We start from the raw sequence: 57,391 nt of genomic DNA, 5'->3' as shown, positions 1-57,391 counted from the left end.
CCGCGATGCTCGCCGACTTCACGGCTGCAGCCGGTCGCCCTCTCTCGCCGACCGCGACACCGGCGCTGGCCCATCTGCTGACGCGGATGCGTAGCGACGTGTCCGCCGGAGTAAACGCTGTGAAGCCGGTATATGCGCGACGCCGGCCGTTCCTGGTCGATGCGGGGCCGGTCTGCCAGCGACGCGCGATGCTGGCGAACAGCTTCGACTATCCGTCCGGCCATACCAGCTGGGGAACGGCGGTCGCGATCGTGCTTGCCGAACTCGTTCCGGCCCGCGCGACGGAGTTACTCGCACGGGGGCGGGACTATGGTGACAGCCGCGTGATCTGCGGCGCGCACAATGCCAGCGCGGTCGCGGCAGGACGACAGGCGGGTGCGGCGATGGTCGCGCGGCTGCATGGCGACAGCGGCTTTCGCACCGATCTTGACGCCGCCCGCCGTGAGTTGGACCCGGCCTTGGCCGTGATGCCGCGCATCGCGGCTCCACGCGCCGCACCGTTGCTCGGCAATTGCGGCAATAACCGCGCCAGCCAAGTTCGCGTCTATCGAAGCCGTCCCACCGATTGCACCGACTGCGAACTGAAACCCCAATGCGCCATCGGAAAGAAGCGCGGTGTCACCCGCCTAGTGAGCGAGGATGCCGGCGATGCCGTCCCCGCCCTCGCCGGCACTGACGCCTACGTGAAAGTGCGGCGTCGAAAACAGCGGATCGAGCGCGTGTTCGGCCACCTATAACCCAACCTGGGTCTCCGAACGCTCAAGCTGGGAGGTCTCGCTGGAGCCGCCGAAGAGTTACCATGGCCACCGTGGCCCACAACCTCGAGTTGCTCGCCCGGAAGGCCTCGCCAGGCATGATACGCTCCCTTCTTCCCGATTGCCGACAACACCTGCCATCTATTACGCGGCTCATAATCAGCCGTGTTTCGAAAGTCTCGGCCGTATCTGGAGGCAGAAATAGGAGTGACGGGTTTCCGCCGCGTCCCGCCTTTCACAAAGCAAGCAAAAGCCAAGAGGTTTTTGGAGGATGAAAAATGCCCGCATGCATTCCCTTGACCGATCGCCAGCGCATCCTACTGCTGAACCAGCAAACCCGCGCAGCCGCGCAGCCGCGCAGCCGCGCTCAATCTTGTCGCCGCTGCGATCATCCTGTTCAACTGCCGATATCTCGGCAGCGAGGTTGATGAAATACGCCGTCGAGGGACGCCGATCGATCCGGCAATCCTGTCCCTGCTCTCGCCACTCGGCTGGGACCGCATCAATCTCACCGGCGATTACGTCTGATCCGATAGCCTCGATTTCGACGCCAGCTGAACGTCAAACCGCTACCGTGAATCTGTGTCCGAGTAATGCACAGAGGGTCCGGCAGAAAATTTTTCTTAGCACGTTGTATCATAACAATAGCGAAACGGATCGTATAAGTATACGGATCTGACCATGATCCTGGGACAGATAGAACGGACCATTCAACAGCGCGCCGGGCAAATCCTGCTTGGCGCGTTGGTCGTTTGCTTCGCGGTGCTGGGGATCGTCGGCACCGCAGCAATGTATATGGCTGGCCGCAGCGACCAGCAGGCCGACATCGTAGTGAGCAGCTATCGTACCGAGGTTCTGATTGGTGAGGTTCGATGGCTGCTGGAGCAAACCGAGGCGACCCGTCGCGGCTTTCTACTGACCGGCGACCCGTCGTTTCTGACCCGACACGACCGTGCGCTCGTACAACTCGGGTCGATCCTCCCGTCGCTCGCCGCGGCAATGCCCGAGGGTTCGCGTGACAGCGTCATGCGGATCGCCCGGCTCGTCGAGGTAATCGCCCGCGACCAGCGGATGGCCATCCGCCTTGCGCGGAGCGGCGAGCGCGAGCGGGCACTGGCGATGTTCCGGCGCGATAACGGAGCGCGGTCGCTGATGCAGGCGCGCGATGACCTGCGCTCGCTATCGATGGTAACGGCGCGGCAACTCGACGTGCACGACCGCCGCCAACGCGCTGTACGTCGTGATTTCTTTCACCTGTTCTTCGGAATGGGACTGCTGGTCATGGTGATTGCGCTAATCGCGGCGCTGCTGGTACGCCGACAGTTCCGCGCGCTCTCCGATATCGCTACCGCGCTCGACGGGGCGAACCGGTCGCTGCGCGACATGACCGATACGCTGGAGGAGCGCGTCGCCATCCGCACCGCCGACCTGCACGAGGCCAACCAGGAAATCCAACGCTTCGCCTATGTCGTCAGCCACGATCTGCGCGCGCCGCTCGTCAACGTCGTCGGCTTCACCGCCGAGATGGACCGGGCCGCCGGCGAGTTGCGTGCAATGATGGATGCCGCGGCCGCCGGGGGAACCTTCGCGGTCACCCCCGCCGCCCGCGCGGCGATCGACGACCTGCCCGAAGCGATCGGCTTCATCCGCTCGTCGACGCAGAAAATGGACCGGCTGATCCTGGCGATCCTGCGGCTCGCGCGGGAGGGGAAGCGGCTGCTGGTGCCGGAGCCGGTGGATACCGGCGCGATGGTGCGAGAGGTCGCCGCGGCGACGAAGTACGGTCTCGACGACTGGGGCGTCGACCTACATGTCGCGGACGCGATGCCGGTCGTCATCACAGACTGGCTCGCGCTCGAACAGATCCTGTCCAACCTGATCGAGAATGCCGGCAAGTACCGCCATCCCGACCGCCCACCGCGGATCGAGGTGGCAGGCGCGGTCGACGCCGCAGGCTGGACGACGCTGTCGGTCCGCGACAACGGCCGCGGCATCGATCCGCGCGACCACGACCGGATCTTCGAACTGTTCCGCCGCGCCGGCCGGCAGGACCAGCCCGGCGAGGGCATCGGCCTTGCCTATGTCCGCACGCTGGTTCAGCGGCTCGGTGCCCGCATCGCGGTCGATTCGCGTCTCGGCGACGGCGCCGTCTTCACCCTCACCCTTCCCCCCGCCCCGCAAGAGTCACCCGTACGATGATCGCGTCCAATGCCGTCCATATAGTCATGATCGAGGACGACGATGGCCATGCGCTGCTGATCGAGAAGAACATTCGTCGCGCTGGCATCCTTAATCCGCTGGAGCGCTTCGCCGACGGCGAGAGCGGACTGGCGAGGCTGTTCGACGGGTCGACTGGGCCGAGGCTGATGCTCCTCGATCTCAACCTGCCCGATATGAGCGGAATCGAGATCCTCACCCGCGTCAAGGCCCCCGACAGTCCCCTGCGCCGCGCGCCCGTCATCGTCTTGACCACCACGGACGATACCGAGGAGATCAGGCGCTGCTATGATCTCGGCTGCAACGTCTACGTCACCAAGCCACTCGATTATGGCAGCTTCAGCCGCGCGATCCGCGAACTCGGGCTGTTCCTGACGGTGATCCAGGTTCCCGATGCCGCATAGCAACCATGCGATCCTAGTGATCGACGACGACCCCGCCTTGCGCCGCCTGATGGCGCGTCGGATGCGTGGACAGAAATACCGCGTCGTCGAGGCGGCGAGCGGCGCAGAAGCGATCGCGCAGGCCGCCGCCTGCCGGTTCGATCTGGTCACTGTCGACCACGACATGCCCGACATGGATGGGCTGGAAGTGCTGCGACGCCTGCGCGACGGCGAAGATCCGCCCGCCGTGGTCTACGTCACCGGGGTCGACGACGTGCGACTAGCGGTCACCGCGCTGAAAGCGGGAGCGGCGGATTACGTTACGAAGACCGTCGACCCCGATTTCCTCGATCTGCTGCTCGCCACGCTCGACCAAGTGCTGGTCCATGCGGAGGTCGATGCCGATCTGCGCCTTGCCAATCAGCGGTTGGAAACGATGCTGACGGAGGTAAACCATCGTGTCAGCAACTCGCTCCAGCTCGCCTGCGCGCTGGTCGGGATGCAGGAGCAGCAGATGACCGATCCGGTTGCGCGCAAGGCGTTGGCGTTGACGCAGACCCGCATCCACGCGATCGGCCAGATCCATCACTGCCTTTATACCGGCGAGGACGTGATGCACGTCGACATGGCAGTATATCTGGACAGCCTGGTCGAGCGGCTGCGCTGGATGCTGGCCTGCGACAACGCCCCCTGTCCGATCGCGTTCGAATCCGCGCCGCTGCTGCTGAAAGCGGACAAGGCGGTCGCGGTCGGCATGATCGTTCTCGAACTGATAACTAACGCCTGCAAATATGCCTATCCGGCCGACCACGCCGGGCCCGTGGCGGTGACGCTGACGATCGCGCCGGACGGATCGGCGCGACTGTCGGTAGCCGACGATGGCTGCGGGATGCAGGCGGACGCTAAACCGCGTGGCACCGGGCTCGGATCAGGGATCATCACGGCCATGACCCGGTCGCTGCGCGGCACGCTCACCTATCCGTCACGCGAACGGGGGGTCACGGCATTGCTGACGTTCCGGCCGGACTAGCCATTCCGGCAGGCGATGGGGCGGAAGGTCCATGGGATATTATGCCAGCGCGGTGCCGGCCTGGAGGAAATCGACGATGCGCATGACCGCGCTTTCCTCGTCGGCTCACTAGCGATGGTCAGCGTCTGAGGGTCCCCGGTTTCGCGTCCAACCTAAAGGTGAATTTCCGGCGGTCAATCGACCCCTCGAACGGCCGTGCAACAGCATATCCGACCGGCTTCATCCAACCTCCAGCACCTTTCCAACGATGCTGGGCATCGTTGGAACCTTGAGCGGCTCCGCCAAGCGATGCGTGAGAACGACTTTCGTTGTTGTCGCGCCGCTATGCCTCGATCTTGGCCTTGGCATCCTCTGGTGACGAACCATTGTGTGTTCAGGCACTCGTTCCGCAGGCTGCCGTTGAACTGATCATCCCTCAGATTGACGGACACCGATGATTGGCTCTGCCGAACCGGGACGTCGATGATGGCGAGTACGACGAAGCGTAGGTTCACGGACGAGTCCAAGCGCGACGCGGTAGCGCTGTGCGTCGAGCGATCGGATGCAGACCGAGGTGGCGGCCGGGCACTGTCAGGATTTTTTCGTGTGCGGGCGGGCAGTTGAATAGCACGCCGCCTTGGCCCTGATGAACCGCTCGCCGAACATGACGGCGAGCAGGGCGTCCTCGGTGCCGCGGTTCCTGAGCTTGCTCACGACCCCGAGCCAAGATTTGCCCCTCGTTCTGTTCGATCCACAAACCCAGCACCTCCTTGGTGCTGTCCGCGCGAGTGCCTAGGGCGATATGGATGGCCTTGTTACGGACCATGCCGCCATTGCGGATCTTTACCCGCAGTGCGTCGAAGAAAACGAGCGGATAGACCGGACCGAGCGGGCGCTGCTGCTACATCGCCACTTGGTTTGACGACACGAAGGTATGTTTCACGTACGCCAGCCAAGAACGCAGGGAGCGACAGGGCCCGGATCAGCGTAAGGGCCACGCCGAGCGACAGTAATGATCGTCAACGCTATCCAGGAATGTATCGCCGCAGTCCTTTTCCAGCCGATAAGTTCTGGTGTCGAAGTCAGGCGCCAAGCTTGTGACAAGTTGGGTCCTGTGGAACACTACGACGATCCGGCATGTCCTTGCCGCTGTGGTAAGAAGCTTGGCGACCGAACCCAGCAAGGGCAGATGCAGACTGTACAAACACGCCTCTGCCGCCACGGGTACCGAGATGATGTTCTCGGTCTATGTTCCGCTGCATGACGAGGCAGCGACGCTACCGGTCGTGTGGTTCCTGTCGGGGCTGTCGTACACGCACGCCAACATCCCGGCGAATTTCCCGGTCGACATGGCGCGCCAGTCGATCATGGGCCATTGGATGGGCGGGCACGTCGCACTGACCATCTGCCTGCGCCATCCCGGATGGTTCAAGGCGGTCTGGCCCTCCCGCCGATCGTCGCGCTGATCAAGGTTCCGTGGGCGTCAAGGCGCTCACAGCCAACCTGGGCGACGATCGCGCGACAGAGCGTTCGCATGACGCGGTCGCGCTGATCAAGGACGGTCCGCGCACACCGGCGCGACTCGCCGATCAAGGCGATGCCAACCAGTTCCTAGTCGAACAGCTCCGCCCCGAACTGCTGAAGGCGGCATGGGATGCGGCCGGGATCGACCTGACGTTGCGGATGCAGCCTGGCCACGACCACAGCTATTACTTCACCTCGACCTTCATGGCCGACCATCTACAGCAACACCCGCAGAGTCTGGCGTATCCCGGTGGACCCCCCGGCCCGAATTCAAGCCAGCCGGGTCCCGTCGGTCGATCAAACGGTCTTGGCTGGGTGCAGTGCCACCCAAGCGGTGAATGTCGTGACGAAGCCTTCGAGGAACGTCTTGCCGCTCCCTTCGACAAGTGTGCCGGCATCGTCGAACAGGCTAGCGGCGTGCCCCAGATAGGCCTCCGGCTGCTGCATCGCCGGCATGTCGAGGAAGACGAGGCTCTGCCGCAGGTGATGGTTGGCGCCGAACCCGCCGATCGCGCCGGGTGACTGTGAGACGACCCCGGCTGGCTTGCCTGCCCAGACGCTCGCCCCATAGGGACGAGAGCCAACGTCGATCGCGTTCTTGAGCGCGCCGGGGACGGACCGGTTATATTCCGGGGTGACAAACAGGATGCCGTCCATCGGCGCGACCGCCGCACGGAAGTCATTCCATTCGGCCACGCCCTGACCTTCACGCTCGGGATTGTAGAGCGGGAGGGCCCCGATCTCGATCACGGAGACATGGAACTGGTCGGCGCCGAGCGTCTGGATCGCGGCCGCAAGTTTGCGGGACAGGCCATTTGCCTGCAGGCTGCCGATAAGGATACCGATTGTCGGCTTGGCGGTCATGATGCATTCCTTTTGAGGTTGAGAAACAGGGGAGGGTGAGGGAGCGACCGTGTCGAATTCCGGCAATAGCACCGCCTTGTTCAGGGCGATCGCGGCAACGAGGACATCTTGAACCGCCGTGATCCGGGGCACATGGCGGGTGTGGGGGTGGACGCCCATCCAGATCTCGCGCGTGGAGGCTTTGCCGGTGTCGAGGCGGAGCAGGTTTGACGGACGCGCGGGAAGGTAACAAGGCAGTTGGCCGAACCCGTGGCCTGCCATCATGCCTTGGAGTTGATTTTCGCGGCTGGAGGCGAGGAGAGCGGGTTCGGCTTGCGTCGTACAGTCTGCGAACCAGCGTCCGTCTGGCGTGTCGAGTAGATCGTCCTGGACGCGCACGGTTGTTTGGCCCGGAGCGCCGCTTCCCGAATCGGGCCATCCATGCGCTTCGAGATAGACGGGCGAGGTATAGACGGCGAACGCCATCTCACCGAACTTTCGCCCCACCATTCCATGGGCATCAAACCGACCGAGGCGGACGGCGATGTCGGCTTCGCGGCGGGCAAGGCTTAGCGAGCGATTGTCGATGATCAGCTCAATCACGATACATAAATGCGCGTCTTGGAGCGGCTTGAGACCGGCGGTGCGGATGTGTGTCGCAAGCGCATCGACGGTCGTGACGCGGACCAGTCCTTCTAGGCGCGGGCCTGCCGCGCGAAGCCGTTTGGCAGCGTCCTGCGAGAATTCCTCAGGCATCACCCGATCCACGGTTTCGGCGATGACGAGCGGTGATGCAGGGCAGGGCGGCTGGAACGACGGGCGCGGCCAGCGGCCTGCGCTCGCGATGGCGCGTCCCGCGTGAAACCCCTGCGCCGCCATCGTAAGCGTCATGATCGCGCCTTGGGCATCTGCGGCGTCGTAGGGGCGACCAAACAGGGAACCGAAGTGGCCTCTAACGTCAACGACGTCATAATCGCGGGGAAACGGACCATGGGCAGCGTTCAAAGCGATATCGTCGCCAAGACATTCATTCCGGTCCTGATTGACTTATATAAGCAGGGTCGTTTCCTGTTTGACCGGCTCGTCCTGTCTCGATGGCTCCCGCGTTGCAAGTGGCGATTTGATGATCTGGCGGTATGGTCGGGTGCAGTCTCGTGTCCAGCATGTTGATGCAGCCGTTTCCTGACTGCTGGCCCTGATGGTATCCGCAAGCTGGGTCTCACTCTGCTTTGCAAGCTGTAACGCCTTGGATTGGCCACGGGGTGTCCAACTCCCGGTCTGACAGGTACGCCATCACTTCTCTTCGAGCTCACAACCTCCTGAAGCCGGTCGGTATTGAGCCGCTAAATTGTTACGCCGCCAAGCTGTTCGGCGCGCGATATGTTCCACCCCGCGCCATGATCGCCCATGCAACCCAAGCCGTTCGATTGGCAGCAGCGACCGGCACAACCCGTGCGGGCTTCTTCTCCAGCATGCTGACGGCTTCACGTATGCAGGGGGCATCAGCCGAACTTCGTGACCGAGCTTCCCCAACTCTCGCGCCCAATGATGCGACGTGCCGTACGCCTCGATGCCGACCAAGCACGACGGTAGCTTCGTGAAGAACGGCAGGACCTGAGATCGACGCACCGCCTTTCGGACAACATCCGCCCCGGCTGCATCAGCTGCATGAATCTCAAAAATGCTTTTGGTCAAATCGAGGCTAACACTGGTAATCTCCATATGGTGGCTCCTATTTGCTCGTGATCGTCTGACAGCAGTCACATCTTGGCACTTCGATGCCGTGAGCGGGAGCCATCCAGCCATCTGCTTTTGCTATTCGACGAGATCAACCAAGCGATGGAGGATTCAGAACGCGGCGTCACAATCAAGCCGATCCTGCGCATCTCTTGCGAGCCGATCGCCGCCTAAAGGCAAGGTGGAGCCGCTAGCCACGGGGCACTACCTTCTTTTATCGATGCGATAGCCCATTCGTGCCACGCGCATACCGGAGTCTTCATGGCCCAAGATCAGCGGCAGTGGCGTCGTATAGCCTTGGTACCGGACGAGCATGTCAGTGTACCAGACACCGCTACCAACCACCCGAAGGGGAGTTCCGCCGGGCGAGGCGGGGCAAGTACAACCTCTTCCAGCAGAAATGGTCCTGCCGCTTCGTGGACTGACGCCGCGCGCATTGTGCGACTTTGGATGCGTCTTGCATGATTGCCTCCTGACGGGCGGCTGCCGCGCCCTGCGACTCTCTCCACCAACAGCGTCATATGTGGTAAAACTGAGTTTTTCAATGCGTAACTGATTTGACATAGCGTAATAACGCTTTATCTAGAGATCAGGTCTTTGAGTGTGTCGGCTTGCTGAGCCGCCTTTATCGCCGGGCTGCAATGGTTGGCGGCGTTGCCGCTGACGCAATGGATAAGCGCGATGGACGTCCGACTGGTAGTCGATATTGAATTGGTGGATGCGGTTCGAGCCGAATGTTCGAGCGGCGCAATCCGGTCTTCGGCCAGGTCGTAGCACATGCCGCCGCCAACATTGCCGACGCGGTACGCGCGGTGGAATCCGCCCAGCGCGCTTTTGGCCCGTGGTCGCATGCCGACCGAGCGCAGACGCATCATGCTCGCCGCCGCCGAAAGGCTGGAGGCCAAGCGCGAAGCCATCGCCGAGGTCATGGCCGCCGAAGTTGGGGCATCGGCACTATTACGGCAAGTCGCAGGCTTTACGACGCAGGTCCAGGGTTCGACCATCCCGACGGACAAGCCGGGCAGGCTATCGATGACGTTACGTCAGCCGGTCAGCATCGTGTCGTGGAACGGCCCAATCCTGCTCGCCGCGCGCGCGATCGCGTATCCGCTCGCTCTTGTTGATACCGTTCTGTTTCGCGCATCAGAGGCTAGCCCGCGAACCCACTCGCTGGTCGCAGAAGCCCTCTACAAGGCCGGTTTGCGCGCGGGCGCGATCAAGTTCATCGTCAACATTCCCGAAGATGCGGCCGACATCATCGACACGCTCATCACGCACTCGGCGGTTCGTCGCGTCAATTTCACTGGCTCGACCAAAGTCGGCCGGATCATCGCGGAAAAATACGCGATCCAGCTCAAGCGCTGCCTTCTCGAACTTGACGGCAAGGCACCTTTCTTGGAGCTTCACGATGCTGATCTCGATGGGGCTGCGGACGCCGCCATCTTCGGTGCTTTTCTGCACCAAGGGGAGATCTGCATGTCGCGATTCGTTGTCGCCGAGACGATTGCGGATGCCTTTCTCGAAAAATTTGTGGCCAAGGTCGCCGCCCTGCCTCTGGGTGATCCCGCTATTAATCCCGGGTCCGTTAGCAGGCCGTTGATCGACGCCCGGTCCGGTACGCGGATTGCCGAGCTCATTGAGGATGCCTTTGCCAAGGGTGTGACCCTTGCAATCGGTGACAAGGGTGAAGGCGCCGTCATGCCCGCGACGATCGTCGATCACGTAAGGGCCGGCATCGCGATCTATGACGAGAAGACCTTCGGTGTGAACACGACAATCGTCAGTGTCAAGGATACCAAAGACGCCGTCAGGGTCGCCAACGACGCGCTGTGTGGGCGGTCGTCGGCCGTGTTCAGGCGCTACGTGGCGCTGGACGTGGCATCGCTCATTAATGCGGGCTGCGTCCACATTATAGGTGCGACCATCCAGAACGAGCTTCAGGCCGCCTTGCGGAGGCATGAAGCAAAGTGGCTAAGGCCGTTGCGACGGCAACGGAGTGATAGAAGAGTTCACCGAACTCAAATGCGTCACGATCGAGCAGGCCGATCAGCCTTACCCGTTCTGATCCCCCGGCGCGGCCGTTCAACGGCCGCGCCCCCATTCCACATAAGAGACGATACCATCCCTATGGCTCGCTACGCACGCCATCTGCCCCGTATGCTCGCCATTACGGTTGCCCTGTTGGCAAGCGGCTGCGCCAGCGTGCCGCATGCCACGCCCGGCCCGGCAATGCTGGTCCCGTCCGATCTGCATGGGGGAAAGATGCTGACCGCGTCTGCCGTCGACTGGCCGACGGACACATGGTGGCAGCGATACCGCGATCCGCAGCTTGACACGCTGGTCGGTGAAGCGATCCTAAGCTCGCCAACGCTAAAGGTCGCAGCGGCCCGCGTCCGCCGCGCCGAAGCCATCACGGAACAGACGCGTGCCTCCGATCTTCCGCAATTGACTCTGGGCGCCTCGTTCGCCGAGGCCAAGGCGAGCTATTGGAATGGGGTGCCTTTTCCGGGCGTGCCGAAAGGCGTCAACGATGCCGCGAGCGTACGACTCGGGCTAGACTGGAATCTCGATTTCTTCGGCCGCAACCGCGCAGCGATCGCAGCAGCACTTTCAGCGACCGACACGTCCCGGGCCGACGCCGCGCAGGCGCGCCTTGTCCTGACGACTGCGGTTGCCAGTGCCTATGCCGACCTCCTCGGCCAGATGCGCGATGTCGATCTCGCAACCGACACGGTCAGCGTTCGCGAACGAACTGCCGATCTTGTGAGGCGGCGTAGAGCCGAAGGCCTAGAGACGCTTGCGTCGCAAGGCCAGGCTCAGAGTGCGCTGGAAAGCGCCCGCCAAGCGCTTAATGCTTCGAACGAACTGGTCGACCTCACCCGGCTGCGACTGGCTGCGATGCTGGGTGCGGGGCCGGACCGTGCCGAAACCATTACGCGCCCGGCCGATCCCGCGCTGGCGGTATTTGGCCTGCCGTCGAATGTTCCGGCCGACCTTATCGGCCGTCGGCCCGACGTTCGCGCCGCGCGCTACCGGGTCGAAGTTCGTGCGGCGCAAATCAAACAAGCACGCGCGGGCTTCTACCCAAGCATTAATCTGTCGGCGTTTATTGGCCCGCAGGTGCTGGGGCTGGGGCAATTCTTCAACGCGCAGTCGATCGCGGGCAATATCGGCCCGGCGATCAGCCTGCCGCTCTTTCGAGGCAGCGCTCTGTCCGCCAATTACCGCGGATCGCGCGCCGACTATGACGAGGCGGTCGCGAGCTACAACGAGGCATTAATCCACGCATTACAGGACGTCGCGCAGGTGACGACGAGCACGCGCGCGTTGACCGAGCAGTTAGGTCACGCGCGGGCTGCCCAAGATGCCGCAAGCACCGCCTACCACGCTGCGACCCTACGCTACCGTGGCGGATTGCTCAGCTACATCGCGGTGCTGTCCGCGGAAAACACGCTCATCTCGGCCCGTCGTGCGGTGTCGCAGCTCGAGACCCGCCGCTTCGCCCTCGATGTCGCGCTCGTGCGCGCGCTCGGCGGCGGTGCCTGACTATAGAAACAACGGAGCCTGACATGGCCGACGCCGCTCTTACCCCCTCGAACGCGACCAACGCGGCGACGTCGCCAAGTGAGCGCCGCTGGGTGCGCCTGGTTCCGTGGATCATTCTTACCCTAGTGATCGGCGCAATCATCCTGGTCTCGGTACGTTGGAACAGCTTCGAGGCTGATCGCGTCATTCAAACGACGGACAACGCCACGATCCAGACCGATTCTGCGGTAATCGAGGCCAAGGTCTCGGGCTATGTCCGCAGTGTAGATTTCGTCGATTTTCAAACCGTGCGGGCAGGCGATGTTCTTGTTCAGCTCGATGACCGCGATTTCCGCGCTAGCGTCCTCCATGCCGAAGCGTCTCTCGCCAAAGCACAGGCGATCCTCGACAATCTCGATCATGAGATCGCAGCGCAGCGCGCGACGATAGCGCAGGCCAGGGCGAACGCCGACAGCAACACGAGCAAGCTCAAACTTGCGCTAGATGACAATCGGCGCTTTGCAGCATTGGCCAGTTCTGGCGCGGTTACGGGGCAGGAGGCCGATAGCGCCCGATCGAACGCTGCCGTCGTTCGGGCAGGCCAAGCCGGAAGTCTTGCCGCCGTCGATCTCGCGAACCGCCAGCGCGACGTTCTCGAAGGGCAGCGTGCCCAGCGAGAAGCCGATGTACTGGCCGCCCACGCTACCCTGGACTCAGCGAAGATCGCGCTTTCTTATACCCGCATCGTCGCGCCGGCGGATGGCACGATTGGCCAGCGCATCGTCCAGCCTGGGAGTCTGTTAAACCCAGGCGCCGCGGTCGTGACCTTCGTCGCCAAGACGATGCCTTATGTCCTTGCCAACTATAAGGAGACGCAGATGTCGCGGATCGCGCCCGGGCAACCGGTCGAGATCCTCGTCGACAGTCTCCCCGATGTGCGGCTGCACGGTCGCGTCTCGCGCCTGGCGCCCGCGAGTGGCGCGACGTTCGCCGCGCTGCCGGCCGACAATGCGACCGGCAACTTCACGAAGGTAACGCAGCGCATTCCCTTGCGCATCGATCTGAATCCGACGCAGCCAATCATCATGCGGTTGCGGGCCGGAATGTCCGTTACGACGCGGATCGATACGCGTGGCTGAACAGTCGGTGCGACCACACCGGCTGCCAGCCTTTGCCGGTCTGAACTTGTGGCGCGTGCTGGCGTCGGGCAACATCGAGGCGCGTCCGGTCGGCTGCGTGATCGCAGTTCTGCTTGGCACCTTCATGACGAGCCTGTTCACGCGCGACTTCGGCATATCGCTAGCCGACCTCCGCGGCGCCTATGGCCTCAGCGTCGATCAGGGGGCTTGGCTCAACACAGTCACCAACGCTGCCCAGCTTCTGTCCGCGCCCGCGGTCCCGCTGATGGTGGTGATATTCGGCGCCCGACGGGTCCTAGTCACGTCGGCGGTGTCGTTCATCGGTACAACGCTGCTTACACCGCTAGCCTCAGGCATTCCGGCAATCTTCGCGCTTCATGCGGCAGACGGCTTCCTGCTGGGCTGCTTCGTGCCCGCAACGCTGGCGATCGTGTTCGGCAATCTCTCGCCGCGCTATTGGTTGATCGCGCTTGGCCTCTATTCGGTGCGCCTGACGCTCGCGCTCCACACCGGCGTGTCGTTGAGCGGCTGGTTCGTCGAGGATCTCGGCTGGCAGGCGATCTACTGGCAGGCGACGCTGTTCGGCGTGGCTTTCCTGGCCCTGGCCATGATCAGCTTTCCCGATCGTCCGCCCGACCGGGCCCTCTGGCAGAAGATCAACAAGGGCGAAATCGTGATGTACTGTGTGGGGCTGACGTTGCTCTGCGCAGGGCTCGATCAGGGCAACCGGCTCGACTGGCTCGCATCCGAGCTGGTCATCGCGCTGCTCGCAGGTGGCATTGGACTCGTTGCCATAGCTATTGTTTGGCAGTTCATATCGCCCGTGCCGTTTGCGCATCCCGCCGCGCTGCGTCGCCGCAACATCTGTCTACCGCTGATCATCGTCACGATGTTCGGGATATTGAGCGGCGCGACGTCGCTGCTGATCCCGAACTTTCTGGCAACGGTGGGGCAGCTCAAGCCCGCGCAGTCGGGCTCCGCGCTGTGGTGGATCGACCTGGTCCAGCTTGGCGCGATCCCCCTCACGATCTGGTCGATCCGGCGTAGCGACATTCGCCTCAGTCTGGCGCTCGGGCTCGTCCAGGTGATGCTCGGGTGCTGGCTCGGTACCGGTCTCACGCATGTCTGGCGCAGCGACGACTTCGCGATGATGAGCATGTTGTTCGGCGCTGGAAACTCGGCCGTGCTGCTCACCTGCATCGCGATCACCGTCGCTAATTCCGCCCGCGAGGAGCTAATCAGCCTTGTCGCCTATATTCAGGTCCCGCGCGTCATAGGTCCTGAACTCGCTGCCGCGGTTCTTACCACGTTGGTCCGGAAGCGGGAGGCGCTGCATTCGGTTCTACTTGGGAGCGTGGTTGATCGGGTCCGCGCTGCCGCTTTGGGTTATAGCCCCATGGCTCTCGCCGCGAGCGCTCGGCGAGAAGCCTATGTGCTCAGCTACATCGACGCCTATCAATTCTGCTTCTGGATCGCTGCTACTTGCATGCTGCTGGCGGTTTTCCTCCGGCCGACGCCGGCACATCCGCTAGTAAACTTTCCCCATCTTGAAAGCAGGGGGTAATCCGCTGAGGACAGGCAAATCAAGCTTCTGATCGCAAAGGGTTGGCTGTTGTAGCTCGCGAGTCTAATCGGTGATCCCGGTCTGATCAAGGATAACGGAAATTTGGCAGAAGATGATGAGATTGGCAGCGATCGACGGGGTACGTCGCGGCGTCGCGGAATACAGTCGATCGAGATCGGGATGCGTATCCTCGAGGCGCTCGGCGCAGGAGTAGGGGCCTCGTCCCTAGGCGCAATCGCTCAAGTGGTTGGTATGCCGGCTCCGCAGGTCCACCGGTATCTGCAGAGTCTAATAACGTCAGGCATGGCACGGCAGGATGCTGCGTCGGGACGCTACGAACTAGGCTCAGCCGCGCTGAGGCTTGGCCTTGTCGCGCTGGCGCGAACAAATGTCTTCAAAATCGTCGACCGCGTCATGGACGGCTTCGTCGAGCGCACGGGACAAACCGTGCAAATTTCGGCGTTTGGCCCATTGGGACCAACGATAGTGAGGCTGTTCAATGGTCGCCCGGCGCTGTTGACGACGTTGAATTTGGGCACCGTGTTGCCGCTTTCCACCTCTGCGACCGGACGCGTCTTCCTTGCCTTCATTCCTGAGTCGGAAACTGCCGATCTGATGAATGCGGAACGCGAGCATTTGTCGATGGATACTTCGTCCGTTGACGAGATCCGTGCTGCGGTTCGAACCGACGGCAAGGCTGTCGAGACAGGTACGGTCATCCCCGGCCTTCATGCCACCGCGTATCCGATCTTGGATTTGCAAGGGCGGGCGACGCTTGTGGCGACGGCGGTTGTGTCGGAAGCGGTCCAAGGATGCCGTCAGGAAACCATAGCCGAGCTAGGCACCTTGTGCGGTCACATCAGCGCCGAAAACGGGTGGCTAGGTGTTTAGTCCCGGCATCTGGTGGATCGGATTGACGATGAATCTGTCCGGCTCTGACGTCCAGATTTTGGCAATGTATTCGTAAGGCGACGGAGCGTCTTGAGCCGACGGGCGAAATTATAGGCTGCCATGAGGTCTGCGAGGTGCACCCTTAACTGCTCGAGTCTTTCACAATGGAAGCGTTTGACGGTCGTCTTCTCAATCGTGCGAGACATCTGCTCGACTTGTCCGTTAATACTGGGGTGGTTCGGCTTCGTGAGCCGGTGCTCGATGTCTTTCGCTTCGCAGATCATGTCGAAGCGCATCTGATGCGACCAGACGACGTTACGGTTGCGCGGCTGCTCGGCAAACTAGCTGCCATTGTCGGTCAGGATCGTGTCGATCTGGGACGGTATCGCTTTCAGCAAGTGTTCAAGGACCTCCACGCCGTTCGCCTGTTAGCCGTGTCACGAGCTGGGTGACTGCGAACTTACTCGTGCGGTCGATGCCGACGAACAGATGAAGTTTGCCGTCGGCAGTCTGAACCTCGACGATATCCATGTGGAAGAAGCCGATCGGGTTGCGCTTGAAGCGCTGTCGCCTCGGCTTGCCCCTTCGATGTCCAGTGGACGGGATATGCCATGCCGCTGCAGGCAGCGGTGCAACGCTGACCGTGTCAGATACGAAATCGACGGCTGCAACGCATAGAGGCAGAGCATAGAGGCAGGCGCGTCACGGCGATACCGCGCTAGGCGCCGAGGAAGGCGGACACCGCGAGCCGGATCACCTCGCCCGGCGCAAGCATCCGGCGAGGGTAGCGTAGCGCGCAGCGTTGCAACGCGAAGTCGATCCGGTTCTCTGGCCGGCGTCATCGATCGATGTAGGTCAGGTCGTCATCGGCCAGGATGTGATGCCGCAACAGCCAAGCCTCGTCGGTCGGCAGGTCGAGCAGCGATGACCGCAGCCGAGCGCTGAGGATATATGGCGTTTCGGCATACGGCAGCGTTCCTGTTTAACCGCAGTCTGTTTAGGACAACTCTGAACCCCACGCAGATTAAGGCCTTTCGAGCCCTAAATTCAGAAAGGTTCAATTGGGACAGCGCGCCGCCATCTACGCCAGGGTTTCGACAGCCGACCAGTCGTGCGAGCGGCAGCTTCGCGACCTCACTGGTTTTGCGGAGCGTGGCGGATATAATGTGGTCGGTCTTCCGCGAAACCGCGTCGGGCATGAAGGCCAACCGCTCGGCGCGGGTCGAGGTGATTAAGCTGGCGCAGGCGCGGCACATGAACGCGATCCTCGTCACCGAACTCAGTCGGTGGGGGCGCTCGACGCAGGACCGGCTCGATACTCCCGTCCGGCTGTCGGCTAGCGGGTGTCGGTGGTCGCGATGAGCGGCATGACCTTCGAGGTTGATACGCCGCACGGGCGGATGATGGCGACGATGCTCGCCGGCATCGCGCAATTCGAGCGTGATATGCTAAGTGAGCGCGTCCGCTCCGCCTTAGCTGCTGCGCGCGCGCGGGGCCGCAAGCTCGGACGGGAAACCGGCGTTCGCCCGAAGTCGGATCGGCTTTCTCCCAAGGTGCTGGCCCTCGTCGCCGAGGGACGCAGCTATCGCTGGATCGCACGCGACCTCGGCCTCAGCAAGAACACCGTCGCCGCGATCGTCGGACGGGCCAAGGCGGACACCGTCCGCGTCATTGAAATGGCGCCATAAGAGTAGCCGCATATGACCGGGGCCCTGGGAGGCGTCCGCTCCGAAATCTAGCGGCGGGCGCCCCGCCCCCACAGCACGAAGGACGAGAGCACCAGCAAGACGAGGTTGAACGGTGTGACGTTCGCTTCCCCCCGACTGACGTGGAAGACGATAGCGGCCAGCTGGAGCAAGGTACAGCCGAGCGCCGCCGCCACGACCAGCCGCGGTCGAACCCCTGTCAGCATCGGCAGCAGGATGCCGACCCCGCCAGCGAGGTCGATCAGGCCCATCGTCCGCAGAAAAGGCTCGGGCACCTGCCCCGGCCAGATCCACAGCGCGGCGAGCCGATCGACAGGGAGGAACAGCTTCATTGCCCCAATGCCGGCGAAGGCGATGAAAACCAGCGTCTGGGAGGCCCACAGGCCGATGTTGAGCACCGGCCGACCGGATGCGGGGCGGGGCGAAACGTAAGGAGGCGACATCGAACTTGGCCTTTTCAAAATGGACTACGATCAGGTGCGTGTGCGCTGCTGCCGCCACGTGTCGAGCGACCAGGCACCCGCGCCTGCGGCGGCGATGTGCAGGAAAACGAAGCAGAACAGGATGGCCGGCTCGCCCATGTTGAGCGCGGGCCACGGCCCCTGCGGCGCATGCGCCATCCAGTACGCGGCGGCCATCTCGCCGGAGGCAACGAACGCCGCAACCCGGGTATACAGCCCTGCGGTCATGAGCAGGCCGGTCACCACCTCGATCGCACCGGCGATCAGCATGATCGTCGGCAGCGGGTGGGGAACGCCCGGGATTTCCGCAGGAAACTCGAAGAACTTCATCGTCGCATGTTCTAGGAACAGCAGCGCGGTTACGATCCGCAGCACGGCCAGCGTGCGCGGTGCCCAGGGTGTCATCATCGTCGAAACTCCTTGTCAGGGATCAGGGCTTGGCGGCTTTTAACTCGTGGTTCTCGCGCCACAGCGACATCATCGCCGTGAACGGGCCATCGACATAGTTGCGGTAGACAGGAAGCGCGGCCGGATCCTGACCGGCGCGCTCGCCGACCCAGGCGACGATCTCGTCGGATTCGTTGAGAAATCGGCCGGGCGCGATCTTGGCGGCAGGAAAGCTGATCTTGGCGACATGTGGCTCCAGCACCGTGCAGATCGCCTGCTCTTCCGGACTACCGCCAGCGAAATCACGTATGTCGATGCCGTCCCGCTGCCCCGTTTCGAGCAGCGCGATACGCACTTTCTGGCAGAAGGGGCAATTCTGCTTCAGGTAGAGGATGGGGGTGAAATCGGTGTCGGTCATGCGAATGCCTCCTCGATATGTTGGATGGTGGGCGCCTCGCCAAAGCGGAAGCTCGATGCGGTGATGCCGCCGGCGAAATCCTTCTGATGATAGGTCAGCGCGGCAGGCGATGACCCGGCGGCACCAGCGGCGACCAGCAGCGGGACCAGATGATCCTCGTGGGGATGCGCGGCGCGTGCCGCGGGCGCGCGCGCCCAGTCGATCAGCCTCGCCTCGCGATCCGATGGCGACGCAGCGATCAACGTCTCCTGGAGCCAGGCGTCGAAGCGGCGCGACGGCTCGTGGCCAGCCGTGCCGCGCAGCTGCGCCAGATTGTGATAGCTGAGGCCGCTGCCGACGATCAGAACGCCCTCGTCCCGCAATGGCGCGAGGGCGCGGCCAGCCGCCAGATGCGCGGTCGGGTCCAGATCGGCGCGCAGTGACATCTGCACCAGTGGCATCGTCTCCTCGGGATAGAGGACCTCCATGAGGCTGAACGTGCCGTGATCGAAGCCGCGCGTCGCGTCGGTTCCGGCCTCGAGCCCTGCCGAGCGGAGCAGGTTGGCGGCCGTCTCCGCGAGCACCGGCAAGCCGGGCGCTGCATAGCGGATGCGATAGGTCTCGGGGGGGAAGCCGCTATAGTCATAAACCATGCCGGGCCGATGGCCTGACGAAAGCGTGAAGCGGAACTCCTCCCAATGGCCGGAAACCATCAAAACCGCTCGGGGTGCGTCGGCGAGCTCGCGGCGCATACCCTTCAGCGATGCCTCCAGCACGTCGAAGCCACGGCGGAACGGGCCATCCAGCCACGGCCACGGTCCGCCACCATGGCTGAGAAAGTACGTCGGCAGGGATGTGGCGATCATCGGGGATGTCCTCGGTTTGCGCGCTCGGCTCAATCTTCGAGAGATAAATAGATATCCTACCTACAAGGAACAATCGCACCTTTGTTGTCGCTTGCTTTCCTGATAGTTGATGGTTGATGGATACGCTGACCAGCCTGCGCACCTTTTGCCTCGTCGCGGAACTGCGCAGTTTCTCCGGCGCCGCCGGTCGATCCGGTATATCCGCCGCGATGGTCAGCAAGCATGTCGCGCATCTCGAACGCCGCGTGGGCACGCGGTTGCTCAATCGCACGAGCCGTCGCGTCAGCCTCACCGAAACCGGCGCGCTCTATCTAGCGCGGGTCCGCCCGATGATCGAAGCGTTGGACGAGGTCGAGGCGGAGATCGGCAACGTCGCGGTCTTGCCGCGCGGCACGCTGCGCATCGCCGCGCCGGTATGGATGGCGAGCGGCGTCATGGCACGTGCCTTCGCCGCCTATCAGGCGCGCTTCCCGGAGGTCTGCCTGGACCTGCACCTCGGCGGTCGCATGGTGAACATGGTCGAAGACGGCTTTGACCTTGCGCTACGCGCTACGCGGGCCGACCAGCTCGATTCCGGGCTGTTCGCCCGCCCGCTTGCCGATATCAGGTTCCATCTGTTCGCAGCACCATCGTATCTCGAACAGGCGGGAACACCGGACAGCCGCACCGCGCTCTTGGACCACGCGCTGCTCCTGTACAGCGGGGTCGGCAATGCGGAGCGGTTGTTCGCGCCCGAAGCGGGAACAGCACCCCGCCGCGGCACGATCAACATCCGGATGCGCAGCGAAAACGAGACGATGCTTCTTCTCGCAGCGCTGGAAGGCACCGGAATTGCGTTGCTGCCCGATCATCTTGCCGCCGACGACGTCGCCGCGGGCAAATTAATCCGCCTCCTCTCCGACCAGCTCGATTTCACCACGGTTCTTCACGCGGTCTACCCCAGCCGCCGCCACCTGTCCGCCAAGGTCCGGACATTCATCGACTTTCTCGGCGCGTGGTTTGCGGCGGGATCCGGTGTTTAGAGCCCGACTTGTAACTCAAGTTTTGCGATGCGGCCGGTCATTTGCCTGATGGAAGCGACTACGAGGCATGCCTCGCAGGAAGCGATGGATGCCTCCCAGTCCTCGGCAAGCCGTCGGCATCGATTGGGCCATCCAATCGTGCGCTCGATCATTCTACTCACCGGCGAATACCTCTGGCCCTAGGATGCTGGCGCTTAGAGTGTGATTTCGTCCTGAGGCGGAACTGGCCACCAGTAGCGTCTGCCGGAAAGACCGTATGTCCGTGTCGTTGACCGGGTATGTTCGCCCTACAGTCGTGATCCGAGAGTTGCCCGGATGGGCCGAGCCTATTCTCACTGGCGGAGGACGAACCGTGGGAGATCCCAAAGAAATTTTCACCAGAATCGATGTGCCAAAGGAGCGCAGCGCGATAGCGGTACCTGATGGCCGGCGTGGCGGTGAGGTACGCTTCATCGACGAAGTCGACTCGTCGGCTGATGCGATGAAGCCCATCTTACAACGGATCGCTGCGAAAGATGAAATAAGACGTGGTGCATTGCTGCGACGAAGCCGGGCGGACAGCATACGGATTGCATCGCTTGATATTCCAGCCGGACCATTGTTGCCATGCAGGCGACCGGGTGAAGACCGACCAGCGTGATGCTGCGGGCGCTCATGGAGGAGAATACCCGGCTCAAACGGTTGCTGGCGGGCGCGATGCTCGACAACGCGGGCCTTAAGGATCTGTTGTTCAAAAAATCGCGACGCCCGCCGCGAAGCGGGAAGCGGCCGCGCATCTTCAGACAGCGCCGAGGATGAGCGAGCGGCTGGCGTGTATTGTCCTCGGTGCGGATCGCAAGAGCATGCGGTATCTCTCGTATCGGGAAGATGATGGCGACCTGCGGTCGCATTTGCGCGAATTGGCGCAGCAACGTTGTCGGTTCGGCTATCGACGGCTGCACATCCCTGCTGTGCCGGGTCGACCTCACGATCACCCGCAAGAACGTTCAGCGGCTCCACCGCGAAGAAGCGCGCCGCTGGCGCCCCGGCGCCGTCCACGGTGCTGGCGCTACCCAACCAGTGCTGGAGCCTGGATTCGTCCATGATCAGATGGCCACGGCGCGGCGGTTCCGTATCCTCAACATTGCTGATGATGTAACGGGGGAGTGCTTACAGGCGAGGCTCAACACGTAGATGTCGGGCAAGCGGGTCGCGCGCGAACTCTCAGACCTAATTACCTAGCGCGGTGCCCCCAGGACGATCGTCAGCGAAAACGGGACCGAACTGACCTCGAACGCAGTGCTCGCGTGGTCTGGCGATGCCGGCGTCGAGTGGCGCTACATCGCGCCGGCGAAGCCAACGCAGAACGGGTTCGTCGGCAGCTTCACCGGTCGCATGTGCGACGAGACGCTGTTCTCCACGGCCTGCCAAGCGCGCTTTATCCCCGGGGCCCTGGGTCAATGACTAAAACACCGAGCGGCGGCACTCTTCGCTCGGCTACGCCTCGCCGGCAGTCTTTGATGCTGATCTCAAAAAGCAACGGGCGGGCTAAAAGCCACCCGTTGCTTCACCCGCGCTCCTGCGCGGCAACAATGGCCGGTCTCTGGTTGCCACTGGATGAAAGACTGGGTCGCGTCAGATCCAATCGTCCGCCTTTTCCTGAACGGAGGCGGTGACGACCGAACCTGGCCTGCTTTCACGATGATGGTTCCTCGAAAGCCCGATATCGCTGATAGTTCGAGCGTTCCGGCGCCGGTCTTGATGATCCGGCCATGACCGGTGATCGTATTCCCGATCAGGGCGTCGACCGGCACGTCCAGCCTCAGCGTCGCGTCGTTGCGGACCGGGCCGTGGCCAAGTCCGGAGGTGCCAGCCGCAAGCGTGCCTTCGCGGATACTGATACCGCCGGTAAAGCTGTTGTTACCGGTCAGGACAAGCGTCCCGCCACCCGATTTGGTCAGGCGCCCTGGGCCGCGAATGTCGTTGCTGAAAACGTCACTCCCGGCGGGAATCGTGATAGCGACGTCATCTGGGAACGCGCCATATCCCCCTGCGGCCGCGAACAGGTCAAGCCGGGCATAGCCCGAACCGTCATCCAGCGGCTGGCCCGACGGGATTTCCGTGGTCGCGAGCACGTCTCGCCGCTGCCACGCATCAAGCCAAGGGAACCGCGTGGCTAGCAGGATTTCGGCACCCCGGGGCACGATCGCAGGCCGGTCGGTCGCGGCAACCGGCGTCATGCCGTACGTCAGACGGCTGCGGTAGGCAGCGCGATCCCGTGTTCGACCAAGATAAGGTACGGCCCCTCCCAGGTCGCATGCGACGTCGGTCGCGGCATTGCCACGTGCGACCCCCGCCCGCAGGATGGCGGCGGCGGCCGCAAACTCGCGGGGCCGCGCCACGCCGAAAGCGGTCGACCGCGCGTTCAGCAGGCGCACGACAGAACTGGTGGCCAGGATGCGTCCGCCGATGACGTCGAGGGGGTAATGCACCCCCAGCACGATCCGGCTATCTGCATAGTCTGAAGCCCGCGCCAGCAGTCGCTGCGCGCAACCGGGAAAGATCATCGCAAGCAGCAGCGACTGCGCATAGCCATCGGTAGTGTGGCCGCTGGGATAGGCAGGCGATCCGACCGAATAGTCGACGCCGAGACGCGGATCGCGGCGGATCAGCGGCGTGACCTGCCAAGGGCGGGGATTGCCGGTCAGCAACGAGCTTCCAGCATAGGCACGGCCATAGGCGTTGGCGACAGCATAATAGCGTTTGGCAACCTCGCTTTCACCACCGGCCCCCTTGTTGCCAAAACGACCGATCGCATTGAGAACGTCACCAGCCTCGCTCGACCGATCCCGGCGTTCGGCATCCATGATAGCGGCTGTCCGCGGGCCGAGGCCGGCATAGCCAACCTGCTCGAACGCTTCCGCCACGGCGCGCGCCATCCGCGCGGCGTCCGCTTCACGCTGGATGCGGATCGCGATGGCAAGGTTCTGTCGGAAGGCCTCCGCCGGCAACGTATCGATTCCGCCCAGATAGGGGGGGGGCGCCGGCGACCCGGCGAAGACGGTCGCCGCCAGGCAAGCGGCGGCGACCAGTGAGCATTTTATGGGAAGTCTCAAAACTTGAACTGCGCGCCGAGCGACAGCGTGCGCCCATAGGCGTAGGCTTCGCCCGGCACCTTCCCCCCCGCGGCGGTTCGGCCATATTGGCTGAGCGAAGAGCGCAGCAGATTGACAGCCGACAAGGTAACGCTGGTCGTTGGCGTCACCGCCACGCTGAAGCTGCCATCGAGCGATCCGAAGGAGTCGAAATAGGTATCTACTTGCCCGACGCCGCCGTTGGCCTGAAGATAAGCCTCGCGCCAGACATAGCCGAGGCGGCCCGATACCAGACCCTTCTCATAGAAGCCGACTAGCGAATAGCTGCTGGGCGACACGCCGAGCAGATGGTTGTTCACCGTGCGCGTCTCGGTGCTGCCGGCGGCCACTGCAAAGTTCGATTTCTGAAAGACCCGTGTGTAGCTGGCTTCGATCCCTAGGCCGGACAGTGCACCAGGCAGGAAATCCAGCGTCTGCTGGTAACCGAATTCCAGACCGTACAGCCGCGCGGCACCGCCGTTGACCTGCGTCGTGATGTTGTAGAAGTCGAAGCCGAAATTGTTCGGGACGCTGACCTGCGACACCTGCTGCGTCAGGTAATTGTCGAACTCCTTATCGAAAGCTGCGATTGATACCTTGCCCAGTCGGCTGAAATACCATTCCAGCGAGGCGTCGAGATTGTTCGATAGGAATGGTTTGAGTGTCGGATTGCCGCCCCGGCCCGTGCCATTCTGCAAAGTGACCGTCAGGCCGGGTGCGAGCAATTCCGGCTGCGGACGCGACATCTGCCGGGCATAGCCCAGTCGTAACGTCAGTTCATCAGTCAGGTCGGCCTTGACGTTCAGCGCCGGCAGCAGCTCGGTGTAGCGCTGGGTCACATCGATCGGAATGGCCGCGGCACCACCGCCGGGATTGGCATAACCTCGTGCACGCTGATCGGTGTACACGACGCGGACACCAACATTGCCGCTGATCCTGACGCCACCCACCGGCGCTGCGAACGCCGCCATCGCATATCCTGCGGCGCTGCGTTCACTCAGCTCCGAACTGGTGGCCAGGTCGGTCGGCGTCTGCGGCGTATTCAGCGTGGCTGGGTCGAAATAGCGGTCGAACAGGGCCGGAAGGTTCGGTTGCAGCCAGTTGCGGGGGAATTCGCCGTCGACGTCGCGGAACACGTGTCGCAAACCAAGCGGCAGTAGACTGTTGGGTCCGGCCGCCGACGGGGTCGTGCCGATGAACGCCGTCGAGTTGCGATCCAGCCGGAAATAGGTCCGATTGCGATCTTCCAATGCCCCGCCGGCCGACACGCTGGACAAGAAGCCGTCGAAGCTGTGGGCAACGTCGAGTTTGGCGACGTCAAGTCGCGTCCTGGACCGGATGACACGCGCCAGCATCGTACCCGACCCGCGATAGGCCAGCGTCGGATCGAGCAGATTCAGACCAGTGGCGAGAGTCGGGATACTGCCCGGGCCGTTGGTGAAGTCGAAGCTGGCCGGCGCGAAAGCGCTGTACTGGACCCGCTCGACCGGGTCCTTCGTGCGGCTGTTCGCCAGCGAATGATTGAAATCGCCGGTGATCGTCCATCGGCCGGGGCTCCACCGCTGGTTGATTCCGCCGCTGAAGATATCATAGCGTTGGGTCGATGTCTCGTTGACCGTCTGGATCTCCATCCGGTTCGATGATCCCGCCACGAGCACGCCGTCGCGGATCACCGCCGACGCCGGGTCGATCACGCTGTTTGCGATGTCGAACTGTAAGCCAGGCTGGTTGTATCGGTTGGTTTGGGTCGAATACAGAAAGTCGACATTGGTTTCGAACTCGTCGCTCGGCCTATACTGCATCGCCAGCGTGCCCGTCGCCCGGCGCGTGTAATATTGCTCGATCGTCGGTCGCTGCGCCTGCGGCATATAGACACCCGCGAACTGCGCGGTGCGGTTGGCAGCGATCGCGGAGTTTGCACCCAGAGTGTATGGGCTGGTGAAATTGCGATCCTCGCGATCGTGCTGATCGGTATAGGCACCCGACGCAACGATGCCGAAGGTCTTGTCCGCGTTCGTCCAACTCGTCAGCCCCGATGCGGTGACGCCAACCAGGCGCGACAGGTCGTTGCGGCTACCACGCACGTTGAGGGTACCGAACGTGCCGATATCAAGCGGACGATAGGTGCGCAAGTCGATGCTGGCAGCAATCCCTCCCTCGCTCATCGCGGCGCTCGGCGTCTTGTAGACATCAACGGCCGAGACGATGTCTGGCGGCAGCAGGTCGAAGCGAAAGCTGCGGCCGTTCTGCCCGCTGCTCTCGACATTCTCATTGGTCGCGATGTCGCGGCCGTTGAGCTGCACGTTCTGGAAATAGGCCGGCAGGCCGCGGACGTTGATGAAGACCGCCTGCCCACGTGCGCCGGCCGATACACGGTCGACCGTGACACCGGGGATCCGCAGCAGCGCCTCGCCGATATTACGTGACGGAAACTTGCCGACATCCTCTGCGGTGATCGAGTCGACGATTTCGGACGCGTTGCGCTTGCGCGCGATGGCCGTCGCAAGACTCCTAGAATAGCTGCCCGTGACGACGATGTCCGCCTCCTCGCCAAGAACCGGATCGGCCGCCACGGTCGGGACCGGCACGATCGCTGCGGTCGTGGCCGGCCGCTTGCGTTCGGGCTGCAGCGCGACGACGATCAACGATCCGTCGGGCTGACGACGATAAGTCACCCCCTTGCCGCGAAGCATTTGGTCGAGGGCATTCTCCGCCGTGCCCGCCCCGCTGGCAGCGTGGGACACCCGGCCCGCGACGACGTTGCCCTTGAACAGGATATTGCGACCGGAGCGCAGCGCCAGCTTGCGCAGCGACCCGGCCATCGGTCCGGCTGGGATATCGATCGATGCCGGTGCCTGCTGCGCATTGCACGGTGTCGCCATCGCAGGCACCGTCAGCGTGGATACGGCGAGAAGTTGTAGGGCGTTGGTGCGGAATGTCATAAGTGTCCCCCGGACGCCATCACGGCGCCTCCTACCGGGATGAGACGCAGCAGGTTGTCAATTTCCGGCCGGACCCGCAATTATTTTCTGAATATCGGATCGATGTTGAAAGCATGGAAAGGAAAGACAAGCAGACGATTGGTTGTTTCATAAATATGTAATGATAATGTGTCATTCCATGCACCGGAGGGCCTCGTATGAATACTTGCCGCCCATCACGAGGCTTGTAGATCCGTGCCGAAATCCTTGCCGCCGGCACTACGCGCGGACCCTGATCGGGATCCGTTGAACGCGGCCGGGGAAGCGATGCTTGCTCAGCACGGCTTTCTGAAGGCATATATCGCAAAACGCATTCGCTCACCACAGGATGTCGAAGACTATGTCCAGGACGTATATGTCCGGGTCATGCAGGCAACGCCGCCTCCGGATGAAATTCGCAACTGGCGCGGAATTCTCGGCCGCGTTGCGTCTAGTGTTATCGTGGACCGGCATCGGCGCGATACGGCGCGGCGGCGCGAGGGCCATGTCGAACTGGCGGAGGATACGCTATTGATCGCCGACCCCTTGGCCGATCCAGAGGCAACCGCGATCCGTCGTGCGAGACTTACGCGCGTCGAGGATACGCTGGCTCAGGTCGATGCGTGTTGCAGGCAGGCATTCGTGATGGCGCGCGTCGAAGGCCTCAGTCACAAGGATGTCGCGGCGCGGCTGGCTATGCCGGTCGTCGCGGTCGGTCGCTGTATCGAAAAGATCGTGGCGCGTCTGGCGCGCAGGGAAGCGGACGATGACCGCGCGGACTGATGCCGAATTGCTCGAAGACGCAGCGGCGTGGTTCGTGCGGCTGCGCGAGAAGCGCGACGGCGAGACACGGGCGGCGCTCCGCCGATGGATGGCGCTGGATCTGCGCCATGCCGCTGCGATCGATCTTGTCGAGCGCGGTTGGCATCATGCCGCTGCACTGGCGCCGACCGCGAGCTTCCCCATGCCGGCGTCCCGTTGGAGCGAGAGCACTCGACGTTCAGTTTCTCACGGACGACGTGTTTCGCCCCGGCAGTTCGGCTGGGCGACCGGCCTCGCCGCCGCCATCGCGCTGATGATCGGCGCGGAGCAGCAGGGCGTGGGGCTCGGCTTGCCGCACCGCTACATTACCGCCGGCAGTGCCCGCGACATCATGCTGGCGGACGGCAGCCACCTGCGTCTGCAGCCCAACAGCACGGCGCGGGTGCGCATGAGTCTCTTTTCACGGGACGTGACGCTGGGAACCGGGATCGCTGCGTTCGCGGTGGCGCACGAAACCCGCCGGCCGTTCTCAGTGCATGCCGGCCCGATCGCGGTTGAGGCCACCGGCACCTACTTCGCGGTGGGCACCGGTTCGACGGGTACGCGAGTCGCCCTGTGGAAGGGCGGCGTTCGGCTGCGCGATAGCGCATCCGGCGCTGTGCTGACCCATCTGAAACCGGGCGACCGCGCCGACATCGGCAGCGCGGGACGGCTGACGGTAACCCGCGCGCGCCAGGCGTCGCTAGCCCAGCCCCGCGTGTTTGTTTTCGATGAGACACCCCTAGCCGAAGCCGTTAAGCGGATCGCGGCGCGTACCGGAGTGCAGGTCCGTTTCGGCAGTCCGGACCTGGCGCGCCTAACGGTCAACAGCGTCTATCACGGTAACGATCTGACCGTCTTTCTGGATAACCTGCGCGCGATCGAACCCATCTGCTGGCGCCGGAGTGGACCTATTATCGAGATAGAAAGCAAGACGGCCGGATGCCGGCGCCGTCCGATGTCATAGCCTCCTTTCCAGGGGATAGTGTGAGAACCTTTCACAGAAGGTCTCGTTGGAAGAACTCCACAGACTGGCAAATATGCTAGCCATGCCGTAGAACTTTTAGGCTTCGCATCAAGTAAAGTCGCAACGAAGAGAGTCTACCGCTTGGCTGTCGCATAACTCAGACACGGAATGAGTGCTTCCGGTAGAGTTACTCGACATTCAACCGGGCCACCGAGCACTGCTGATAAGCTGGGCTCTGTTCTAGGGGTAATAATCCTGCACATTTATAGTATACTGTCGGCGGTGCGCCGATGTCAGCACGAATCTCCATGAGTAATTATCAGAGATCTTTGGCTTTTGCATTTGCATCGCCGGAAGGGCTGCTCACCCCAAGACTATTGCCGGACGTTATAAGCTGTAGTTAGATAGCGGAGCAGGGGTATCTCAACTTCGGCCTCTGGCCTGACCTATGTCCGCAGCTATCGGACGGAAATGTCGTCGAAAGCACGAATTTAAAGGTGATGTACGTTCGATTCTGGCGACTGTCCGCCCGCTAGTCGCGATCGACGGGGCGTCCGATCCCAGCCGCGACGATCGCATCGCGGACGCGCCGAAAGAAACTGGCCGGCAAATAACCATAGCTCACCGCCGGCTCACGCCCTGCGATAGGCCGAATGTCATAGCCTGGCCATGCGAACCGGTTCCACTCCGTGATGATCATCCACGACCGATCGCCGGAAAGCTCAAGATCACGTCGCACGGCATCTGGCACTTCGATCGCCAGCTGATCGCGGAGAGGGGCCTTCGTGGTCAGCGGCACAACGTGCACCTGGTCGATCCCGTCCTTCAGCCGGGTCGCCAGCACGACGCCAACGGGTCGGTCCTTTATACCTTCATTGCGACCTTTAACGTACTCGTATTCCCACAGGTAGCTGTAGTTGAGGACTTCACCCGGTTGCGGCAGCGTTGAGCCTTTTTTCGGCGTCTTGGGCGCCGCGGCCGGGTTCGACGCCGCGGATGGCTTCGAGGGTTTCGTCATCAAGATCCTCCACGCGACCTGCAATGCGTTCACGACGGCGCAGGCGTTCATATTCATCGACGGGGACCATGACGAAGCGCACGCGGCCGTTCCGGCTGACCCCGACCGGGCGGATCATCGCCTCATCGGAATAGCGGCCGAACTGCTTTTGCAATTCGCCCGAGGGTACGATTTCCATGCTCGACGCCATGAGCGGGTGTTCCTGTGCTGGATGCGTTGCAGGTTGTGCCTGCGCGGCGGGATTTCGATCGTAGTTCAGACTCAGCCTGGACGCGGGGTCACGATCGAGATGCGGGCGTTGCCTGACATCGGCAATTTACGGCGAATCGGCATATCCGTCAAGAACGGTATGATCCGTTTCATAGATGCTAGCGGCAAGATCTGGATCATCCGCCAGAACGGGATTATCAGCCGATTCATTTTAGCGATAACGCTGATTCCCGCTAATTATATGCTGGCGCGAATTTCAGTGATCGGTTAGCCCGTTTCCCGGAGTCCGGGCGGTCTCACTCACCGGCCGGTTTGATGAACACGCGGCGCAGGAGGTCGGCTTGGCCGATGATGACATCGATGATGCGGCTCGCGTGGACCGCGCGGACCTGGACGCGATCGTGGCTGACGCGCTGGTCGTCGTTGATCGGGTCCAGTCGCTCGAACCCTATCTCCCGCAGCTTGCGCCCCACGATCGCGAGCGCGTCGACGACTATGTCCGCCGGGCGTCGGCCGACGCGACCCTGCGCGCCTACAAGTCGGACTGGCGGCTGTTCTGCGCGTGGTGCCAGGAGAGCGGCTACCGCCCGCTTCCCGCCACGCCGGCGACGGTCGCCGCGTTCCTGACGCTGCTCGCCGAGAGCGGGTTCAGTCCGCAGGAACCTCGCCGGACCAAGCGCGGCACGGTGCTGCCACGCAAGGAACCGGTGCCGCTCGGCCGCGCGACGATCGGCCGGCGGCTTGCTGCCATCGTATTCGCGCACCGGGCCGCCGACGTGGAGCCGCCGACCTCGCAGCCAGACGCGGCTCGTCTTGAGCGCGCGATGCGCGGCATCCGCAAGGACAAGCGCGGCGAGCTGCCTGGCAAGAAGCGGCCCGCAGACGGCGACGTGCTGCGCGACATGGTACGCGCGGTCGCCGGCGAGGACTTGCGCAGCTACCGCGACCGGGCGCTACTCGCCATTGGGATGGCGGGAGCGTTCCGCCGTTCGGAGCTCGTGGCAATCACCGTGGCGCGTGTGAGCGAGGACAGTCGCGGCCTGCTGGTACGCATCGCGGCTTCGAAGACTGACCAGGAGGGCAAGGGTCATACGGTCGCAATTCCAGATGGGCGCCGGCTGGAACCTGTGCGGCACTATCGCGCGTGGCTGGAGACTGCCGGTATCACCACCGGCCCGGTGTTTCGCAAGCTCACGCCGCAAGGACGGCTGACCGACAAACCTATGAGCCCCCAGGGAGTGGCCCTGGTCGTGAAGGCGGCCGCGGTCGCGGCAGGCTACGCGCCCGAGCTGTTCTCAGGCCACTCGCTCCGTGCTGGTTTCCTCACTGAGGCCGGTCGCCAAAAATGCCAATTTGTTCAAGATGAAGGAGCATAGCCGGCATTCATCGTTGGAAATGGTGGCGGAATATGTGCGGGATCATGAACGGTTTCGCGAGCATGCCGGCAAGGGGTTCCTGTAACTTTTCTGCAGAATTTACTACTCCCGGTGCCTTTCACTCTCGCCAGCCTCCGACGTTCATTCGAAAGTGTGCGATTGCCTGCAGCGCCGCTGAATAGTGAAAACTGGGACAAAACTGCCATTCGTTGCAGATCAGTCGAACGGCAGCTTCCGGCCCGACCTGCCAGTCGGCAGCGACGTAGCTGATCTTGTCCCTTCTGCGTACGTCGGCGGCAGGAGCGCTTATGCTGGTCGTAAAGCCGAACCTGACGAAGCCCACGGCCGACAAGGCGCGCGTCAGGCTGTAGGCGCGATCATTCGGGGGCCGATGATCTTTCCTGCGTATCGAGATCGGTGCAGTTCGTCGTCGAAACCGTGACCTCTACCGTCATGCCGAGAAAGGCGTTGGCGGCACCGACATAGCGGCCATCGACGGGGCTCAACTGCGCAATGCTCCGGCCAACCGCGACGGGGACCAGATGTGCCTCTCCCATGCGGCCATTGGTCGGATCGAACGCGACCCAGCCCGCACAGGGCAAATACACCTCCGCCCACGCATGCGTCGCCCCGTGCTGGGTGCCCGTCTCGGCGGGATTGCCCAGGATCGGCGGATCGAAGAGATAGCCGGACACCGCACGGGCTCCGAAACCGAGATGCCGGACCGCTTCAACGAACAGCGTGGCGAGATCGCGACACGAGCCCGAAGCGAGATCGAGCGTCTTCTGCGGGGACTGCGTCCCGACCTCTTCTCGCGTGACGTAGGTCATGCCGATGCGGGCAGCGGCGTTCACGTCTTGCAACAGCGACAGCGTGTCGGTGTCGGCGCCGAGTACCTTGGCACGCGCCCAAGCGGCGAGCCGGCCGTCGGGATCTGCATGCTCCGTCACCAGCAGCGCACCAAGATCGGTCCGCTCCTCGTGCGAATAATCGAACGGATAGCGGTGCGCATGTGGCGCGATCTTGAGGATGGGCCAGGCAGCGGCGGTCTGGTCGACAATCACATGATTGGTGATCGTCAGGCGTTCCGAAGGCTTCGGAAAGGAGGCCGTGGCGATAAGGTTGCCGAAGACATCCTGCGTCCACTCCAGCTCCGCCGCGGGTTCGCAACTGATGTTGGCCGAAATGAGGCGTAGTGCATGCGAGCTGCGCGGAGTGAGCATCGTCCGATGCGCGAGAAGCTCGACCGGTGTCCGATATGCGTAGGTGGTGACATGCAGGATATGCAGCCGCATTCCGTCGCCTCCTGACTTGCGACATTGGGGTCCGGAAGCCTTCTCAACTCCGAACGGCATGCCCCAGGTCGGGATTTTCGCTCAGGGCGCGGAAATCGACGCCGGGCGGCTCGTTCGACAGCAGACGTCCCTCGGCGAATGCCCTGGCAGATAGCTTGCGATCTTCGCGCACTCCGGCAGCCACGCCTTCCTTGGCCCAGGCGGCAGCGGCGACGTTCGCGACCAGTCTGACATTGTCGAGCGTGGTTGCGCAGGCGACCGCATAGTGATGCGCTTCCTGGGCGCGGCAGAGGATAGAGGATAGCTGCATGGGAACGGCCTTTCCGTGAAAGAAGAGATCAATCCTTCTTGGACTGTGCCGCAGGGGGCATGCCCTTCAGCGATGGATTGGAAGCGTTCTGCTTGGGCGGCTCCGACTTCTTCGGTTTTCGCGCTTCGCGGTTGCCACGTTGTTGTCCCTTGGCCATGTCGTCATTTCCTTGAATTAGAGCCCGGCTGGACCCCGTGCAGATGATCAGCGCTCCGAAAGCCGCTGGAGTAGAGGTGCTCCACCTGCGGGTAGTGGGATGCGAAACTGCGCATGTGCCGCCTTCTCTGTGTCGGCAGTCGACTTGCGGACGAGAACGATGCGCGGCCTAGGACGCGCAAAGCTCGAATGGAGGATAGATCGAATGATACGCTCCGCGTCCAGAGCGGGAGCATGAACAACTCTCAGTCGCAGCCAAGCTCGAAACGGACGGCGCGATGAAGAGCATATGGGGACGGCAGCCGCGTAGCGCCAGCCCCATCTCCCGAGTTCGCAGATAATTCATCTACATCCTTGCTATTCGCCCCGCCCAAGCCGACATTGTGCAGCACAGCAATTCGATTGGAGCGATCTGCATGTCAGGGCTTCCGCCGTGGCTAGGAGAAAGCCGCATGCGAAGCTTGAACGATACGCTCAGCCGTCTGTCCCAATTGCGGGATCATGCCTTACCCGGCTTACTAGGCAGGTTCGCTGAAGACCGCCTGTCGGATTTCGGCGCATTTGGGTCCAATCCCGGTGCACTTCGCGGCCGCTTTTACCTTCCCCACTCTCGGCATGCATCGAAAGCGCTGGTGGTCGTGCTGCACGGCTGCACCCAGAATGCGGCCGGATATGACCATGGCTCGGGCTGGTCGCGGCTGGCTGACGAACAGGGGTTCGCGCTGCTGTACCCGGAGCAGCAACGCGGCAACACCGCCAACCTCTGCTTCAACTGGTTCAACACGGGCGACACGAAGCGCGACGCGGGCGAGGCGCTGTCGATCCGCCAGATGGTCTCGGCGATGGTCGAGGAGCATGGAGTCGATCAGTCCCGCATCTTCGTGACCGGGCTGTCGGCCGGCGGTGCCATGGCGTCGGTGATGCTTGCCACCTATCCCGACGTGTTTGCCGGGGGCGCGATCATCGCCGGCCTACCCTATGGCACGGCCACCTCCATCCCCGAGGCGTTCGATCGCATGCGGGCGCACGGCGGCCCTCCGGCGGTCGCGCTGGGCAAGCTCGTCACTGCTGCGTCACCGCACAAGGGGCCTTGGCCGACGATCTCGGTGTGGCAGGGCGACAGCGACGCGACCGTCAGCCACGAGAATTCGGCACTCATCGTCGAGCAATGGCGTGCGATCCACGGGCTTGAGCACAGGCCGAGCGCTGTCGAGGAGGACGAAGGATATCTTCGCCGTGTGTGGCGCGATGCCAATGGGCGCGACGTGATCGAGGAATATCGCATCGCTGGCCTCGGCCATGGCACTCCACTCAGTACCTCCGGCGCGCAGGCCTGCGGAACGGCGGGGCCGTACATGCTCGAGGCCGGGATTTCTTCGACGCGGCGGATCGCGAGCTTCTGGGGACTGGCTGACGCGCGGGCCGAAGGCCGAGCTGAGCTTGCACGACCGCAGCCCTCGGCCGCGCCGCTGGGCGCCGGCATGACCGTTGCCACCGAGTCTCACCGCGCCCCCAGTTCGCAGGTCTCTGACCTTTCACCTGCCGATGCGCGCAAGTCTCTCGCGCACGGGGGACGGCTTCGTTGCGCTGGCGGTTACGCTGATCGCCTATGGCGTGGTCGAGATGTTGGGCGGGTTCGGCTTCCTGGCCGTCTTTGTCTCGGCGCTGGCACTGCGCAACGCCAGTCGCGACGATGATTATCACGACCGGCTGCATGGATTCGCCGAAGAAGCCGAGCGGTTGCTGATGATGGTGCTGCTCGTCCTGTTCGGCGGCATCATTGCCTTCGGCGGCCTACTCGCTGGCTTTGACTGGCTGATGCTGCTGTTCGTTGCCGGCGTCCTGCTGGTGGCGCGCCCGGCTGCCGGCCTGCTCAGCCTTGTTGGATCGAAGCTGCCTTGGCGCGAGCAGCTCGTGATATCCTTTTTCGGCATCCGCGGGATGGGTTCGATCTACTATCTCGCCTTTGCGCTCAATCATGGGTCTTTCGCCGACCCGCACCGGCTCTGGGCGATCATCGGCGGTGTCGTGCTCGCCTCGATCCTATTGCACGGCATCACCGTAACACCGGCATTGCGACTGCTCGACCGGTGGCAACGGCGTCGGGTTGAATCTCGCGCTTAACGCCCACTCTGCCCGGCGGACGAACAAATGACGGCCGGTAAAGCGAATGCGCTCCCGGAACGAATGTTGTTGCCGTCTGTTAGGACCTTGCTCGCGATCAGCCCTCGTCAGCGAAGGGTTAGATATACGCAAAATTACGGTTCTTGTCGTCGAAGACCAACCGCTGCTCCGTTTGCACGCGATCGACATGATCGAGGACGCCGGCTTCACCGCCGTGGAGGCCGAAGATGCCGATGCAGCCATCGCCATCTTGATGCTGAGCGCAGACATCCAGTTGGTTTTCACCGATATCGAGATGCCGGGATCGATGGACGGCATTCAGCTTGCCGCGCTGGTTCGCGATCGGTGGCCTCCCATGCATATCATCGTAACCTCAGGGCGAGGCCTGCTTGACGCAAGCACGTTGCCGGTCGGCTGCCCCTTCATCGCCAAGCCTCCGATATGGCCCGCCTTGATTGAAACAATGCGGAGTCTCACCGCGGCCTGAGAACGCGTTCGAAGCCGCGTTCCATCTTTTCCCGGACAGCGTCGCAGCAACCGTGTAGAGCGAAGGTCTCTCTCACGATCGGACGAACGATATTGGCCGCACGGACGCCCGATATGCATGACTGCCGCCCCGATCAACTGCGTCACGCGATCAGGGCGGCTGGGGTCGCGTTATGGTCGTGGAACGTCGATACAGACGCCTTCGCGATGGACGAATTGGGGTTCGAGCTCTGGGATCTGCCCGCCAGCGACCAAGTGACCTTCGGCGAGCTGTCCGCGCGGATTCACCCGGCGGACCGTGATCGTGTTCAGTCTGCCTTCAGTGCCACCCGCGCGATCCTTGGACCCTACGAGACCGACTTTCGGATCATCGTTGGCGACACGGTCCGCTGGGTGGCGGCGCGCGGCCAAGGCGAGGATGTCGGCATCGTCGGCCGGACGATGTACGGCATCTTCCTCGATGTAACGGGGCGCAAGCAGGCTGAAGAAGGCCACGAACTGCTGGCCGGCGAGATGAGCCATCGCGTCAAGAACCTGCTGGCGATCGCTTCGGGTCTGACGGCGATCTCATCGCGCTCGGCCGGCAGCGTCGAGGATCTGGCACGCGAATTGACCGACCGGCTTTCGGCACTCGGTCGCGCGCACGATCTGGTTCGGCCGCTCCCCAATGGCCGAGGCAATGCCGCACTGCTCGGAGACCTGTTTGCCGTCCTGTTGGCCCCATATGATGACCTTGGCGCGTTCAAAGGCCGAATTCGCGTGGCTGTTGAACGCATGGGCGTAGGCGAGAGAGCGGCGACCGGCCTGGCCCTGGTGATCCACGAGCTGGCCACCAACTCGATGAAATATGGCGCGCTTTCGGCCCCGGCCGGCACGCTCGACCTCTCCAGCATTGCTGACGGCGAGGACTTGGTGCTCACGTGGCTGGAACATGGTGGGCCCAAGGTTATCGATCCGGTGGGACACGCTGGTTTCGGGGGCAAGCTTGTCCAGCGCAGCGTGACCGGTCAGCTCGGCGGCACGATCGACTACGATTGGGCCGAAAGCGGTCTCGTCGTGACGCTCCGGATGGATCGTGGCAGGCTTGCCAGCTAACGGTCCGAGGTTGGTTGGTTTGCACCGCGAATGCCCGTTTTCCTGAGCGGGCTGACCGGCGGAAGCTCCACCTTGTTTTCTCGATTGCTGGCCCCCACATTAAGGTCGTTGGCATTCGCGTCTCCGCGATATTCAATCGCAAATCGGCAGCGCTGGCTCCCCGCTTGTGAAGCGACGACATCTCGTCGCGGTCCAGCGGCAGGATGCTATTCATGACATTTCGACCTCTTCACGACCGCGTGCTGGTCCGCCGTATCGACTCGGCCGACAAAAGCGCCGGCGGCATCATCATCCCCGAAACCGCCAAGGAGAAGCCGCAGGAGGGCGAGATCGTCGCCGCAGGCGCAGGCGTCAAAGCCGAGAACGGCGCGCTCACGCCGCTCGACCTCAAGGCTGGTGATCGCGTCCTGTTCGGCAAGTGGTCCGGGTCGGAGGTCAGGCTGAACGGTGAGGATCTCCTCATCATGAAGGAAGGCGACGTCCTCGGCGTCATTGGCTGACCCCAGCCTTCCCACCTTACGCCGCTACCCGTCCGGGCAGCCGACAATCAGCCACAAGGATCAGACACCATGTCAGCCAAAGACGTCAAATTCTCGCGCGACGCCCGCGAAAGCATTGCGCGCGGTGTCGATATTCTCGCCAACGCCGTCCGCGTGACGCTCGGCCCCAAAGGCCGCAACGTCCTCATCGACAAGAGCTATGGCGCGCCGCGTATCACCAAGGACGGCGTGACGGTCGCCCGGGAAATAGAACTGAGCGACAAGTTCGAGAATATGGGCGCGCAGATGATCCGGGCGGTCGCGTCCAAGGCGCAGGACCATGCAGGCGACGGCACGACGACCGCGACGGTACTCGCTCAGGCGATTGTGCGGGAAGGCATGAAATCAGTCTCCGCGGGCGTTGATCCCATGGATCTCAAGCGCGGCATCGACATTGCCGTCGGGGCTGTCGTGGCCGAGCTCAAGGCGCGCTCGAAGCCGGTCTCCAACAATCAGGAGATTGCCCAGGTCGGCATCGTCTCGGCCAATGGCGACGAGGTTGTCGGTCGCAAGATCGCCGAGGCGATGGAGAAGGTCGGCAAGGAAGGCGTCATCACGATCGAGGAAGCGACCGGCGTCGAGTTCGAGCTGGACGTGGTCGAAGGCATGCAGTTCGACCGTGGCTATCTTTCGCCCTACTTCATTACAAACCCGGAACGGAGCCTGGTCGAGTTTCAGGATCCCTATATCCTGATCCACGAGAAGAGGCTCGGGGCTCTTCAACCGTTGCTCCCGATCCTGGAAGCGGTGGTTCAGGCCGGGCGCCCCCTGCTCATCATCGCCGAAGACATCGAGGGGGAGTCTCTCGCCACGCTCGTCGTCAACAAGCTGCGCGGCAGTCTGAACGTCGCCGCCGTCAAGGCGCCTGGGTTCGGTGACCGGCGCAAGGCGATGCTCGAGGATATCGCCGTCCTCACCGGAGGCGACGTCATCACCGAGGATCTCGGCATCAGGCTCGAGACTGTGACGCTGGACATGCTTGGACAAGCCAAGCGTGTCACGATCGACAAGGACACAACCACCATCGTCGATGGCGCCGGCGATCCGGGCGCGATCAAGGGGCGTGTCGAAGCTCTCCGCTCGCAGGTCGAGAACACCGCCAGCGATTATGATCGCGAGAAGCTTCAGGAGCGGCTTGCAAAACTCGCCGGTGGCGTCGCTGTCATCAAAGTGGGGGGCGTGTCAGAGACGGAAGTGAAGGAGCGCAAGGATCGCGTCGACGACGCGCTGCATGCAACGCGTGCGGCGGTGGAAGAAGGCGTCGTGCCGGGTGGTGGCACCGCCTTGCTCTACGCCTCCAAGGCGCTGGATAGCCTCAATCCTGTCAATGACGATCAGCGGCGCGGCATCGACATCGTCCGCAAAGCGCTTCAGGCCCCGTTGCGGCAGATCGCCGAAAATGCTGGCCATGATGGAGGCGTGATCGCCGGCCGCTTGCTCGATGAGCGCGACGAGAATTTGGGTTTCAATGCCCAGACCGAGCAGTTTGAGAACCTTTTCCAATCCGGCGTGATCGACCCGACGAAGGTCGTGCGGATTGCCCTGCAGGACGCGGCCTCGGTTGCGGGCCTGCTGATCACCACTGAAGCGGCTGTTGCGGAGTTCACCGACGAAAGCAGCACGCCATCCATGACCGGCGGCATCGGCGGCAGGGGCTTCTGACAAACGGTGACGGGGGCGGGCAGCAACGCTCGCCTACGGTTGACCCATCTCGTCCTCTCGTCACCAGGAGCAGCTTCATGACCTCCCAATCGACATACGACATCGATCTCACCGAAGATGAATTGATGCTCAAATACGATATCAAGCGCGTCCCTACCGACCGCTTCCACTACAAGTCCTTCCGCTATTCTCGTCTGGACGATGCCTTGCGACAGGCAATGAGGGATCAGCCTCCGGCTTAGCGTTACACGCCTCCACTGGCCCAGAATCATGTCGCAAAGGAGTTCCTGATGGCTCATACATCCGCCTTCTGCTTGGCTCAGGAGGCCCTGCATCGCGAGCGGGCGGTGGCGGCCAATCTCGACAATGTCCGGATCGTCGCGGCATCCGCAGCAGCAGCATGGGCGCGCGAAGCCGTGGTCGCCCTTCGCCGCGAGGGCCAGCTTGGCCGGGAAGATCGGCTGCCGGCCGCGGCTTCGCTATCTGAGGAAGCAGAGGATGCGGCCTTCAGCGAAAATCCCGACCGCGGTCTCGCAATCTGATGGCGCTGCGAACCACCCGAACGTCGATCACCTTCAAGGCGCCATTTCGGCTGACCGCTTTGGACGAGACTCTGCCCGCTGGCGTCTACGACATCGATACGGAGGAGGAAATCATCGAGGGGAACGAGCGCACGGTCTACCTGCGGGTGGCAACGCTCCTCTATGTCCGGACCCACAATATGGTGCGGACGGTCACCATCGATCCCCAGGAACTTCAGGTAGCCTTCGACTCGGATGATCAATCGTGAGGCGACCGTTCACTCATCCAGTTTCCAAGGTTCCGCGATGGGCGAATTGCGGATGGTTCGCTTCAAACCGCGCGACTGGCAGCTTCCGTGAGTAGCGGACCTTCGCCCGAGATTAAGTGGACGACTGACCTTGGTCGGTAGCCGCCGCTCATTGTCGTCCATCAGGGCGAGATACATATCATGCAGCGACGTGAAGTTTGGCTCGCCGCGCTGGTTCTCATGTCATTGTTCGGCCCGTTGCGATCACAGGTTGCCAATCGACCGAAGGGTATTGAATCTTCTCTACGGCGTCGCGGAGTACCGTCATTTCCGCGCCGCGCCCATACAGCGTGCTGACGGATCCATCTGCATGGCCGAAGAGCAAATCGACGATCTCTTTTAATACCTTGCCGCGCACGGCGCGCTTCCCGGTGTGGCGAAACGAGTAGAACACCAGTTCCGGATCGGACAGGCCGATTGCATCGAGAAAATCGTTTAGCACGCGCGACAGGCGCTGTGTCCGGCTGCCATAGGCATTGGCTTCGAGTTCGGGAAACAGCCATTCCGCGCCTTCCGCGCGGCGCGCGCTCACCATATCGAGGAAGCCCGCTTGGAGCAGCGTCGAATGCAGCGGGATGTCCCGCTTGGCGCTGGCAGTCTTCATCCGCTTGGCCGGGCCTTCTTGCTCTTGGCGGACGCGCAGACGATCGGGTTCGATGGCGATGTACGGGATGCCTTCGTCGGTCTTGATGTTCCCCGGCCGCAGTTTGCCCAGTTCGTCGAGGCGGCAACCGGTGAATGGGGCGAGCATCAGTATCCAGAACAGCGTTCGGGGCGCCACCCCGCTGCGTTCAGGCAGGCGCGCGGTGAAAATCCTGGTCATATCCTCCGGCTCGAAGGGGAGGCGTGCATCCTCTATCGACTTCTTGGGCACGGACTTCACGGTCTTGGCGACGTTGCCGTCGATGACCTCCAGTTCCTCAACCGCGTGTTCGAGGGTCACCCTTATGGCCGACAAGGCCTTGTTGACGGTCGCGGGCGACAGCGTGGGCATTCCCTCGGTTTCCGCGAGTTCGACCTGTTCCAGCAGGGGCAGGGCGGCGACCTCTTTCTTTGCCCGGCTTGGAAGTCCGGCACAGGTGCGGCGATAGGCGCGTACCATCGATGCCGTGATCTGATCGACTGGCGGGTCATCATGAAGCTGGGCGAAGCGATTCACGGCGGTTCGCCACTCGTCGACGAGTTTGGCCTCGCGCGGCTCGAACTTTGCCCAGGCTTCATAGACCTGGGTGATGGTCGGCACCGTCTTGGCTGGCGGTGTCGGCAGCTGTGGTTCGTTCGACGGTAGGGAGAGCGCGGGTACCACCGCCGCAGTGCCCGTAACAAGGACCGAGGGTGGTAGGATACGGCTCCGTGTGGGATCGATGCAGAGGGCGCAGGCGTCGCAGAGCCTGTCGAGGTAAGCGCGACCAATTGCCTCATAGAGTTCGGGTGCCAGCGGCCAGCCGAGGGCGTTGGCGGAGGCTACCGCTGCGATAAACCACTCGATCGGATCGAGGGTGGGGAGGAGGGCAACCCGCTGTAGCGTCTCCAGCCAGGGCAGGGGCATGAAGTCGGGCACCGCATTCAGCATGGCGGTTCGGCTTGCGTGATCGCGCAGATCATCAAGGCCCGGCGGCACCCCGAAGTCGTATCGAGCACCGGGCGCATAGTCAGTCAGGCCGTTGGCATATTCGAATGCCCCGAGCTCGAGCGCCGCGAGCTTTTGCGCCACGCCGCGAAGTTGCTCGTCCGACTGTCCGTCGAGAAAATCGTCGACCATCACGCGTGCCTTCCGGAGATGCCGGCTAGCTAAGGTGCGACGGGCGGCGGCGAGCTTCTGCTCGTAGATCACGGCATGCGGGTGGTAGCGCTGACGGGCTTCATTAGGATCGCGGGTGTCAAGGGTGCGCTTATACTCGGTCGACGCGCCATCGAAGAATGGTCGCAGCGCGGCGGGGACGACCCGTCGGAAGTAGAAAATGCCGGTGCGAGGATCTTTGAAGGGACTGGCCATACGGATCACTTTGTACGCATCCTTTGTACACAAGGATGGGTAAAGCGTCCATGAAGACCGTCAAAACCGCGCAAATCCGCCATTCTGGCGGGTGCTGGTGACCCCTACGGGAGGGATGTCACAGTCACAAAAAGCGCAGATTTGCGGGCTTTTTGTGTCTTGCGATCAGCCACGCTGTACCTGCTTGCTGTACCAACGCGGTTGAGTTGCACAACATAGTAAGGCTTTCGCTTGCGGCAATATCAAAGGCCATATTCCCTTGGTCGTCGATGCCATTGACGTGCTGAGGCGTTATAAGCCCTTATTCTGTCCAGGCTTTGGCAATGTTCAATAATATATATGGGTTAAAGAAACCCAGAATGCAGATTCTCGTAAGACCATTTAAATACGACGCGGTCAATTCACCCGCGTGATATTACGGGGAGGTGCGAGCGGGAACCCGTTTCTTTCAAGCCGCTATCAATTTTCCGAGCGCTCTTCAGAATATATCCTCCGCAACAAGCCACGCGTAAGGAACAGGGTCCGATTGTTCTGGCGTGCTGCGCCATCGGCGGTGCTCCGTGAAGCGGCTAGGCGGGGCGCCTTCCTCCCGTTGTGGCTCAATTCCGCGAGAATCCAGCAAAGCGATCAATTCGGCCATGACACCATCACGTTCGCGAACGAAACGCGAGGCGAAGCAGCGCCACACGGTCCAACCCGCTCGCTCCAGCATGCGTTGACGGGCCATGTCATGCGGCCATTGATCGGGGCCGTGGTAACGGTCGCCGTCGCATTCGATCGCCAGTCGCCGGTCGTTCTCGCCCTCGACAACCAAGTCGATCCGCTTGGTACCCACCGGCACCTGCGTGTCGACGCGATAACCCCGTTCGACCAAAAGATCGTACATTTTGATTTCGAATGGTGACTCGCATCTGGCCCGGCGATCGGCGACCATGGTGGCGTCGCCCGCAAAGGGTGCATGGAAATGCTCGATCAGGCTTCGGCGGAGTTTGTCGGCCGGACGCAAATCCTCCAACTCCACCGAGCGAACCAGCACCATCCGGTCGCGCGCCCGTGATGCGGCGACGTTGAAGCGCTGCTCATAGCCCAGGCCGGACAGGCCGCTGCTCTTCCCATCCGCGACCAGTGAAATGAACATGATGTCGCGTTCGTCGCCCTGAAAGGCTGCGGGCTCGCCGACACGGATGTTGTGACGCAACTGGACTTCGGAGCCCAGCACCTGTTCGATCGCCGTCATGATCGCGACAGCCTGTTCCTGGCCGAGCAACGTGGTCACGCCGATCGAGCGCCTGTGCATCGCCGGGTCATCGGCGATGCGACCGATGGCATCGACGATACAGTCGACCTCGGGCGGATTGACCTTCCCCCGGCGATAGCCGTCCTCGACCAGAATATCGACCAGCGGCGGATCGAGCCGCTCGGATGCCGATGGCAGGCGCAGCGGTACTAGCTGGTGGCTGTAGAATTGCGCTTTGGAGTATTCGATGATTGGCCCGACGCAGCGGAAATGTTCCTTGAGCAGGATCGCCCCACCGGCAAAGACGACCGTACCCAGGTCGTATAGCGACTTTTCCTCGCGAAGCGCCGATCGATAGTCTGCGACCTGTCCACCCAAATGGCGGTCGGCCAGTTGGTTCATCCGTGCCTCTTCACGGAAACCTGCATCTGGACTGACCTGCCGGTCATCGCCGACGATCAGGACTTGGCGGGCCCGTAGAAGGGCTGGGAGTGCGGCGACGGTCGATTGCGACGCTTCGTCGATCACCACCAGATCGAACAGGCCCAATTCGGCGGGCAGCGATTCCGACACGCGGTAATGCGGCATGATCCAGCAGGGTAGGGCGTTCTTGGCGCGGTCAGCCGCGGCACGCGCATCGGCACGATAGCGACCCGCACGGATGCCGGTGCCGCGCCCCAGCTTTCGCATCGCTTGCGCATAAGAAGCGAGCGCCGTGCGGACTTGATCGCTGGCCTTCTCAGCCAAGCGGCACCAGGTGCGAAGTTCGATCGCCTCTTCATAGGCGCGGCGCAGCAGCAATTCCTGCTCGCCGCGTTCCTGCCCCAGCGCGCGCAGCCGATCGTGCCGGTCGACCCGGCGCAGCCAAGTGGACAGCCTGCGTAGCGTCCAACGTTCGCGCCAGTCGCCGGGCGTCAGCGCATCTTCGGTGCCCGTCACGGCCTCACTGCGTAGTCGCTCCGCCCAACCGGGTGCGCCGTTTTCGGCGATCAGCGCGGTCAGATCGCGGATCGTCGCGAAGCTGGGGATCAGTGCGCGCAGCACCGCCACCTCGCTCAGCGCCGCGTACCACCGACGTTCGAGCAGATGAGCGTCGATGCCCTGCTGTCCGACCATGTCCTGCAGTATGGCAAATACTTCATCACCGATGGCGCCGCCAATGGTGCGCGCCAGAGTCACCAGTCGGTCGCGGTCCTGTTCGGCGGCGGATAGGCGGAGTACCAGCAGATGCTGGTCACACAGCATGATCAGCGCCTCGGTCGCGGCATCGTCGCCGATCAGCGGGCGTCGCCATCCGGGCAGGACTGTCTGAACGCCATCGGCCAATGCCCGCTCTTCGTGCGCCAATGTGCGAAGGGCGGCGATGTGTCCAAGCTGCCGCCGCATGGCTTCGGCAGCGGCTGGCTCTTGCCCGGCCACCGGATCAACTCCGGCAAGCGGTCCCGCATGGTTCCACGCCGCCGCCAGCCGGATCGCCCGATCGCACAGCGCGAGATAGCGATGAACCTCGGCCCATTCGCTGGCATCACCGGGGGCGCGGCCCGAAAGCCGGACGGTGGCGACCTGCGTCTTGAGCTGTCGCGCGAACAGGCTCTGAAACAGGCCAAGATCCTCACCCGCCGCCAATCGACCAACGGTCTCGCGGAAAGCAGTATCGGTGAGGGCGTCATCGGGCAAAATGACCGGGCGGACTAGAAAGTGCCGCGCCTCGGCAGCAACCTGCCCGGCTTCCTTTGCCAGTCCGTCGAGGGCGACCAGCGCGGGATCGTCGGCATCGGCTAACCAGCGGTCGCGCACGGTGGCCGACCAGGCAAAAGCGCCCGCCATCGCCTGCCGCCGGATGGTAAGCAGAGCATCGGCCTGCGCGCGCAAGGTGGCGACGGCCTCGGCACCGACCTGTCGTCCCAGTGCCTGATCGCCCCCGGTTCGTTCACCCAAAGCGCGGGCCTCGACCAGATCACGGTGTATCGTGCCAATTGCCGCCGCACCGGGCAGGTCACCCGGCGGCGGTGGCTGGTCGAGCAGCGCGATCCGCTCACCCGCTTCCTTGCGCGCGGCGCGCAGCCGGATGATCGCGGCATCGTCGAACTCGGGTTCGTGCGAGGCGATGACGTCGATCGCATCGGGCAGCCAATCCGCCAGTTCTCCCGCCGCCATCACGCGTCGTGCGGCATCGGCGGGTTCGACCGACGCGCCGTCAATCATAGCCCCGGTCATGGCCTGTCGACCGATATCCTCTACTTGCCGGTCGATGGTGGCGAGCTGACGATGGATCGCTCCGATCCGGGCATCGAGCACCGCGATTTGCTGCGCCGTTTCGGTCGGGCGAGTGCGGTGCAGCCGATCGGCGATGATATCGACCGATTCCTGAAACTGTTTCAACCCATCGCGGTCGCTGTCGAGAAGGCTAACGGCGAGCGGGCGGACGGCGGCGGGTAATTTGTCGCGCAGCACTTTCAGCGCGGGTGCCTTTTGTGAGGTGACCAACACCCGTTTGCCGAGCGCGAGATAGTGGCTGATGATGTTTGCGATGGTGTGGGTTTTGCCGGTGCCTGGCGGCCCCTGAACGACCACCCCTGGCCGGGTAGCGAGGCGCTGGATCACTTCCACCTGTTCGCGATTGAACGGCATAGGGAAGAACAGGTCATGGCCCGATCCGTCAGAGGACGTGACGCCCGGCACCGTCGAGACGCCGCGATAGCTAGGATAGGCCTCCGTCGTCGCGCTGTCGGCGGGAGGTTGCAACAGGACACGGACGGCGGGTGGCAGGGCTTCTGGATCGTCGATCGTGCCGAGGGCGGCCTTGAACCGACGCAGATCGTCCATCAGCTGCGTCGCTTGCCGCGTGCGTTCGATCAGGACCCAACCGCCATCGACCTGCAGGGTTTCTCCAGTCGGTGGGTGGCGTTCGCCCAGATCGGGCAGATAGTGTCCATCGGGATCGAGCAGCGCGACCGCCCGGCGTAGCGGTGGTGCAAAGCTGTCAGCATCGAAAGGCGATAGGCCTTCGCCCTCCATTGCGTCGAGATAGCGTTGCGTGCCTGCTTGCCACTCATCGACCGAGGGCGCGTCGAGTGCGTCGAGCGGGGCTGTCTCGATCCCCGGTGGGGCTTCACTGCGCGGTCGAATGTCGATCCGGTGGGTAACCTCGTCCAGCGTGAGTTCGACGGGGACGGTGAGCAGCGGGTGATGCAGCCGTCCGAACGGCCGGGTCCAGCGTGCGACGCCGATGCCCCATACCAGTTCGACTGGCTGCTCCGACCCGCCGTCTAGCGTCTGGCGAAGCGCGAACAGGCTGTTGTATAGGTCGATCGCTTGGCGGCGGGGCCGTTCTTCCAGTGCCCAGGCGGACCAGATTTCGCGTTTGTAGCCCTCCAGTGCCGCGTTCAAACGCGCAGCTTCAGGGTGATCGATCAGCGCCAAGCCGGGCGTTTCGATCCCGTCGCGTAGCGCGTCGTCGAGCATCTCTCGAGGCAGTTCGCGGCGCAGACTTGGCACCTGCGCGACATCGTCGCGCAGGTCGATCCAGCGCCGCAATTCTGGGTCGCTTGGCACCGGTGGCGGGCGGCGGACAAGGCGGTCGACACTCAACCAGCGATGATCGTCGCCGTCGCGCACGTTGACGAGGACGCCGGGAAGAAGGATGATATCCTCACCCGATCGCCGAAACGCACGATAGTCCGCTATGTCGCTGACCGTGCGCAATCGATCTCGTTCGGTTGCTTCGACATATTCGATCAGTGCCGTCAAGCGATCCCGCTCGATCATAAACCCCCGTCGCCTTTGCTCGATGTCATCCCACCTTCACACGCCAAGCATAGAAAGATGAAGGGGTATCGGTCATCTTTTTTGCACTGACCAAAATGGATGAAAAAATTCGGGCGGTTGCGACCTTGACCTTGTGTCACTGTTCGCGCCACCATCTGGATATCTAACGGGGGCGACAATCGTATATGGTTAGCTTGCAAAAGGGACAGACGGTTTCGCTTGCGAAGTCCGATGGCGGCAGCCTGACCAAGGTTGCGATGGGACTGGGCTGGGATGTCCGCAAGGGTAAAGGACTGTTCGGTCTGTTCGGCGGCGGTGGCGGCGACATCGATCTCGATGCCTCGTGCCTGCTGTTCGATGGCAACCGCCGCATGGTCGACGAGGTCTGGTTCCGCCAATTGTCGAGCAAGGACGGCAGCATCGTCCATAGTGGCGATAATCGGACCGGTGCTGGCGACGGCGATGACGAGACGATCAATGTCGATCTGTCGCGCGTTCCATCCTCGGTTCAGACCTTGGTCTTCACGGTCAACAGTTTCCAAGGTGACAGCTTCGAGCGGATCGCCAATGCCTATTGCCGGTTGGTCGACCTGACCACGGGACGCGAGATGGCGCGCTACGACCTGACGGGGGAGGGCAGCCACACCGGGCAGGTGATGGCCAAGCTGACCCGCAACGGCCAGGGCTGGGACATGAAGGCGCTGGGTGAGAAGACGACAGGGCGCACGTTCCACGACATGAGTTCCACGATCAACGCTGTTCTCTGAACGATCGTCCAGGCGGGGAATTGCGGGGCATGACCGAGCTTCAACAGGGCGGCAACACAGCTGTCAGCGGCAGCCAGATGTCTGTCGGCTTTTCATGGGCCATACCGTCGGGGCGTGATGTCGAGGCGGATGCGTCTGCTTATCTGCTGACCGCAAGCGGTAAGGTTCGCGGCGATGCGGACATGGTGTTCTATAATCAGCCTGATGGCGCGGCCGGTGCGGTGCGCTTCGGCGATCGTGCCGGGCCGCGCGGTGGCTTTACCGTCGATCTGGCGCAACTGCCCGTCGAGCTGGAGCGCATCGTCTTCTGTGTGACGATCCACGAGGCGCAGGCGAAGGGGCAGATGTTGGCGCTGCTCGCCGATGCCGAAATCTCCGTGACCCCGGCGGGCGGCTGCGACACGATCCGCTATCGCCCGATGCTGGCCGGAGCGACCGAAGCGGCGATGGTGCTGGGTGAACTTTATCGCCGGGGCGACCAGTGGAAGTTTCGGGCCGTGGGGCAGGGCTTCAATGGCGGTCTGGCACCCTTGGCGCGCTCTTTCGGGATCGAGGTGGCCGAGGACGCCGCTCCGCCGCCGGCGCCTCCGCCACCCCCACAGGCGCCGCCTGTTCGTCTGAGCAAGGTCACGCTCGACAAGCCGGGCCAGACGGTCAGCCTGGAGAAGAAGGGCAATCATTTCGGTGAGATCGTTGTCAACCTGAACTGGTCGCGCGGGCGCAAAGCGTTTTTCGGCGGCAGCACCGCGATCGATCTGGATCTGGGGTGTCTGTTCGAACTGACCAACGGGCGCAAGGGCGTGGTGCAGGCGCTGGGACGGGCATTCGGCGGCTTCGATCAGCCCCCCTATATTGCCCTGTCGGGAGACGATCGCACGGGCGATATCTCGCAGGGGGAGACGATGCGCATCAATGGCGCGCATTGGTCGGACCTGCGTCGCATCGTCGTTTTCGCCAATATCTATGACGGTGTCCCGAATTGGCAGCAGACCGACGGCGTGGTGACGGTCACCATGCCGGAGCAGCCGCCGATCGAAGTCCGCATGACCGAGGGGCGCAATGACCGTCGTCTGTGCGGTATCGTTCTGATCGAGAATGACGGCGGGCGGCTGAAGGCGACGCGGATCGTCGAATATGTTCGCGACCAGCAGGTGCTCGACGAACGTTTCGACTGGGGTCTTCGCTGGGTCGCGGGCAGCAAGGACTAAGGCCGTCCAACCATGGTCGACGGCATACGGGGGAAGAATGTTTAAATATTTCAAAGGATCGTTCGTGTTTGCGGCGATCTGTCTCGCGATCGGGGCTTGGATCGGCTGGACGCTGACGCACGATATTGCAGGCACGCTGGGCATACTGTGGATCGTACTGGTGCTCGGTGTCCTGGAAGTTTCGCTGTCGTTCGACAATGCGGTGGTCAATGCCACCGTGCTGCGCGACATGACGCCGGTCTGGCAGCGTCGCTTCCTGACCTGGGGCATCATCATCGCGGTCTTCGGGATGCGCATCCTGTTCCCGCTGGTCATCGTCGCGATCGCGGCACGCCTGGGGCCGATTGACGCGGTGGTGCTCGCGGCGACCGACCCCGTCGCCTATGAACGGATCATCACCGGCGCGCATGTCGGCATCTCGGGCTTCGGTGGCGCGTTCCTGGCGATGGTCGGGCTGACCTTCTTCCTCGACGAGGAAAAGGATTCGCATTGGATTGGCCTGATCGAGCGGCCTTTTGCCGGTCTCTCGCGGATTTCGGGGCTGGCGATCGGCATAGTGCTGCTAGCGCTCTACGGAATCTCGCGCGCCATTCCTGCGGAGGAGGCGATGACCTTCCTGACCGCCGGAATCTTCGGCCTGCTCGCCTATATCGCGGTGCAGGCGGTCGGTGCGATCCTGGAAAAAGACGAGGAGGAACCCGCCTCGGGCAATGCGGCTGCGACGGTCGCGGTCGCAAAGTCGGGGCTGGCGGCGTTCCTCTATCTCGAGGTGCTGGACGCCAGCTTCTCGTTCGATGGGGTGATCGGTGCGTTCGCGCTGTCGAACAACCTGTTCATCATCGCACTCGGGCTGGGCATCGGTGCCATGTTCGTCCGGTCGATGACGGTGATGCTGGTCGATAAGGGAACGCTGACCGAATATCGCTACCTGGAACACGGCGCATTCTACGCCATCATAGCGCTGGCCGCGATCATGCTGATCTCGGTCCGGGTTGAAGTGCCCGAAACCGTGACCGGCCTGATCGGCGCGGCGTTTATCGGCATGGCGTTGTTCGCATCGGTTCGCGCCAATCGGCGGGAAGGCGATGGCGATGTGGCGCTGGAGGATGCGGTGCCGGTCGCGCCGACCGGCGAACGCCTGTCCATCTGAACGATCAAGAGAGAGGAAGCACATTCATGTCAGTCAGTCTGGCCAAGGGCGGCAATGTCAGCCTGTCGAAGGAAGAACCCGGCCTCACCCATATCCTGATCGGTCTGGGCTGGGACACGCGGACCACGGACGGCACCGATTTTGACCTAGACGCCAGCGCCTTCCTGCTGAGTGCAGGCGATAAGGTTCGCGGGGATTCCGATTTCATCTTCTACAACAACCTGCGCTCGTCCGACGGCTCGGTCGAGCATACCGGCGACAACCGCACCGGCGAGGGGGACGGCGATGACGAGGCGCTGAAGGTCGAACTGGGCAAGGTGCCCGCCGATGTCCAGAAGATCGCGGTCAGCGTCACCATCCATGAGGGCGAGGCGCGGCGCCAAAGCTTCGGCATGGTGTCGAACGCGTTCATCCGCGTGGTCAACGATGCCACCGGTCGCGAGATCGCGCGCTACGACCTGTCCGAGGATGCCTCGACCGAGACGGCGATGATCTTCGGGGAAGTCTATCGCCATAATGGCGAGTGGAAATTCCGCGCAGTCGGCCAGGGTTTCAAGGGCGGCCTGGCTCCCATGGCCCGCAATTATGGCGTCAATGTCGGCTGATCGCCGACCCTATCGAGGATAGCAAAGATGGCAGTTTCTCTCTCCAAGGGCGGCAATGTCAGCCTGACCAAGGAAGCACCGGGCCTGCGCGGCGTGCGGGTCGGACTGGGCTGGGACACGCGTGTGACCGATGGCAGCGCGTTCGATCTCGATGCCAGCGTCTTCCTGCTGAACGAAGGCGGCCGGGTCCGCTCGGACGCGGATTTCATTTTCTACAACAACAAGAACGGCGCGAACGGCGCGGTCGTCCACCAGGGTGACAACCTGACCGGCGAGGGCAGCGGCGACGACGAAGTCGTGGTCGTCGGCCTCGATCAGCTTCCTGCCGACATCCAGAAGCTCAGCTTCGCGGTGACGATCCACGAAGCGGAGGGGCGCCGCCAGAATTTCGGCATGGTGTCCAACGCCTATATCCGGGTGGTCAACGCGGACGGCGGCACGGAGATCGCGCGCTACGATCTGTCGGAAGACGCCTCGACCGAGACGGCGATGATCTTCGGCGACCTGTATCGCCACAATGGCGAGTGGAAGTTCAAGGCGATCGGCCAGGGCTTCGCCGGTGGTCTGGGGCCGCTTGCCCAGTCGCTCGGCGTCAATATCTGATGACGCGATCCCGCCGGGAAAACCGGCGGGATCGGCTAGTTGTGGCCGTTCATTCGGGACATTCTCACCTCATGTCGGCCGTGCCGGACCTCGCGCCTCCGCCCTATCGCATCGCTCTGCCGACCGGGCAGCTGACCATCCGCGTCGACCACAGCCGCTGGCCATTGGAGGCGCTTTGTGACTTTGCCGCGCGGGAGAACCCCAAGCGCGGCTATCTGGTCGTGTCGCGCGTGCTGGGGCGGCATCTACCCGCGCGGCCCAGCATCATGCGGCGCAGCGTTCGCGACCTGGCTTCCGCCATCCCCGCCGATTTGCCCGGCCCGGTACTGGTCATCGGACTGGCCGAGACGGCGGTTTGCTTGGGCCAGACGCTGCACGAGGAATGGCAGCGTCTGGCCGGGCGCGAGGATGCTGGCTTCATCCATTCCACCCGACAAAGGGTCGACGCATCGCTGCTGTGCCGGTTCGAGGAGCCGCATAGCCACGCCTCGGCGCATCTGATTTATCGCCCGGAGCCCGAGGCGCTGGGGCTACCGCGATCATTGGTGATCGTCGATGACGAGATTTCGACCGGCACCACCGTCCGCAACCTGGCCGCCGCACTGGTCGCCGAATGGCCGCAGGTCGAGCGTATCGTCGTCGCGACGCTGACCGACTGGACGGCGGGCGCGGATTGTTGGAGCGTCATGCCCCGCCCGACCGAAGTGGTGTCACTGCTTCGCGGGCGGTTGGACTGGACGCCTGCCACCGACCACCAGGCCGATCCGGGCTTCGAGGCGCGGGCGGGATCGCTCGGCACCATGACGACGCATGTCAATTACGGACGGCTGGGGCGGTCGGACTCGCCCGACACACTGCCGGTCGAGCCTTTACCCGAAGGCACCGAGCCGTTGCGGATCATCGGCACCGGCGAGTTCACCTATCTGCCCTTCCGCCTCGCCGAACGCCTGGAGGGGGAGGGACGCGACGTGGTGGTGCAGGCAACCAGCCGCAGCCCGGCGCGGATCGGCGGCGCGATGGCGACCAAGCTGTGCTTCGGCGACAATTACGACACCGGGGTCGCCAACTATCTCTACAATGCCGATCCGGCTGATGGGCGGGCGAATTGGATCTGTCACGAAACGCCGATAGCCAGTGTCGATCCCGCGCTGATTGCGGCGCTGGATGCAAGGGTGCTGCGGTGGCGATGACGATAGGGGCGATCGCGTTCGTCGATCTGGACGATACACTGTTTCAGACGATCGGGAAATGTCCCGGCGATGTTCCCATCGACCGGTTGACGCCGCTGGGCTTCACCCGGGAGGGCGACCCGCTCAGCTATGCGACGCCCCGCCAGATGTCTTTCCTGACCTGGTTGGCTCAGACGACGCGTCTGATCCCGGTCACGGCACGAAGCCTGGATGCGCTGCGCCGGGTTCGTATCCCCTTCACCGCCGCGATCTGCGCGCATGGCGGGGTGATCCTCGACGATCATGGGCAGGTGGACGAGGAATGGGCCGCCCGCATCGCCGCCAGCGCCGCTGCGCATGTCGCTGAGCTGACAGGTTATGCCGACGCCATTGCAGCCGAGGCCGAGCATAGCGGGCAGGCGATCCGCGTTCGCGTCCTGACCGAAGACGATGTCCCGCTGTACGTGCTGGTCAAACATGCGACGGCGGACAGCGTGGCGCTCAATCAGGTGGTAGACGTCGCCGTACCGGGCCTACCCGCAGGTTGGACCGATCACCGCAACGGCAACAACATCGCGCTGATGCCGCCCTATCTGGGCAAGCGGCACGCGGTCGAGCGGCTGCTGCCCCGGTTGCGGGCCGCGCATGGCGACCTGCCGGTTCTGGGCATCGGCGACAGCCTGACCGATGCGCCGTTCATGGAGGTCTGTGACTTCGCGATGATGCCGGTGGGGTCGCAACTGGGCAAGCAGGTGCTGCGTGACGGCTGATCCCGTCACCGTCCCGGTCGGAGTGCCATTCTCCGGCAGCTATGCGGCCGAGGATGTGACGTTCCTGCTCAAGCCGGTCGCGCTCGACGCGACGGACGTCTTGGAGAAGGAGGTGCTGATCCAATCGGGCCGCCGCCATTACTCCGAGATGATCGCGCCCGAAGCCGTGCCCGGCAACGCCTATCTCTCGCTGTACGACGCGGCTTTGGCGCGTAATGGCGCGCGGCTGGCGCAGGATATCGCAAGCCTTGCCGCGTATCTGGCGGCGCGACGCCCCGGTCGGCCTGTGGTGATCGCCAGCCTCGCCCGTGCGGGCACGCCCATCGGGGTGTTGCTGACGCGGGTACTGCGGGCCAATGGGCAAGTGGCGGATCACTATGCCATCAGCATTATTCGCGATCGTGGTATCGACCGGAACGCGCTGCGCCATATCGCCGGTCGCCACGATCCGGCCGATATCGTCTTCGTCGACGGGTGGACGGGGAAGGGGGCGATCGCGCAGGAACTGCGTGCCAGCCTCGCCGACCGGCCCTTCGGCTTCGCGCCGGTGCTGGCGGTCGTCGCCGATCCCGCCGGGCAGGCGGACATCGCCGCTTCCGATGACGATTACCTGATCGCCTCAGGCCTGCTGAACGGGATCGTTTCGGGGCTGGTCAGCCGCTCGATCCTGCGCGACGATCTGGTGGGGCCGGACGATTTCCATGCCTGTGTCTGCTATCCGCAGTTCGCCGCCGCCGACCGTTCGCGCATCTTTGTCGATGCGCTGACGCCATTGGCGCTGCGAGCGATGGTGCAGCCGATCGACGGGCACGCGGCACGGCGACCGGCGCTTCGTAAGGCCTGCGAGGCGATGGTCACGCGTCTGCTCGCATCGGCGCAGACTAATGACCGCAACCGGATCAAGCCGGGCATCGCCGAGGCGACCCGCGCCTTGTTGCGTCGTATGCCCGAGCGGTTGCTGGTCCGCGATCGCGACGACCCCGATGTCGCGCATCTGCTACATCTGGCCGAACGCGGCGGCCTGCCTGTCTCCGACCTTGGCGACGACAGCCGTTACCGCGCGGTCGCCATCATCCGCAGCCTGGGGAACGACTCATGATGTCGGCGATGACGCTGGGTGCGACGCTCTACATGCCATGTACCCGGCCCGATCTGTTCGAGCGGTTGTTCGGTCCTGTTGCCGTGCCAGGGCTGCGCTCGGCGGTACTGTGCCTGGAAGATGCGGTCCTCGATTTCGACATCCCCCTGGCGATGGCGCATCTGGCGGCGCTGCTGCGTCGGCTGGCGCAGCGGGACGCCGTATCGGGCGAGCCGATGATCTTCGTCCGGCCGCGCGATGGGGCAATGCTGGATCATATCCTCCGCCTGCCCGGCATCGAGCGGGTCCAGGGCTTCGTCCTGCCCAAGGCCCATGCCGACAACATGGCCGCCTATCTCTCGTTGCCCTATGCGCCGGGGCACCAACTGATGCCGACGCTGGAGACGCGGGAGGCACTCGACCCCTATGAGCTGCGTCGGCTGCGGGATCAGTTGCTGGCGGTGCAGGATCGGATCCTTGCGCTGCGTATCGGTGGCAATGATCTGCTGCAGACCATGGGGTTGCGCCGCGTGGCGGGGCGAACCGCCTATGACGGGCCGCTGGGCGCGGTGATCGGAATGCTGGTCAGCAGCTTTGCGCCATGGGGCTTTGTCCTCAGCGCGCCGGTGTTCGAGCGGTTCGGCGACACCGCGCTGCTCCGCGACGAAGTGCAGCGCGATCTCGAGCATGGTCTGTTCACCAAATCGGCGATCCATCCCGATCAGGTTCCGGTCATCCAGGCGGCGCTCGCGGTGCCGTCCCATCAATGGAGGGAGGCGCAGGCGATCCTGGCGCCGGACAGTGCGGCGGTGTTTGCCCATCATGGGGTCATGTGCGAACCATCGACCCATCGCGGCTGGGCCGAGCGGATCCTCGCCCGCGCCGATACCTTCGGCGTGGCGGATTCCATGTCACGCCCTGCGTCGATACCGCTGCGCGCATGAGCATAGGGGAGAGTAGCATGAGCGATTATCGGACCAAGATCGACGAGCAGGTCGGCAGGGGCGTCCGCTTCGAACTGTATCAGTTCGTGCGCAAGAGCCACGCGCTCGGCACGCCGATGCACGTTCCCAATGCCTCTCCCAACGGAACCGCCGCCACCATCCACCTTCACCCGCCGCATCCCGCCACCGCGCGCCAGTTGCGGATCGTGCTCGATGGCGGTGCGGCGCTCTTGGAGCCGGGCGCTCTGCAATATGCCAAGGGCCGGTTGCAGATCGACATTCAGAAGAATGCCGGTGCCGGTGGCTTTTTTGCCCGCGCCATCACCTCCGCCGGGACCGGCGAGAGCGCCTTCGCGACCCGCTATGCCGGACAGGGCGAGGTGTGGACCGAGGCGACCCCCAAGCATTTCATTCTGGCGCAGATGGACGGGCCGCAGGATGCCCTGATCCTCGATGACGGCGCCTTCTACGCCTGCGACGGCAATATCGCGGTGTCGACCCATATCCATCGCTCGGTGCAGGGCGTGCTGTCGGGCAACGGCCTGATGCAGCCCAAGCTGACCGGGGCGGGGGCCTTTGTCGTGGAGTCGCCGGTGCCGGTCGACGAGATCGAGGTGGTCGAACTGGACGGGCGGGACGAACTGATCGTCGATGGCGACCTGATGCTGATGTATTCGGCCGGCTTGCAGGTCGAGTTGCGCCCATTGGTCCGGGGGCTGCGCAATGCGATGCGGAGTGGCGAGGGGCTGGTCTTCGTGTTTTCCGGGCGCGGCACGGTGTGGCTCACTCCGACGATGCGGCTCGGCTGAGGGACGTCAGGCGGGGCCGTTGTCGCCATAGCGCTGCTCGATGAAGCGCAGATTGTCGGCGAAGCTGTCGATATCGTCCTGCGCCATCGATCGGGACAGCGTTTCCGCGCGGGTGACCATGCGATCGAGCGCCTCGTTAAGATTATAGCTCGCCGAACGACCCGTCGTACGAAAAATCTCGGCGCGGTGGGCAGGGGGAATTTCGGCATAGCTGGCGATCAGTCGCGGCAGATGCGTGTCGCGCATCTGGCGAACCTCGGCCAATGCCGAGACCATCAAGCTATTGTCCCGGGCACGCGCTTCGATATCGGCAATGAGCGAGACAAGTCGGGCCACGCGCGGGCGCGACGCATCGGGCAGGCGTTCGTCGTCGGGGCTGATGACAGGGCTGCTCGGAACGGGCGCAGGGGGCTGGGTGGCCGACACGTCATCGGGAGCTGAGAGCCAGTTGGCGATCCGATCAAGAAACCCCGATACCATGTCTTGCGCTTGTCGCCTCCGTCCGGACGGGAGACTACCGCATGCAGCGGCTACAAATCCAGCGGGCTGGTGGAATTGTCACGCGATGCCAGTGTCTCCATCGCCTGGTGCGCCTCGGCCAAGGCAGCACGAAGCTTGTCTCGGGCGCGTTCGGCGGCGAGGCTTGGCTCGATACGCGTCTGATCGCTCATCACCTGCCTAGCCGCCAAGGCGACTTGCAGCGCCGACAGCGTTGCAGTGCGCGCCTGGATGATCGCCTTGTCGAGGACGGTCTGATTGGCGATTAGCAGGTCCAGCGTCATCATGGCCTGCTGGTGAATGGCCTGCTGGGTGAGCAGGGCCTGTTCGCGTTCCAGCAGGATAACAGATCCGCGATCCTGCACGGCGGCGGCGCGTTCCGGCTGCTCGACCCGCAACTCCCGCGCGGCGGATTCTATCATGGGCCGCAATAGCCCAACTGTCGTCAAATCCTGCTCCAATCCGCTGGCGGTCTTGGCCAAGCGATCGCGGGCCGATGTGAGAAGGATCATCCGCCGTGTGGAATCATCCCGTTCGGCATCCAGGCGCATCACCAGCGTGTCGATGTCTTTGGTCGATAGGCCGGGAGCAGGATGCTGACGGACCCGTAGCCACTGGAAGCGAGGTGGCGGTGGGGGTTCGTCCCATGCTGCAATCGATCGCTCGACGTCAGCTAAGATGATCTGTGCAGACCTGCCCTCGACCAATGCAGGCAAATGGGCCGTGGCATCGGAAGATGCGCGGATGGTACCCTCGCCAATTCGGTCGAGTATGAGGTCAGTGGTGTCGCGGACCCAACGGCGAACGATGTCTCTCGCAGCTGTCTTCAATTCTGTTCCTGCCACGACTGGGCTTTGCGAATTGCTGGGCTCACCGTCTACCATGTGTTTGATCATTCTGCCGCGGTGGAACCGACCCTCGAATAACGAATGTGAATCGGTGCTGTAAAGCTGGGTACTATCGTCATTGGAGCCTGGGTCGCCTTCGCCGCCAGCGACATGCGTATACCCATTGAACCGATTTTTGCCGCCTTAATTAGCCGATCCGGCAGCATGATTCTTGAAGCTTAAGGAATGCTCTTCGTGCCTTTTTCGGAAAGGCGGAGCCGTCAGATGGCATCTTTCCTCTTTTGGCTGGGTAATCGCTCGTCACGCCGCCTTTCATAAATTGTGTTATCTCGTCGCCACGTTCCGCTCGATAATGTCGCGGTCGCAGTTCAGCGCTTGAGATTGTTAACCCGCCCGGCGTAGAGGTGGGCTGTTCGCCAGCAGGCGGACCGAGGCGTGATAACCTCGCTCTTAGTAGCCGAATGCCCGGCCCGAATCAGTTTCGGCCGGGAGGCGGACGCGTATTCTCTCGTTGCGGTGGTCAAGCCCCGCGGTTTTATCTTGCCATAGACATCCTTTCGTCATGGGCGGTCGG

At 63.2% G+C, this 57,391-nt stretch carries 48 protein-coding genes and 10 pseudogenes (1 of these 58 cut by a window edge); 37 read left to right on the top strand and 21 right to left on the bottom strand.

Translation table 11 applies throughout. From position 1 onward, the window contains the following. From LRP66_RS18350 to LRP66_RS10145, 6 genes and pseudogenes are all read left to right on the top strand, one after another. Positions 1–383, top strand: a pseudogene (locus LRP66_RS18350) (acid phosphatase) (its annotated part extends 223 nt beyond the left edge of the window); the annotation flags it as partial. A gap of 108 nt (positions 384–491) precedes the next feature. Further along, positions 492–850, top strand: a pseudogene (locus LRP66_RS18345) (transposase); the annotation flags it as partial. A gap of 262 nt (positions 851–1,112) precedes the next feature. Continuing rightward, a pseudogene (locus LRP66_RS10160) lies at positions 1,113–1,283 on the top strand (Tn3 family transposase); the annotation flags it as partial. 153 nt (positions 1,284–1,436) lie between these two features. Beyond that, a complete protein-coding gene (locus LRP66_RS10155) occupies positions 1,437–2,954 on the top strand; it encodes a sensor histidine kinase (protein ID WP_230482402.1) in 1,518 nt (505 codons plus the stop codon). Then, complete coding sequence (locus tag LRP66_RS10150) at positions 2,951–3,376, top strand: response regulator (RefSeq protein ID WP_230482400.1); 426 nt, start codon at positions 2,951–2,953, stop codon at positions 3,374–3,376. Before LRP66_RS10155 ends, LRP66_RS10150 begins: the two co-directional genes overlap by 4 nt. Then, positions 3,366–4,385: a response regulator gene (locus tag LRP66_RS10145; protein ID WP_230482398.1), complete on the top strand. Its 1,020-nt coding sequence runs from the start codon at positions 3,366–3,368 to the stop codon at positions 4,383–4,385. The genes LRP66_RS10150 and LRP66_RS10145 overlap by 11 nt, the downstream gene beginning before the upstream one ends. Positions 4,386–5,021: 636 nt before the next feature. Here LRP66_RS10145 and LRP66_RS10140 read toward each other — a convergent pair. Continuing rightward, positions 5,022–5,265, bottom strand: a pseudogene (locus LRP66_RS10140) (transposase); the annotation flags it as partial. Between the two features lie 250 nt (positions 5,266–5,515). Between LRP66_RS10140 and LRP66_RS10135 the strand changes: the two are divergent. Continuing rightward, a pseudogene (locus LRP66_RS10135) lies at positions 5,516–6,128 on the top strand (alpha/beta hydrolase-fold protein); the annotation flags it as partial. Between the two features lie 57 nt (positions 6,129–6,185). Here the strand turns inward: LRP66_RS10135 and LRP66_RS10130 are convergent. The 3 genes and pseudogenes from LRP66_RS10130 to LRP66_RS10120 form a co-directional block, all read right to left on the bottom strand. After that, positions 6,186–7,622 (bottom strand): NAD(P)H-dependent oxidoreductase, encoded by a 1,437-nt coding sequence (locus tag LRP66_RS10130; RefSeq protein ID WP_230482396.1) that lies wholly within the window; start codon positions 7,620–7,622, stop codon positions 6,186–6,188. 588 nt (positions 7,623–8,210) lie between these two features. Then, positions 8,211–8,453: pseudogene (locus LRP66_RS10125) on the bottom strand (IS110 family transposase); the annotation flags it as partial. Positions 8,454–9,046: 593 nt separating this feature from the next. Beyond that, positions 9,047–9,343 carry a hypothetical protein gene (locus LRP66_RS10120; protein ID WP_230482394.1) on the bottom strand — a complete coding sequence of 99 codons (297 nt, stop codon included), beginning with the start codon at positions 9,341–9,343 and terminating at the stop codon, positions 9,047–9,049. Between LRP66_RS10120 and LRP66_RS10115 the strand changes: the two genes are divergently transcribed. The 4 genes from LRP66_RS10115 (at position 9,342) to LRP66_RS10100 (ending at position 15,587) form a co-directional block, all read left to right on the top strand. Next, complete coding sequence (locus LRP66_RS10115; protein WP_230482392.1) at positions 9,342–12,014, top strand: efflux transporter outer membrane subunit; 2,673 nt, start codon at positions 9,342–9,344, stop codon at positions 12,012–12,014. The genes LRP66_RS10120 and LRP66_RS10115 overlap by 2 nt on opposite strands. 23 nt (positions 12,015–12,037) lie before the next feature. Then, positions 12,038–13,132 carry an HlyD family secretion protein gene (locus LRP66_RS10110; RefSeq protein WP_230482390.1) on the top strand — a complete coding sequence of 365 codons (1,095 nt, stop codon included), beginning with the start codon at positions 12,038–12,040 and terminating at the stop codon, positions 13,130–13,132. Continuing rightward, complete coding sequence (locus tag LRP66_RS10105; protein ID WP_230482388.1) at positions 13,125–14,696, top strand: MFS transporter; 1,572 nt, start codon at positions 13,125–13,127, stop codon at positions 14,694–14,696. Before LRP66_RS10110 ends, LRP66_RS10105 begins: the two co-directional genes overlap by 8 nt. 102 nt (positions 14,697–14,798) lie before the next feature. Then, complete coding sequence (locus LRP66_RS10100; RefSeq protein ID WP_268992452.1) at positions 14,799–15,587, top strand: IclR family transcriptional regulator; 789 nt, start codon at positions 14,799–14,801, stop codon at positions 15,585–15,587. On the opposite strand, the pseudogene LRP66_RS10095 reads toward LRP66_RS10100, so the two are convergent. Both LRP66_RS10095 and LRP66_RS10090 read right to left on the bottom strand, forming a co-directional pair. Further along, positions 15,576–16,270: pseudogene (locus LRP66_RS10095) on the bottom strand (DDE-type integrase/transposase/recombinase); the annotation flags it as partial. The gene LRP66_RS10100 and the pseudogene LRP66_RS10095 sit on opposite strands and share 12 nt — an antisense overlap. A 38-nt stretch (positions 16,271–16,308) precedes the next feature. Beyond that, positions 16,309–16,553 (bottom strand): annotated as a pseudogene (locus LRP66_RS10090) (DUF4158 domain-containing protein); the annotation flags it as partial. A 95-nt stretch (positions 16,554–16,648) separates the two neighbouring features. Here LRP66_RS10090 and LRP66_RS10085 point away from each other — a divergent pair. Together LRP66_RS10085 and LRP66_RS18315 are read left to right on the top strand one after the other, a co-directional pair. Then, positions 16,649–16,822: a recombinase family protein gene (locus tag LRP66_RS10085; RefSeq protein ID WP_230482384.1), complete on the top strand. Its 174-nt coding sequence runs from the start codon at positions 16,649–16,651 to the stop codon at positions 16,820–16,822. Next, positions 16,752–17,275, top strand: a pseudogene (locus LRP66_RS18315) (recombinase family protein). The gene LRP66_RS10085 and the pseudogene LRP66_RS18315 overlap by 71 nt, the downstream one beginning before the upstream one ends. A gap of 47 nt (positions 17,276–17,322) precedes the next feature. Here the strand turns inward: LRP66_RS18315 and LRP66_RS10075 are convergent. Genes LRP66_RS10075 through LRP66_RS10060 form a run of 4 tightly spaced genes read right to left on the bottom strand, consistent with a single transcriptional unit; the run spans position 17,323 to position 19,404 of the window. Next, entirely contained in the window at positions 17,323–17,736 is a 414-nt protein-coding gene (locus LRP66_RS10075; RefSeq protein WP_268992449.1) for a DoxX family protein, read from the bottom strand. 30 nt (positions 17,737–17,766) lie between these two features. Beyond that, a complete protein-coding gene (locus LRP66_RS10070) occupies positions 17,767–18,162 on the bottom strand; it encodes a DoxX family protein (protein WP_230482381.1) in 396 nt (131 codons plus the stop codon). 22 nt (positions 18,163–18,184) lie between these two features. Further along, positions 18,185–18,559, bottom strand: a complete 375-nt coding sequence (locus LRP66_RS10065; protein WP_230482380.1) for a glutathione S-transferase N-terminal domain-containing protein — start codon at positions 18,557–18,559, stop codon at positions 18,185–18,187. Beyond that, positions 18,556–19,404: a DODA-type extradiol aromatic ring-opening family dioxygenase gene (locus LRP66_RS10060; RefSeq protein ID WP_230482378.1), complete on the bottom strand. Its 849-nt coding sequence runs from the start codon at positions 19,402–19,404 to the stop codon at positions 18,556–18,558. Before LRP66_RS10060 ends, LRP66_RS10065 begins: the two co-directional genes overlap by 4 nt. 116 nt (positions 19,405–19,520) lie before the next feature. Here LRP66_RS10060 and LRP66_RS10055 point away from each other — a divergent pair, with 116 nt between their 5' ends. Together LRP66_RS10055 and LRP66_RS10050 are read left to right on the top strand one after the other, a co-directional pair. Then, a complete protein-coding gene (locus LRP66_RS10055; protein WP_230482376.1) occupies positions 19,521–20,426 on the top strand; it encodes a LysR family transcriptional regulator in 906 nt (301 codons plus the stop codon). A gap of 642 nt (positions 20,427–21,068) precedes the next feature. Continuing rightward, positions 21,069–21,945: pseudogene (locus tag LRP66_RS10050) on the top strand (integrase core domain-containing protein); the annotation flags it as partial. On the opposite strand, the gene LRP66_RS18310 reads toward LRP66_RS10050, so the two are convergent. Together LRP66_RS18310 and LRP66_RS10030 are read right to left on the bottom strand one after the other, a co-directional pair. After that, a complete protein-coding gene (locus LRP66_RS18310) occupies positions 21,935–23,272 on the bottom strand; it encodes an autotransporter-associated beta strand repeat-containing protein (protein WP_443026683.1) in 1,338 nt (445 codons plus the stop codon). The pseudogene LRP66_RS10050 and the gene LRP66_RS18310 sit on opposite strands and share 11 nt — an antisense overlap. A gap of 245 nt (positions 23,273–23,517) precedes the next feature. Next, positions 23,518–26,481 carry a TonB-dependent receptor gene (locus LRP66_RS10030; RefSeq protein WP_230482375.1) on the bottom strand — a complete coding sequence of 988 codons (2,964 nt, stop codon included), beginning with the start codon at positions 26,479–26,481 and terminating at the stop codon, positions 23,518–23,520. A 285-nt stretch (positions 26,482–26,766) separates the two neighbouring features. On the opposite strand from LRP66_RS10030, the gene LRP66_RS10025 reads away from it, so the two are divergent. Together LRP66_RS10025 and LRP66_RS10020 are read left to right on the top strand one after the other, a co-directional pair. Then, positions 26,767–27,282, top strand: coding sequence for an RNA polymerase sigma factor (locus LRP66_RS10025; protein WP_230482373.1), 516 nt, complete (start codon positions 26,767–26,769; stop codon positions 27,280–27,282). Then, complete coding sequence (locus LRP66_RS10020) at positions 27,266–28,267, top strand: FecR family protein (protein ID WP_230482371.1); 1,002 nt, start codon at positions 27,266–27,268, stop codon at positions 28,265–28,267. The genes LRP66_RS10025 and LRP66_RS10020 overlap by 17 nt, the downstream gene beginning before the upstream one ends. Before the next feature lie 532 nt (positions 28,268–28,799). Here the strand turns inward: LRP66_RS10020 and LRP66_RS10015 are convergent. Together LRP66_RS10015 and LRP66_RS10010 are read right to left on the bottom strand one after the other, a co-directional pair. After that, positions 28,800–29,285, bottom strand: a complete 486-nt coding sequence (locus LRP66_RS10015) for a hypothetical protein (RefSeq protein ID WP_230482369.1) — start codon at positions 29,283–29,285, stop codon at positions 28,800–28,802. Then, entirely contained in the window at positions 29,194–29,463 is a 270-nt protein-coding gene (locus tag LRP66_RS10010) for a type II toxin-antitoxin system Phd/YefM family antitoxin (protein ID WP_230482367.1), read from the bottom strand. The genes LRP66_RS10015 and LRP66_RS10010 overlap by 92 nt, the downstream gene beginning before the upstream one ends. Positions 29,464–29,836: 373 nt before the next feature. Here LRP66_RS10010 and LRP66_RS10005 point away from each other — a divergent pair, with 373 nt between their 5' ends. After that, the gene (locus tag LRP66_RS10005; RefSeq protein WP_230482366.1) at positions 29,837–30,871 is read left to right on the top strand and encodes a tyrosine-type recombinase/integrase; all 1,035 of its coding nucleotides are present in this window, start codon (positions 29,837–29,839) and stop codon (positions 30,869–30,871) included. A 377-nt stretch (positions 30,872–31,248) separates the two neighbouring features. Here LRP66_RS10005 and LRP66_RS10000 read toward each other — a convergent pair whose 3' ends face one another. Genes LRP66_RS10000 through LRP66_RS18265 form a run of 3 tightly spaced genes read right to left on the bottom strand, consistent with a single transcriptional unit; the run spans position 31,249 to position 32,633 of the window. After that, positions 31,249–32,166 carry a transglutaminase family protein gene (locus LRP66_RS10000; protein ID WP_230482365.1) on the bottom strand — a complete coding sequence of 306 codons (918 nt, stop codon included), beginning with the start codon at positions 32,164–32,166 and terminating at the stop codon, positions 31,249–31,251. 43 nt (positions 32,167–32,209) lie between these two features. Next, positions 32,210–32,476, bottom strand: a complete 267-nt coding sequence (locus tag LRP66_RS09995; protein WP_230482364.1) for a hypothetical protein — start codon at positions 32,474–32,476, stop codon at positions 32,210–32,212. Between the two features lie 28 nt (positions 32,477–32,504). Continuing rightward, positions 32,505–32,633: a hypothetical protein gene (locus LRP66_RS18265; protein WP_268992448.1), complete on the bottom strand. Its 129-nt coding sequence runs from the start codon at positions 32,631–32,633 to the stop codon at positions 32,505–32,507. A 451-nt stretch (positions 32,634–33,084) separates the two neighbouring features. Between LRP66_RS18265 and LRP66_RS09990 the strand changes: the two genes are divergently transcribed. The 9 genes from LRP66_RS09990 to LRP66_RS09950 all read left to right on the top strand — a co-directional run bounded on the left by LRP66_RS09990 (position 33,085) and on the right by LRP66_RS09950 (position 39,328). Further along, the gene (locus LRP66_RS09990; RefSeq protein ID WP_230482363.1) at positions 33,085–34,329 is read left to right on the top strand and encodes an extracellular catalytic domain type 1 short-chain-length polyhydroxyalkanoate depolymerase; all 1,245 of its coding nucleotides are present in this window, start codon (positions 33,085–33,087) and stop codon (positions 34,327–34,329) included. Beyond that, on the top strand, positions 34,256–34,756 hold the full coding sequence (locus tag LRP66_RS09985) for a cation:proton antiporter domain-containing protein (protein WP_230482362.1): 501 nt from the start codon (positions 34,256–34,258) through the stop codon (positions 34,754–34,756). Before LRP66_RS09990 ends, LRP66_RS09985 begins: the two co-directional genes overlap by 74 nt. A 76-nt stretch (positions 34,757–34,832) precedes the next feature. Continuing rightward, positions 34,833–35,243, top strand: a complete 411-nt coding sequence (locus LRP66_RS09980) for a response regulator (protein ID WP_329959265.1) — start codon at positions 34,833–34,835, stop codon at positions 35,241–35,243. Between the two features lie 113 nt (positions 35,244–35,356). After that, on the top strand, positions 35,357–36,337 hold the full coding sequence (locus LRP66_RS09975; RefSeq protein ID WP_230482359.1) for a sensor histidine kinase: 981 nt from the start codon (positions 35,357–35,359) through the stop codon (positions 36,335–36,337). A 212-nt stretch (positions 36,338–36,549) separates the two neighbouring features. Next, a complete protein-coding gene (locus LRP66_RS09970) occupies positions 36,550–36,837 on the top strand; it encodes a co-chaperone GroES (protein ID WP_230482358.1) in 288 nt (95 codons plus the stop codon). 69 nt (positions 36,838–36,906) lie between these two features. After that, entirely contained in the window at positions 36,907–38,538 is a 1,632-nt protein-coding gene (gene groL, locus LRP66_RS09965; protein WP_230482357.1) for a chaperonin GroEL, read from the top strand. Positions 38,539–38,615: 77 nt separating this feature from the next. After that, positions 38,616–38,780, top strand: a complete 165-nt coding sequence (locus LRP66_RS09960) for a hypothetical protein (protein ID WP_230482356.1) — start codon at positions 38,616–38,618, stop codon at positions 38,778–38,780. A 48-nt stretch (positions 38,781–38,828) separates the two neighbouring features. Further along, on the top strand, positions 38,829–39,080 hold the full coding sequence (locus LRP66_RS09955; protein ID WP_230482355.1) for a hypothetical protein: 252 nt from the start codon (positions 38,829–38,831) through the stop codon (positions 39,078–39,080). Beyond that, entirely contained in the window at positions 39,080–39,328 is a 249-nt protein-coding gene (locus LRP66_RS09950; protein ID WP_230482354.1) for a hypothetical protein, read from the top strand. The genes LRP66_RS09955 and LRP66_RS09950 overlap by 1 nt, the downstream gene beginning before the upstream one ends. A gap of 217 nt (positions 39,329–39,545) precedes the next feature. Here the strand turns inward: LRP66_RS09950 and LRP66_RS09945 are convergent, their stop codons facing one another. Next, positions 39,546–41,363, bottom strand: coding sequence for a site-specific integrase (locus LRP66_RS09945; RefSeq protein WP_230482467.1), 1,818 nt, complete (start codon positions 41,361–41,363; stop codon positions 39,546–39,548). Positions 41,364–41,841: 478 nt separating this feature from the next. Then, positions 41,842–46,368 (bottom strand): AAA domain-containing protein, encoded by a 4,527-nt coding sequence (locus tag LRP66_RS09940; RefSeq protein WP_230482352.1) that lies wholly within the window; start codon positions 46,366–46,368, stop codon positions 41,842–41,844. 185 nt (positions 46,369–46,553) lie between these two features. Between LRP66_RS09940 and LRP66_RS09935 the strand changes: the two genes are divergently transcribed. The 10 genes from LRP66_RS09935 to LRP66_RS09890 all read left to right on the top strand — a co-directional run bounded on the left by LRP66_RS09935 (position 46,554) and on the right by LRP66_RS09890 (position 55,471). Next, positions 46,554–47,135 carry a TerD family protein gene (locus LRP66_RS09935; RefSeq protein WP_230482350.1) on the top strand — a complete coding sequence of 194 codons (582 nt, stop codon included), beginning with the start codon at positions 46,554–46,556 and terminating at the stop codon, positions 47,133–47,135. Between the two features lie 29 nt (positions 47,136–47,164). Beyond that, complete coding sequence (locus LRP66_RS09930) at positions 47,165–48,343, top strand: TerD family protein (protein ID WP_230482348.1); 1,179 nt, start codon at positions 47,165–47,167, stop codon at positions 48,341–48,343. Positions 48,344–48,380: 37 nt separating this feature from the next. Next, positions 48,381–49,493, top strand: coding sequence for a DUF475 domain-containing protein (locus LRP66_RS09925; protein WP_230482346.1), 1,113 nt, complete (start codon positions 48,381–48,383; stop codon positions 49,491–49,493). A 26-nt stretch (positions 49,494–49,519) separates the two neighbouring features. Then, positions 49,520–50,098: a TerD family protein gene (locus LRP66_RS09920; RefSeq protein ID WP_230482345.1), complete on the top strand. Its 579-nt coding sequence runs from the start codon at positions 49,520–49,522 to the stop codon at positions 50,096–50,098. Between the two features lie 27 nt (positions 50,099–50,125). Next, complete coding sequence (locus LRP66_RS09915) at positions 50,126–50,701, top strand: TerD family protein (RefSeq protein WP_230482343.1); 576 nt, start codon at positions 50,126–50,128, stop codon at positions 50,699–50,701. A 71-nt stretch (positions 50,702–50,772) separates the two neighbouring features. Next, positions 50,773–51,891 (top strand): phosphoribosyltransferase domain-containing protein, encoded by a 1,119-nt coding sequence (locus LRP66_RS09910; RefSeq protein ID WP_230482341.1) that lies wholly within the window; start codon positions 50,773–50,775, stop codon positions 51,889–51,891. Then, complete coding sequence (locus tag LRP66_RS09905) at positions 51,888–52,640, top strand: hypothetical protein (protein WP_230482465.1); 753 nt, start codon at positions 51,888–51,890, stop codon at positions 52,638–52,640. The genes LRP66_RS09910 and LRP66_RS09905 overlap by 4 nt, the downstream gene beginning before the upstream one ends. Next, on the top strand, positions 52,630–53,739 hold the full coding sequence (locus LRP66_RS09900; RefSeq protein ID WP_230482340.1) for a cysteine protease StiP domain-containing protein: 1,110 nt from the start codon (positions 52,630–52,632) through the stop codon (positions 53,737–53,739). Before LRP66_RS09905 ends, LRP66_RS09900 begins: the two co-directional genes overlap by 11 nt. Then, entirely contained in the window at positions 53,736–54,662 is a 927-nt protein-coding gene (locus LRP66_RS09895) for an HpcH/HpaI aldolase/citrate lyase family protein (RefSeq protein WP_230482338.1), read from the top strand. The genes LRP66_RS09900 and LRP66_RS09895 overlap by 4 nt, the downstream gene beginning before the upstream one ends. 17 nt (positions 54,663–54,679) lie before the next feature. Further along, positions 54,680–55,471, top strand: coding sequence for an AIM24 family protein (locus LRP66_RS09890; RefSeq protein WP_125994190.1), 792 nt, complete (start codon positions 54,680–54,682; stop codon positions 55,469–55,471). Between the two features lie 6 nt (positions 55,472–55,477). Here LRP66_RS09890 and LRP66_RS09885 read toward each other — a convergent pair whose 3' ends face one another. Both LRP66_RS09885 and LRP66_RS09880 read right to left on the bottom strand, forming a co-directional pair. Further along, positions 55,478–55,747, bottom strand: coding sequence for a hypothetical protein (locus LRP66_RS09885; RefSeq protein ID WP_230482336.1), 270 nt, complete (start codon positions 55,745–55,747; stop codon positions 55,478–55,480). Between the two features lie 254 nt (positions 55,748–56,001). Further along, on the bottom strand, positions 56,002–56,865 hold the full coding sequence (locus tag LRP66_RS09880) for a toxic anion resistance protein (RefSeq protein ID WP_230482335.1): 864 nt from the start codon (positions 56,863–56,865) through the stop codon (positions 56,002–56,004). Positions 56,866–57,391 lie beyond the last annotated feature (526 nt).

The organism is Sphingomonas sp. Leaf21 (assembly GCF_916858675.1).
In the GTDB taxonomy this organism is placed as follows: Bacteria; Pseudomonadota; Alphaproteobacteria; order Sphingomonadales; family Sphingomonadaceae; genus Sphingomonas.
Note: the sequence above shows the minus strand (reverse complement) of the source record. Positions and strands in the feature narration are given on the sequence as shown.

Coding starts and splice junctions, on each gene's coding strand:
- LRP66_RS10155 (WP_230482402.1), top strand. CDS start 1,437: ATGATCCTGGGACAGATAGAACGGACCATTCAACAGCGCGCCGGGCAA.
- LRP66_RS10150 (WP_230482400.1), top strand. CDS start 2,951: ATGATCGCGTCCAATGCCGTCCATATAGTCATGATCGAGGACGACGAT.
- LRP66_RS10145 (WP_230482398.1), top strand. CDS start 3,366: ATGCCGCATAGCAACCATGCGATCCTAGTGATCGACGACGACCCCGCC.
- LRP66_RS10130 (WP_230482396.1), bottom strand. CDS start 7,622: ATGACGCTTACGATGGCGGCGCAGGGGTTTCACGCGGGACGCGCCATC.
- LRP66_RS10115 (WP_230482392.1), top strand. CDS start 9,342: ATGCTCGCCGCCGCCGAAAGGCTGGAGGCCAAGCGCGAAGCCATCGCC.
- LRP66_RS10120 (WP_230482394.1), bottom strand. CDS start 9,343: ATGATGCGTCTGCGCTCGGTCGGCATGCGACCACGGGCCAAAAGCGCG.
- LRP66_RS10110 (WP_230482390.1), top strand. CDS start 12,038: ATGGCCGACGCCGCTCTTACCCCCTCGAACGCGACCAACGCGGCGACG.
- LRP66_RS10075 (WP_268992449.1), bottom strand. CDS start 17,736: ATGTCGCCTCCTTACGTTTCGCCCCGCCCCGCATCCGGTCGGCCGGTG.
- LRP66_RS10070 (WP_230482381.1), bottom strand. CDS start 18,162: ATGATGACACCCTGGGCACCGCGCACGCTGGCCGTGCTGCGGATCGTA.
- LRP66_RS10065 (WP_230482380.1), bottom strand. CDS start 18,559: ATGACCGACACCGATTTCACCCCCATCCTCTACCTGAAGCAGAATTGC.
- LRP66_RS10060 (WP_230482378.1), bottom strand. CDS start 19,404: ATGATCGCCACATCCCTGCCGACGTACTTTCTCAGCCATGGTGGCGGA.
- LRP66_RS10055 (WP_230482376.1), top strand. CDS start 19,521: ATGGATACGCTGACCAGCCTGCGCACCTTTTGCCTCGTCGCGGAACTG.
- LRP66_RS18310 (WP_443026683.1), bottom strand. CDS start 23,272: ATGGATGCCGAACGCCGGGATCGGTCGAGCGAGGCTGGTGACGTTCTC.
- LRP66_RS10030 (WP_230482375.1), bottom strand. CDS start 26,481: ATGACATTCCGCACCAACGCCCTACAACTTCTCGCCGTATCCACGCTG.
- LRP66_RS10020 (WP_230482371.1), top strand. CDS start 27,266: ATGACCGCGCGGACTGATGCCGAATTGCTCGAAGACGCAGCGGCGTGG.
- LRP66_RS10015 (WP_230482369.1), bottom strand. CDS start 29,285: ATGACGAAACCCTCGAAGCCATCCGCGGCGTCGAACCCGGCCGCGGCG.
- LRP66_RS10010 (WP_230482367.1), bottom strand. CDS start 29,463: ATGGAAATCGTACCCTCGGGCGAATTGCAAAAGCAGTTCGGCCGCTAT.
- LRP66_RS10000 (WP_230482365.1), bottom strand. CDS start 32,166: ATGCGGCTGCATATCCTGCATGTCACCACCTACGCATATCGGACACCG.
- LRP66_RS09995 (WP_230482364.1), bottom strand. CDS start 32,476: ATGCAGCTATCCTCTATCCTCTGCCGCGCCCAGGAAGCGCATCACTAT.
- LRP66_RS18265 (WP_268992448.1), bottom strand. CDS start 32,633: ATGGCCAAGGGACAACAACGTGGCAACCGCGAAGCGCGAAAACCGAAG.
- LRP66_RS09990 (WP_230482363.1), top strand. CDS start 33,085: ATGCGAAGCTTGAACGATACGCTCAGCCGTCTGTCCCAATTGCGGGAT.
- LRP66_RS09985 (WP_230482362.1), top strand. CDS start 34,256: ATGTTGGGCGGGTTCGGCTTCCTGGCCGTCTTTGTCTCGGCGCTGGCA.
- LRP66_RS09975 (WP_230482359.1), top strand. CDS start 35,357: ATGCATGACTGCCGCCCCGATCAACTGCGTCACGCGATCAGGGCGGCT.
- LRP66_RS09970 (WP_230482358.1), top strand. CDS start 36,550: ATGACATTTCGACCTCTTCACGACCGCGTGCTGGTCCGCCGTATCGAC.
- groL (WP_230482357.1), top strand. CDS start 36,907: ATGTCAGCCAAAGACGTCAAATTCTCGCGCGACGCCCGCGAAAGCATT.
- LRP66_RS09960 (WP_230482356.1), top strand. CDS start 38,616: ATGACCTCCCAATCGACATACGACATCGATCTCACCGAAGATGAATTG.
- LRP66_RS09955 (WP_230482355.1), top strand. CDS start 38,829: ATGGCTCATACATCCGCCTTCTGCTTGGCTCAGGAGGCCCTGCATCGC.
- LRP66_RS09950 (WP_230482354.1), top strand. CDS start 39,080: ATGGCGCTGCGAACCACCCGAACGTCGATCACCTTCAAGGCGCCATTT.
- LRP66_RS09945 (WP_230482467.1), bottom strand. CDS start 41,363: ATGGCCAGTCCCTTCAAAGATCCTCGCACCGGCATTTTCTACTTCCGA.
- LRP66_RS09940 (WP_230482352.1), bottom strand. CDS start 46,368: ATGATCGAGCGGGATCGCTTGACGGCACTGATCGAATATGTCGAAGCA.
- LRP66_RS09935 (WP_230482350.1), top strand. CDS start 46,554: ATGGTTAGCTTGCAAAAGGGACAGACGGTTTCGCTTGCGAAGTCCGAT.
- LRP66_RS09930 (WP_230482348.1), top strand. CDS start 47,165: ATGACCGAGCTTCAACAGGGCGGCAACACAGCTGTCAGCGGCAGCCAG.
- LRP66_RS09925 (WP_230482346.1), top strand. CDS start 48,381: ATGTTTAAATATTTCAAAGGATCGTTCGTGTTTGCGGCGATCTGTCTC.
- LRP66_RS09920 (WP_230482345.1), top strand. CDS start 49,520: ATGTCAGTCAGTCTGGCCAAGGGCGGCAATGTCAGCCTGTCGAAGGAA.
- LRP66_RS09915 (WP_230482343.1), top strand. CDS start 50,126: ATGGCAGTTTCTCTCTCCAAGGGCGGCAATGTCAGCCTGACCAAGGAA.
- LRP66_RS09910 (WP_230482341.1), top strand. CDS start 50,773: ATGTCGGCCGTGCCGGACCTCGCGCCTCCGCCCTATCGCATCGCTCTG.
- LRP66_RS09905 (WP_230482465.1), top strand. CDS start 51,888: ATGACGATAGGGGCGATCGCGTTCGTCGATCTGGACGATACACTGTTT.
- LRP66_RS09895 (WP_230482338.1), top strand. CDS start 53,736: ATGATGTCGGCGATGACGCTGGGTGCGACGCTCTACATGCCATGTACC.
- LRP66_RS09890 (WP_125994190.1), top strand. CDS start 54,680: ATGAGCGATTATCGGACCAAGATCGACGAGCAGGTCGGCAGGGGCGTC.
- LRP66_RS09885 (WP_230482336.1), bottom strand. CDS start 55,747: ATGGTCTCGGCATTGGCCGAGGTTCGCCAGATGCGCGACACGCATCTG.
- LRP66_RS09880 (WP_230482335.1), bottom strand. CDS start 56,865: ATGATCAAACACATGGTAGACGGTGAGCCCAGCAATTCGCAAAGCCCA.